Origin of the sequence: Gordonia paraffinivorans, from assembly GCF_900683595.1 — a bacterium.
GTDB classification, from domain to species: Bacteria; Actinomycetota; Actinomycetes; order Mycobacteriales; family Mycobacteriaceae; genus Gordonia; species Gordonia paraffinivorans.
Genome location: NZ_CAACYD010000006.1, coordinates 976,543 through 1,034,213 on the forward strand (window position 1 = coordinate 976,543; position 57,671 = coordinate 1,034,213).

Below are 57,671 nucleotides of genomic sequence, written 5' to 3' on the forward strand. Positions count from 1 at the left end.
GGCGGCCGGTGCCGGCGCCGGCGGTTCGGGCTCCGCGCCTGCGAGACCCTGTCCGACGACGAGCCCCGTCACCGCCACCAGCGCCACACCGGCGGCCGCCATCGAATGCCGGGCACGTCCACGAGCCGTCCGGGAACCGAACGGTCGTGCACCACTGTTTCGCCGCATCACCTGTAGAACTCCTTCGCCCCATCAGACCGGGGTTCGCGCAGAGCGACCGTTTCCCCAGTAGTCACATCTGCATCATCACTACCAAAAGCCTCAGGAGTTTCTTACACGGAATATGCGCGCGTGTCCCGACGCCACGCTGTGACACGTGAGATTCATGTGACAGGTGTTATCAGGTCGGTCGCATCGCCGACATACGACGACGCCCCGCCCGGGAGTCCCGGACGGGGCGTCGAAACAGCTCGTGTCAGGCCGTCAGCGGAAGAATCCGCGGTTCTTGGCGTTCCACATCATGTCCTGCCAGTAACCCCACGCGTGGGTGCCGTTCGCGTAGTAGGTCATCAGCGGGACGCCCTGGACGAAGGCGGCCGCCTCGAAGGCCTTCGACTGGGAGAACGCCAGGAGCTCCAGCGTCGATCCCTTGAACAGGTCGTCGAAGACGTTCGGCAGGGCGTTGTACTTGCCGAACAGGCCGTTGCCCGAACCGACGAAGATCTTCATGCCGCGCATCAGGCCGATGTTCCAGAAGGGGTCGTTCTGGAACCAGCGGATGCTCCACGGCGGGCCCCACATGGCGTCGATGTTCCACGGCTTCGGGTCGACGTCGAACATCGCCAGGCGCAGCGCGGTACGCATACCGGGCGCGCTGAGGAAGTTGTAGCCCGACAGCGAGCCGGCACGGTCGAAGTGCTGGCGGTTCTGCGCACCGATGACGAGAGCCGCGTTACCGCCCATCGACAGGCCCATGATCGCGTAGCGCTTCGACGGGCCGACGCGGAAGCCGCGGCGGTCGAGCTCGGCGATCAGGGTCTTGGTGATGACGCAGTTCCAGCGGTACCGGTACTTCTGGCCGTTGAAGTTGCTGGGCGCATCCCAGTCGGTGTAGAAGCTCGCGGGTCCACCGATGGGCTCGACGACGTTGACGCCGGACTTGACCATCTCCTGGACGTTGGTGTTGATCTCCCAGCCGCTGTAGTCGTACTGGGCGCGCATACCGTCGAGCAGGATGACGGTCTTGTAGTTGCCGGGCTTCTTCCAGGCGCGGACCTTGACATTCGGCATGCCGCACCCGTTGACCCAGAACTCCTGCTTCCCGACCTGCGTGCCCCCGATCCGGGCGTTCGCCTGTCCGGCGACGACTCCGGTAAGCCCGACAACTGTCAGCACGGCGACGAGAGCGGCGATCAGCCGGTTGCTCGTCCGACTGCGCCCAGGCCTGCTCGCCTGTGTGGCAGCTTCACGCATGTACAGAATCTCCCTTTTCCGCCGCCCGGAGCCGGTGACGCTCTCACATCACGCAACCCGGTCGGACCTTGTGCGTATCACACCTCGCCGGCGCATACGGATGGCGGCGCGGCAATGGTTCAGCGAGCCGATCTCGCATGCGATTCGCCGTCGGGGAGCCTATTCGATGCTCTCTGACGTGACAAACCTTGTGACTGCGATCACAACTCTCGCACCGGGACGCCCTGGCCACTCCAGAACACCCCGGTCACACACGGTCAATCGACCCATCGAGCCGCGACGTTACCGATCCGAGATGTATCCGCGAAATTTCTCGCGGATGGCCCGGGCGGATTCCGGCAGGCCGGACAGGTCGCCCGCCTCAGTTCCCGGGGTTCACCGGCGGCGGCATCTCGAGGCCGCAGCGCAGGATCTCGTACTCCGGCTCGCGCTGGATCCGGTAGCTGTTGAACGTGAACGCCTGCCGCAGGTTGTGCTTGAAGCGGCTGAACGACCACGGCCCCTCGAAGGAGGCGAACCGGTCCTTGGTCTCCGGGCACTGGAGCGCCACCTGTGCCTGCCGGACGAGATCCTCGTCGAGGTAGCCGGGGAGCACCGGGCGACGCGGGAAGGCGCCGGACTCGGCGATCACCCACTCGCTCGGCAGGATCTTGTCGTGGCCGATGCGGCCGTCCTCGAGGCGCTCGGTGTGCGCGGCGAGCGGATACGCCAGACCCATCTGGTCGATGACGCGCACGTCGAGGGGCGCGTTCATGCTCGTCATACCGAGGTTGAGGAAGTAGACGGTCACCTGGCGCTTGGCACCGGGCGGCATCTCCCCCGGGAGCTTCGCGACGTACCACTCGTCGTAGTTGAACGACGGCAGGATGACGCCGCCCTGGTCGCGGTACTGCTCGATCTTCTCGACCATCGCCTTCATGCGCGGGTAGTCGAGGTAGTCCTCGGCGGTCACGGGGTTCTCGTTGCCCATGTTGGTGACGTAGAAGCGACGTTCGTCGACGATCCCGCTGCGACCGATGTCGATGCCGGCGTTGGGCAGCACGGTCGAGTGGGTGGTGATCGCCCAGACGAGGACCGTGATCCACATGCCGGCCATCGCGACCGACCCGGCCAGGCCCAGACCCGCGCGACGACGGGCCGCGGGGTCGGTGTCGCGTCGGGCGAATGCCGCCTTGACGTGTGCCGGGATGGTCACCGGGACCACCATCAGCGGCAGGAAGGTGATGAACAGCGGGGTCAACAGGACGCGGCCGTGCATGAAGTCGCCGCCCTGGCGGACCCAGTACACGACGAGGATCAGCCCGGCCGCGACGACGACCGCCACGGCGACGGGCGTGCTCTGCAGCCGCGCGGAGAACCTCGCGAAGCGGGACCCCGCGGAGGCCTGCGGATCGGCGGCGGTGTCGGCGGCGTCGGCCGGCGCGTCGCGCAGGCGATCGCCGACGATCAGCAGCACACCGGCGATCACCGCCAGTATCACCGGCAGCAGCAGGACGTACGGGCCGAAGAGGTTGGTGAGGTAGGCGAAGCCCTGCTCCCACTTGGACCCGCTCGCGTCCTTGGCGACGGCCGGGTTCGGGACCAGCAGGCCGTAGTAGCCCATCCGGAAGATCTGGTAGCCGACCGGCAGGGCGCCCGCGACGACGAGGACGCCCAGGCGCATCTTCCAGCCCAGGGGCGCGAAGAAGACGAGCAGCAGGACGAGGCCGCCCAGGACTGCGAGTTCGGGACGGATCAGCGGCGCGAGGCCCGCGGTGAACGCCAGCAGCAGGGTGGCAGTGGCCGCCCGGCCCCCGCTTCTCGGCCCCCGGCGCGCCCAGGCCACCAGCTGCACCCACAGCACGGCCACCCAGAAGATGCAGAGACCGCTCTCCAGGCCGCTGGTCGCGAAGTCGCGTGCCGGCGGCAGCGCGATGTAGACGATGGCGGTGAACGGAAGGAGCAGCGTCCAGCCGTCGCCGGTGAGGCCGCCGATGCGGTTGCCGTAGAGGCGCGCCGCGCCGTACATCGCGATCGGGATCGCGGCGACCGAGCACACGAGCGCGACCCACAGCGCGACGTACTCGAGCTGGGCGTCGGTGACCCACGCCCAGAACCACAGCAGGTACGTCCACGCCGTCGAGGTGTTGGCCTCGACGCGCTCGCCGGCGTTGAACACCGGACCGTTGCCGGCGAAGAGGTTGCGCAGGGTGCGCAGGACGATCAGGCCGTCGTCGGCGATCCAGCGGCGCTGCCATGCGCCGATGGCGAAGAAGGTGGTCACCAGGACCGCTCCGACGAACCAGCTGGCCGCGGCCAGCCGACGCCGGGACGTCACGGCCCCCGCCACGGACGTCGGAGTGGTCTCTACCTCGTCGACGACGGAATCGGTACCGACACCGTCGGCGGACTGCAGACCGTCAATTGACCGCATAGACCGCGACACCCACGCATACTATCCACGCCACGGCAAGCAGCTGCAGTACACGGTCGCCGAGGGCGATCTCTTCCGGCTCGCCCGCCGCACCGCCGTCGACGTCCACCGCATAGCGCAGGATGGCGATCGTGAACGGCACCATCGAGATGGCGTAGGCGACGTTGGTGTCGTGGTTGTTGTCGGCACCCTTGTCGAACGCCCACAGGCCGTAGAACACGACCACGCCGGTGGCCGACAACGTCCACACGAACCGCAGGTAGGTGGTCGTGTAGTAGCGCAGCGCCTTGCGGATCTGGGCGCCGGTGCGCTCGGCGAGGATCAGCTCGGCGTAGCGCTTGCCGGCCGCCATGAACAGCGAGCCGAAGGCCATGACGAGCAGGAACCACTGCGACAGGTCGATCTCGGCGGCGACGCCGCCGGCGATGGCGCGCAGCAGGAAGCCCGACGACACGATGCAGATGTCGATGACCGCCTGGTTCTTGAGCCCGAAGCAGTAGCCCAGCTGGATGACCAGGTAGATCGCGATGACCACCGCGGTCTGCCAGTTCGCCAGGAAGGCGACCGCGATCGAGCCCGCGAGCAGGACCGCGGCCAGCGTGTACGCCAACGGCACCGGCACGACACCCGCCGCGATGGGGCGGAACCGCTTGGTGGGGTGGTTGCGGTCGGACTCGACGTCCATCGCGTCGTTGACGAGGTAGATGCTCGACGCCGCGAGGCAGAACGCGATGAAGGCGATCCCGGCATGGACCAGCACCGAGACCTCGGTGATGTTGCCGGCCGCCAGCGGCGCGGCGAGCACCAGGACGTTCTTCACCCACTGCCGTGGGCGGATCGCCTTGATCAGCCCGGTGGCCAGGTTCTTCGGCGGCCCGGCGACCTTCCCGTGCTCGATCGGCTCCTCGCTCATGCACTCTCCCTGTGTCGTGTCGCCCGCGCGATGACCGGGGCCGCGGCGAGTCGCAGCGGACCGCCGGGCACCGCGGCCGTCAGGCCGAGCCGGGTCAGGGCGCGCGCCGCACGGCGGGCGCGTCCGGGTGCCGGTTGATCGCGGGTGGGTTCGAGCAGCACCTTATCGCCCGCGATGACCGCGGCTGCGCTCGCGGCACCGATCGCGGCACCGGCGGTGACGTCGGTCGGGTAGTGGACGCCGAGGACGAGCCGCGACAGCAGCATCGGCGGGACCAGCACGGCGGGCAGGGTCTTGAGATCCCAGCCGGCGGCGCGGCCGATGAGGATCGCGGCGGCGGTCGTCGACGTCGCATGCGAGGACGGGAAGCTCAGCTTGCTGGGGGTGGACACGCCGATCTCGATCGCCGGATGGTCCGGGCGCGGCCGGCGGACGATGCGCTTGATGATCACCGAGGCGGCGTGCGCCCCGAAGGCGCCGACGCCGGCCTCGATCCACAGCTGCTGAGAGCGTTCGTCGCCGCGGGCCCGCGCGAGCGCCCAGCCGGCGCCGGCGATGCCGAGCCAGCCCAGGGCGTGCTCCCCGAAGTGCGACAGGCCGCGGGCGGCCGAGCGGACGCCCGGCTGCGCGCCGATGCCCTGCTGGATCGCGACGAGGACCTTCTCCTCGCCCTGCGGGGGCCGGGAGGTCTCGTCGGCCGATGCCGCGAGACTAGTCGATTCCGAAGACATCGGCCCAGCTCTCCTTACTGGTCAACTCGCGATGCTTGGCCCGATAGACCCGCTTCATCTCGTCGAACTTCTCCTGCAGCTCCTTGACCAGCGCGAAGTGCTCGCGGGCCAGGGCGATCATCTTCTCGCGGTCGCGCTGGCGGTAGACGACGCCCCGGCCGTCGGCGGTGGTGACGGTGACCCCGTCGACGCGGCCGAGCGAGAACCAGCGCGCCTCGATCGGCGGGTAGTTGGCCTGCGGGACCTCGTGGTGACGCGGGTCGGCCGGGCGGGCGTTGTTGACCACGGCCGCGGCGAGCGCCTTGACCTTGCTGATCGGGTTCGTCGGGACGTGGGTGCCCAGGTGCGTCGCCTCGCCGGTGGCCTTGGGCAGGACCGTCGCCGACGGCAGCACGACCGCGTCCGGGTACTGCTTGCGCATCTCGGCGATCTTGGGCAGCGCGGCCGGCAGCAGGCTCCGGATGTGGTCGGGACCGCGCAGGAAGTCGCGGATCGCCTCGTTCTGGATCGCCACGGTCGAGTACTCCAGGCACAGCAGGTGCTTGGCGGTGGCCTTGGACATCGACCGGAGGATGCCCTTGATCGGGCCGTCGTGATGGATGGCGGCGACCACCAGGCGGTTGCGGAGGTGGAAGTACGCCTGCCAGTCGATGGCGTCGTCCTTGTCGCTCCACGCCATGTGCCAGATCGCGATACCCGGGATGGTGGCGGTGGGATAGCCGGCCTTCGCCGCGCGCAGCGCGAACTCCCAGTCGTCCCACTTGATGAACAGCGGCATCGGGAGGCCGATCGTCTCCGCGCACTCGCGGGGGATCATGCACATCCACCAGCCGTTGCCCTCGACGTCGATGCGCCGGTGCAGGTTCTTGGAGTTCTCGCGGTCGCGGAGCGGGTACTCGGCGAAGTTGTGGTCGTACTCGACGAACGGCGCCGCGGTCCACATGAAGGTGTCGCGGCGGATGACCTCGCCCATGCAGTGCAGGTGGCTGCGGTCCTGCAGGTTGAGCATCTGCCCGCCGACGAGCATGGGGGCCTTGGCGAATCGCGACATCGCGAGGGCGCGCAGGATCGAGTCCGGCTCGATGGCGATGTCGTCGTCCATGTAGAGGATGTACGGCGAATCGGTCAGGCGCAGGGCCTCGTACATGATGCGCGCGTAGCCGCCCGAACCGCCGAGGTTGCCCTGGTCGAAGATGTGCAGGCGATCGCCGAGCGCCGCGGCGGCCTCGGCGTAGCCGGGCTCGTCGACGACCTTCCTGGTGCCCTGGTCGGGCATCATCACCGCGTCGATGACCTCGTCGACCATCGGATCGGAGGTCAACGCCGCCAACGCGTTCACCGCGTCGGTCGGCCGGTTGAAGGTCGGGATGCCGACCGTCACGCGCTTGGTCTCGGCATCGGGGGTGGGCGCCTCGATCGGGGCGTACCAGCCCGCGGCGACGATCTCGGTGTCGGTGTCGGTGGTGACGTCGAACCAGATCCAGCCGCCGTCCTCGAACGGGCCGAGGTCGAGCTCGAATTCGGCCACGCCGCGGCCGTTCTCGTCGGTGGCGACGAGGTCGCCGCCGATGCCGATGCGCGATCCGTCGATCTTGGAGCGGTACAGGTCGACGCGGCAGGTGCCGACGACCTCGATGCGCAGCACGACCGACTTCAGGATGCTCCAGCGCCGCCAGTACGCGGCCGCGAAGGCGTTGAAGTAGGTCTCGAAGCTGACCTCCGACTCGGCGCCCAGCAGAACCGAGGTCCGACTCGGTGCGTGCGCGCGCCGGTGGTTGGACGCGGACTCGAGCAGGTACAGCGACCGGACGTCGAGCGGCTCGCCCGCCCGCGGGAAGATCACCCGCTGCAGAAGCGATTTCGCCTTCGACGGCCCGGTTCCCGCCTCGGGGATGTCGGACTGGTTCACGGGGGTCACCGTCACTGTTCGGCTCCTGCGGGGTCGGTCACCAACGGCGCACCGTCACGCAGATGCGGCGCCAGGGTGTTGTCGAACATGGTGAGCGCGCTGGCGATCGCCATGTGCATGTCGAGGTATTGGTAGGTACCCAGGCGGCCACCGAAAAGCACCTTCGCGCTTGCGGTCTCGGCCTTGGCGAGGTCGCGGTAGCGCTGCAGCTTCGCGCGGTCGTCCGGGGTGTTGATCGGGTAGTACGGCTCGTCGTTCTCATCGGCGAAGCGGCTGTACTCGCGCATGATGACCGTCTTGTCGGTCGGGTACGAGTCGCGCTCGGGATGGAAGTGCCGGAACTCGTGGATGCGGGTGAACGGCACGTCGGCGTCGTTGTAGTTCATCACCGGGGTGCCCTGGAAGTCGCCGGTGTCGAGCACCTCGGTCTCGAAATCCAGTGTGCGCCAGCCGAGACGGCCCTCCGAGTAGTCGAAGTAGCGGTCCAGCGGACCGGTGTAGACCACCGGGGCGTCCGGGTTCTCCGCACGCAGCTCGTCGCGCACCGCGAACCAGTCGGTGGACAGGCGCACCTCGATGCGCTCGTCGGCGGCCATGTTCTCCAGCCACTTGGTGTAACCCTCGACCGGCAGGCCCTCGTACTTGTCGTTGAAGTACCGGTTGTCGAAGGTGTAGCGCACCGGCAGGCGGGTGATGTTGCTCGCCGGCAGGTCCTTCGGGTCGGTCTGCCACTGCTTGGCGGTGTAGTGCTTGATGAAGGCCTCGTAGAGCGGTCGGCCGATGAGGCTGATCGCCTTCTCCTCGAGGTTGCGCGCCTTCGCGGTGTCGATCTCCCCGGCCTGCTCGGCGATGAGCTTGCGCGCCTCGTCGGGCGTGTAGTAGCGCCCGAAGAACTGGCTGATGAGGCCGAGCCCCATCGGGAACTGGTAGGCCTGCCCGTTGTGCAGCGCGAAGACGCGGTGCTGGTAGTTCGTGAACTCGGTGAACTGGTTCACGTACTCCCACACGCGGTCGTTGGAGGTGTGGAAGAGGTGGGCGCCGTACTTGTGGATCTCGATCCCGGTCGTCGGCTCGGGCTCGGAGTAGGCGTTGCCCCCGATGTGGTCGCGCCGTTCGACGACGAGAACCCGTTTGCCCAGCTGCGTCGCGGCCCGCTCGGCGACGGTGAGACCGAAGAATCCGGAGCCGACGACGATCAGGTCATATCTGCTACTGGTTGCCACGGGTCCTCAGGGTAACGGACCCAACCTGAGGATTCCCCGAGCCACGGTCTCCCGCGCCCGCCGCCGGGTAGTGTTCGATCCATCCGGTCTGACGCCGTCGGACCCGGTCGATCTGTGTTGTCCAGTCGGTTCGGGGAGCCTGCGATGCCTGCGAGGCCCGGTGATGTGATGCCCGTCATCACCGACGTGACCGTGGTGGTGCCCGCCCACGACGAGGGCGATCTCCTGCCCGCGTGCCTCGAGGCCTGACGGTCGCCGCCGCCGCGGTCGCGCTGCCGGTGGAGGTGATCGTGGTGCTCGACTCCTGCCGGGATTCGTCGGCCTCGGTGGTCCCGCCGCGGTTCCGGACCCTCCGGGTCGAGGAGCGCTGCGTGGGCGCGGCACGTCGAGCGGGTTTCGCCGCCGCCTCCGCAGGTGCGTCGCCGACGACGTGGTTCGCGACCACCGACGCGGACTCGACCGTCCCACCCGAATGGCTGGTGACCCATGTGGCGGCCGCGCATGACGGCGCCGACGCCTACGTGGGCACCATCACCCCCGACGGTTTCGACGGCTGGCCCCCGGGGACCGGGGCCCGGTTCGCCCGCAACTACGAACCCCGCACCGGACACCGCCACATCCACGGCGCCAACCTGGGGGTGCGCGCCGACGCCTACGCCGCGGTCGGCGGGTTCCGCACCCTCTCAGCGCACGAGGACGTCGACCTGGTCGCCCGCCTCGAGAACGCCGCGCGGCCGATCGTGTGGGGCGCGCATGCGCCGGTGCGCACGTCCACGCGTCGTGCCGGCCGGGCCGCCGAGGGGTTCGCCGCCTATCTGCGCGGGCTCGCCGAGCGCACCCCCGAGGAGACCGGATGAGCGGCGAGCGCGCCCGCGAGATCGTCGGGTCGGCGGACTTCGCGCTGCCGCGCCCCGGCTCGGGGCGGACACTCGAGCGCTTCGCCGCGCTGACCCGGCTCTGCACCGAGGACATCGGCACCGGGCGTCTCGTGGAGGCCCACGCCGACGCCGACGCCATCCTGGGCGAGATCGTCGGCGGCGGCGTGGCGCCCGGCGAGTTCTGGGGCGTGTGGGCCGCCGAGCCGCCCCGCCCGAGGGTCGACGCCCGCCTCGTCGACGCCCGCTGGCAGCTGTCTGGCGTGAAGCCCTGGTGCTCGGGCGCCACCGTCTGCACCCATGCCCTGGTGACCGCGCACACCGACGCCGGAATCCGCCTCTTCGCCGTGGACCTGCGCGCGCCCGGCGTCAGCGCCGACACCTCCGGCTGGCACAGTCCGGGCATGCTGACGACCGACACCGGGGACGTGGCGTTCGACGCGGTGCCCGCCGAACCCGTCGGCGGGGTCGGCGCCTACCTCGATCGGCCCGGTTTCTGGCACGGCGGGATCGGCGTCGCGGCCTGCTGGTTCGGCGGCGCACGGCGTGTCGCTCGCCCCCTCTACCGTGCCGTCGCCGACTCCGACGACCCGATCCTGCGGATGCACGCCGGAGCGGTCGACGCCCGCCTGACGGCCGGCTGGGCGCAGCTCGAGGCCGCCCGGCTTGCCTTCGCCGTCCGCTGGTCGATCGAGCAGGTCGCGACCGGCATCATCGACCGGGTGGGGCGGGCGTTGGGCCCGCGGCCGCTGGTGGCCGACCCCGATCACGCGCACGCCGTGGCCGACCTGACGGTGTACATCCGCCAGTCACACGCCGACGCCGATCTCGTGACCCTCGGCGGTCTCGTCGACGGCCGGATTCCCGGACCCGAGGGGGACCGATGACGACCGACGGGCGCTCGGAGAGCATGTCGGCCCGGTTCGCCGCGACACCGACCGCCGACACCGGGACCCCGGAGGCGCGGTGGCGGGAATGGTTCGCCGCCCGGGGCGGGTGGCCGCCGGCGGAGGTGCCCGTCGATCGCCTCGTCGTCATGTCCGCCCACCCCGATGACGAGGTGCTCGGAGCGGGAGCGCTGATCTCCTCGGCCGCCCGATCCGGGACCGAGGTGGTGGCCGTCTGCCTCTCCGACGGTTCGGCCTCGCACCCCGGGTCCCCGACCCTCACGCCCCGCGAGCTGGCCGAGCACCGGCACCGTGAACTGGATGCCGCCACGACCGTCCTCGGCCTCGAACCGTCACGCTGGTGTGGCCTCCCCGACGGCCGCCTCGCCGAACGGGAGCCGGAGATCGAGGCGATCCTCGCCGGGGTCCTCGCCGAGAAGCCCGTCGCGCGAACGGGATTGCTGTCGGTGTGGTCGCACGACGGCCACCCGGACCACGAGGCGGCCGGGCGGTGCGCGCAGCGCGTCGGCGACGCGCACGGCCTGCCGGTGTGGATGTTCCCCATCTGGATGTGGCACTGGGCCGCGCCCGGCGATCCGGCGGTCCCGTGGGACCGCGTGCGCACGTTCTCGCTCGACGACGCCGATCTCGCACGCAAGCGCGCGGCGGTGGAGGAGTTCGCCACCCAGATCCGCCCCCTGTCCGACGCCCCCGAGGACGCGGCGGTCCTCGGACCCCACATTCTCGCGCGCCTTCTCCGCGACCGGGAGTTCATCCTCACATGACCCCACACCGATTGCCGGACAGCTATTTCCACGCCATGTATGCCGCCGACGACCCGTGGGGCTTCTCGTCCCGCTGGTACGAGCGACGCAAGTACGCGCTGACCCTCGCGGCGCTCTCCTCTCCCCGCTACGGCTCGGCCTTCGAACCCGGCTGCTCGATCGGCGTCCTCAGCGCCGAGCTGGCCACCCGCTGTGACCGCCTGCTGTGCATCGACGTCAGCCCCCGCGCCGTCGATCTGGCGCGCCGGCGTCTCGCCGCCGCCCCGCACGCGCAGGTGCGCTCGGGCGACATCGTCGAGGACTGGCCGGTCGGCGAGCGGTTCGACCTGATCGTGCTCAGCGAGGTCCTCTACTACCTCGACGCCGATGCGCTGGACGACCTCGTCGGTCGTCTGCCGGGGTCGCTGACCCCCGACGGAGAGGTCGTCGCGGTGCACTGGCGATGGCCGGTCGCGGACTACCCGCAGACCGGCGACGCGGTCCACGAGGCGCTGCGGGCGTCGTCGCTGGCCGTCTCGGCGTCCTACTCCGACACCGACTTCCGTCTCGACGTCCTCCGTCGTCGGCCGGGGCGGTCGGTGGCCCAGCGCGAAGGCCTCGTCGACGCCTGAGGGTCCCGGCCATCCGGCATACTTCACTCGCGACGGTTCTCTTCCGCGACTCGGCGCGTCGACCGGCCGGATCATGCGGGACGTGTACTCATCGGGAGGCTCCAGTTGACCGGGTTGGCGGATTTCGGTGCGCAGATGACGCGGATCGCCGGGGAGATGCGCGCGCAGAGCGACGGCACGGAGGCCTTCCTCCGGTCGATGACCAAGTACGCGGTCGACGCCGTCGACCAGGCCGAGTTCGCGACGGTGACCCTCGTCGCGAACGGGCAGATCGAGACCCCGGTCATCGTCGGCGATCTCGGCGGCGAGGCCGACCGGCTGCAGCAGGAACTCGGCGAGGGGCCGTGCGTCCGGGCCGCCGTCGACGACGTGACCATCTGGATCGACGACATGACCGCCGAGACCCGGTGGCCGAGGTTCACCGAGCGTGCCGCAGCGCTGGGGCTGCGGTCGATGGCGTGTTTCTGCCTCTACATCGACGGGGACGGATTCGGCGCGCTCAACCTGCACAGCACCCGCCCGTACGCGTTCACCGAGGAGTCACGGACGATCGGCGAGCTGTTCGCCGCCCATGCGGCCACCGCGTTCGCGGCCGTCAAGGAGAAGCAGCAGCTCCACGCCGCGCTGCACACGCGCGACGTCATCGGCCAGGCCAAGGGCATGATCATGGAGCGCTACAAGCTCGACGCGACCGCGGCGTTCGCCTTGCTGGCACGGCTGTCCCAGGACGCCAACATCAAACTCGCCGAGGTCGCCGCCCAGATCGTGGAGGCAGGCCCCGAGGCCTGAGGCGGCCCCGGAGCCGGAGGCCCCGTCAGCGGAGGGCGTCGCGCTTGGGGAACCCGAGCACCGGGATGCCGCCGCGCTGCTGGAAGCGTTCGAGACCCTTGCCGACGAGGACCTTCGGGCCGGTCGCCGGGGTGAAGAACATCATCCCCTTCTCGAACAGCTGCGTGACGCCGGCGCCGTCGGGGGTGAGCGTCGGGGAGCCGAGCGCGGCGCCGAGCGGTCCGGCCGCTCCGCCGAGCTGCTGGAACCGGCCGTTCATCACCGAGATGGCGAGGTCGAGGAGCTTGGACGCGCCGGGCACCAGCTGGTCGGCGAGCTGGTTGAGGCTGCCGAGGTCGAGCCCGAAGCCCGGGCCGGCCGGACCGGTCGGCGGCTTGACGATCCGGGGCGGGGTCTGCTGTCCCTGGACGGAGAACCACGACGACTTCAGCTGCAGCTTGTTCCGGGCCTCCTCGCCGGTGACCTCGGCCGTGCCGCCGGAACCGACCGCGCGCACCTTCAGCGCGCGCCCGTGCTCGGGTCCGAGGCCGTTGGCCTCGATCACCTCGAAGCTCTGCAGAGCGCCCACGCCGAACGCCGAGCCGATGCTCGACGCCGAGACGGTGGCCGTCCAGTCGTGGTTGGGCGAGACGGAGTCGCCCTCGTCGACGACCGCCGGGAACTCGCCGCCGGCCGTGTATCCGCCGGTGGAGGCGGAGAACTCGGTGAAGGCGGGCTTGCCGTTCTTCAGCAGGATCTGTCCGGCCGTGGCGTCGGCGGCCGCGTTGGTGCGCCGGTCCTCACCCTCGACGCCGCCGTAGACCTGTGAGTTCTGGGTGTCGTCGATCTTCTTGCCGCCCGCGATGGCGGCAAGGGCGTAGGTCCGGGCCGCGACGGCCTGGGCCTGCAGGGCGGCCGCGCCGCCGGAGTCGCCCCAGGCGGGCAGGCTCTCGCGGGGGATCACACCCTTGACGTAGTCGTCGATGTGGACGCGGTTGACCACCCGGCCGCCCTCGACTCCGAGCGCGCCCCGGTAGGCCTTCTCCGAACCGCAGAACTTGAGGAACTCGGCTGCGGGCCGACTGGGCGCCATGCTCAGCGGCTCGACGAAGGTCGCCGGCACCGATCGCACCGCGGCCCCGCCGCATCCGTTGCGGATGGTGGCCGTGCCCCCGGACAGGCTGACCGCCTGCCCGGGAGCCACCGTCTGACCACCGACTCGCATGCCGGCGTCCGCGTGCACATTCACCGAGTTCTGACCCGTGAGGGTCACATCGATCTCGGGCCTGTCCACCTTCCCCGCGGTGGTACCGCCGTAGAAGTGGCGGAGGATCTGCTGCGCCGTCCAGCCCTTGCGGGCGTAGCCGTACGCACCCCACTGCCCCATTCCGCGGCCGTGGCCATGACCGTGCCCAATGAGCGTCACCGTCGACCCGACCGAGAGCTCGACCTCGGTGGCCGAGTCGGTGGCGCCCGCGGCGACGAGCCCACCTGCCAGCAGTGCGGGAGCCAGCCCCGCAGCGGCCCAGGTCAACGCGCGGTTGCGCGTTCTCCCGGGACGCTGACCGGTCGCCGGCCTTCTCGGCAGGAGCCGCTTGGGTCGGACTCTGGTCACCACTGCACACATCCTTCGGTCGCGACGACACCAGTCCGGGGACCGCGGCCAGGCCGGGCCTCCGTTGTGACTGATGTGACGATTGGGACTTGAGTGACATTAGTGAAGAGTCGTTGCGATCACCAAGCCGAGCCGGTCACAACCGGATCACGAGTTGAGCGACGATTTGTGACCTCACCAGAAACACCAGCAACTCCAAGCACATCGGTAACAAGAGCGTCACGACTGGCAGGCACCCGGCGTGTGTCGCGGCACCGGACACAACCCGGCCTCCACCATGGCGACGTCATCGACCCCGCAAGGAGATCCGTGCGTTACCCCAGACCCAAGCTCTCGATCGCGCTCGCGGCCATCGCCGCTGCGGTCGTGGCGAGCCCGTTCGCGGTCGTCGCCATCGGCGCCGACGACGCCGCCCCACGACTGGTGGACAACAAGGACGACGTCGCCCGCACCGAGATCGAACAGGTGCCGCTGCGCGAATTGCCGGCCGCGATCATCGACCTGGCCTCGTCCGGCCTCGCCGACGCGGGCGTGACGCTTCCCCCGATCGAGCCGGACGCCTTCCCGCTTCCGGACCTGACGGTGCCGCTGCCGAAGGGCCTGCTCCCGGAGCCCTCGACGCCCGGTCCGACCACCGGCTCCCCCACCGACGGGTCGTCGGCTCCCGCATCGCCGGGCACCGGCGAGGCGACCACGACCACCGCGACCTCGCCGAAACCGGCCGCGCCGGCCCCGGACGCCGACCGCGCGCCGGCCACCTCCCCGTCGACGACGCCGCCGGTGACCGCCATGCGCGACGGTCGCGAGGTGGGGGCGGCGGTCACGCACATCGCCCGCGACAAGCCGCTGAAGATGGTGGCCTTCACCTGGGACCGCCCGGTCGACGTCGACCTGAGGCTGCGCGCCCGCGAGCCCGACGGGTCGTGGGGCCCGTGGACGCCGCTGGAGAAGGTCGACGTCGCGGCGCCGAGCGCGGACAAGCCGTCGGGCACCGAGCCGGTGTGGGTGGGCGACGCGAAGGAGGTCCAGGTCGCGGCCAGCAAGGACGGCCTGGCGATCCCCGCGGCCGAGACCCAGGGCGGCGATCTCGCCCAACTCGCGATCGGCACCGGCAGCGAGGTCGTGACCAAGCTCGCCGAGACCGTCCTCAACTCGCTGAAGGCGACGCTGATCAGCCCGGAGGGCCTGCTGTCGCTCGGCTCGTCGCTACTGACCGGCCTCACGGGCGGACCGCAGGTGATCGCGCGACAGCAGTGGGGCGCCGACGAGGCGATCCGGTGTTCGCAGCCGGTCTACTCCCCCGCGCTCAAGGGCGCGATCGTGCACCACACCGCGGGCAGCAACGACTACACCCCGGAGCAGTCGGTCGAGATCGTGCGCGGCATCTACGCCTACCACGCCCAGAGCCTGAACTGGTGCGACATCGGCTACAACGTCCTCGTCGACAAGTACGGCCAGATCTTCGAGGGCGCGTTCGGCGGGCTCGACCGCAACGTCGAGGGCACCCACACCGGCGGATTCAACAAGGAGACCGTGGGCCTGGCGTTCATCGGCAACCTCGAGGAGGTCCCGCCGACCGCGGCGGCCCTGGCGTCGGCCGGAAAGTTCCTGCGGTGGCGCCTGTCCAAGGCCGGCCTCGACCCGGCGGGCACCGCGACACTGACCTCGGAGGGCTTCGACGGCACCAAGTTCGCGGCCGGGACGCAGTCGAACCTGCCGATGATCTCCGGCCACCGCGACTACAACAGCACCTCGTGCCCGGGTGTCCACGGCTACGCGGCGCTCGACCAGATCCGCGGGCTCGCCGGAGGCGCCGTGCCGCGGGAGGAGTCGACGCCGCCGCAGGAGCCCACGGGTCCCGCACCCGACGGTCCTCCGGCAGGACCGGACGGGTCCCCCGCGCCGGCGCCCGACGGCGCCCCGGCACCGGAGGTCGCGCCGCCGGCGCAGTAGCCCATCGGAGCGGGGACCATCAGGAGATCCGGCAGACGGAAACGGCAGGCAGACGGCTCGGCGTCGCGCCGGTCAGGAGAACCAGCGTTCGAGGACCCGCGCGACGCCGTCGTCGTTGTTGCCGACGGTGACCTCGTCGGCGGCGTCGAGCGCGGCCTGATGGCTGTGGCCCATCGCCACGCCGTGGGCGGCCCAGCTCAGCATCTCGACGTCGTTCGGCATGTCCCCGAAGGCGATCAGTCCGTCGTCGGGCAGGCCGGTCTCGGCACACAGGCGGGCCAGCCCGGACGCCTTGTGGGTACCCGGCACGGACAGCTCGACGAGACCGTTGTCGGTCGAGAACGTCACCTGGGCGAGGTCGCCGACGTGGGGCCGCAGCCGAGCGGCCATCTCGCCGCTGGGCATCCCCGGCTTGCGCACGAGCAACTTCACCGCCGGCGCGCCGAACACCTCGTCGTCGCCCACCTCGATGTGGTCGGGGTTGAGCCAGGCGTGTTCGTAGCCGGCGCTCGCCACGAACGGCGGCGTGGCCGCGTCGTGTGCGGAGCGTCCGGCGCGTTCGGCCGCGATGCCGCAGCCCGGGAGCACCCGGTGGGCGATCTCGCCGAGGCTCACCAACGCGTCCGGTTCGAGGTTCGCCGACCAGAGCACGCGGTCGTGCTCGGCGTCGTAGAGGATCGCGCCGTTGGCGCACACCGCATAGCGGACGTGGGCGCCGGTGTCGGCGAACTGGTCGGTGATCTCGGCGATCCACCGCGGCGGGCGCCCGGTCGCGAGCACGAACTCGACACCGGCCTCCCGGGCCGCCGCCAGCGTCGCCACCGTGCGCGCCGACACCCGGTTGTCGTCGTCGATCAGCGTGCCGTCCACGTCGCTGGCGATGAGCGTGGGTGGGCCGAAAGTCATCTTCTACCTCTGTCTCTGGCGGTCGCCTCGGCCTCACCGGCGGCCTTTGCCTTACTGGCGGCGACCTCGGCCTTGCGGGCGCGCGCCTCGGCCCTGCGGGTCCGGGCCTCGGCCTTGCGGAGCGCTTCCTCGGTCTCGATCACGGCCGCCTCCTGCGGGGTCGGCGCGGAGCCGCCGAGCCGCGCGGGCACCCAGAACTCCCCCGCCGGGTGGGGGCCATAGGCGTCCTGCACCTCGAGGAGCATCGCGTTCATCGTCTCGCGCAGGCGCTGCGTCTCCTGCTCCGGGCTCCGGTCGGTGTCGACCGTCATCGGCAGGCCGAACCGGACGTGAACCGGGATGCGGCTGCGACCCATGTTCCGCCGGCCGCCCTTGGTCCACTGCCGCTGTGAGCCCCAGACGATCACCGGGATGACCGGGACGCCCGCCTCCGACGCCATCCGGACCGCGCCGCTCTTGAACTCCTTGAGCTCGAAGCTGCGGCTGATCGTGGCCTCCGGATACACCGCGACGAGCTGTCCCTGCCGCAGCCGCGCGACCGCGACCCGGTAGGCGTCGGCGCCGCGGGATCGATCCACCGGCACGGTTCCGGTGTTGCGGACCAGGAACCGCATGATCGCGAGGTCCATGACCTCGGACTTGATCAGGAAGCGGGCCCGGCGCCCCGCCCGCCGCGCGCCGAGTCCGACCGGGATGAAGTCGACGTAGCCGGTGTGGTTGATCGCCAGCACGGCGCCGCCGGACTCCGGGATGTTCTGGATCCCGGTGTAGCGCAGATCGACGCCCTGGGCACGGACGAGTCCGCCGGCGATGATCTCCAGGGCTCGGTACACCGGCTCCCTGCGTCGTCGCACCCCAGTACTCATGGGCACAAGGTTAACGACCGTCCCGACGGCGGGCGTGCTGCCGCTCGTCGACCGCAAGCCTTCTGGATGCGCCGGACGATCAGGCCTCGGTCTCCCCCGCCTCCCGCCGGGCCCGCTTGGCGGCGCGCGCGGCCTGCTCCTCGGCGTCCATGCGGTTGGCCTCCTCCAGCGTCGGGGCCGACCCGCCGAGGCGGGCGGGCACCCAGTACTCGCCCTTCGGGTGCTCGCCATAGGCGTCCTGCAGCTCGTGGAGCTTGGCCTCCATCACCTCGTGGAGGCGTGCGGTAAGGGTCTCGGGGTCGCCGGTCGGCTCGAGGGGTTCGCAGACGCCGATCATGATCTTGAAGTGGTGGCGGCCGAGCTGCTTCGGGTGCCCCTTGGTCCAGACCCGCTGGGCGCCCCAGATGACGTGCGGGATGATCGGCGCTCCCGACTCCAGCGCCATGCGCGCCGCGCCGGTCTTGAAGTCCTTGAGCTCGAAGCTGCGGCTGATCGTGGCCTCCGGGTAGACGCCGACGAGTTCGCCGCGCCTCAGGTACTCGACGGCGGCCCTGTAGCTCTCCGCGCCGGCGGTGCGGTCGACGGGGATGTGCTTGAGCGCGCGCATGATCGGGCCGGAGATCTTGTTGTCGAAGACCTCCTTCTTGGCCATGAAGCGCACCTTGCGGTTCCCCTTGAGGAAGGCCGGGATGCCGGCGTAGGTGAAGTCCAGGTAGCCGGTGTGGTTGATGGCGACGACGCCGGGGCCCTCCGCGGGGACGTGCTCGACGCCGGACACCTTGAAATCCAGTCCCTCGGCCAGCCACATCAGGCGGGCGGCGGCGATCACGGTGTCGTAGACGGGTTCCATGCGGGAAAGCTTAGTTGTTGCGGGGCGGCAGGTTCGTATCACCAGACAGACGCTGGATCATGTCGAGTTCCCGACGAACGTTCGCGAGAATCGCCGCGACCGTTGACGGTGGAGGGTCGCGGTCCACACTCTGGACTGTGCGCACTGCCATTTCAGCGAGGTCATCCGCCACGTACGTATCAGCGCCGGTGCCATCTTGATACCACCAGGCGATCCAGTTGAGCATGCCGATGATGCCCAGCGCGGCCGTCCGCGCATTGACGGTGCGAAACGTTCCGGCGGCGACGCCGGCATCGATAACTTCGACGAGTTCTTTGAGGACGCGTCGTCGGCTGGCCGCGTACGACGTTGCCAGGTGCTCGGGGAGGTCGGATTCCGATCGAATCATCAGTCTGAACCGGTCCGGATTGGCCATCTGATGCAATGCCAGCGAATGCGCCATGCGCCGCAATTTGTCTGCAGGGCCGAGGTCGTCCCTCGAGTTGATCTCATGGAGCACTTGAGCAGGTTGGTCGGCGATCTCGGTGACCAGTTGGGCGAACAGGGCGTCCTTGTTGGCGACGTAGTGGTAGACGGCCTGACGGGTCAGTCCGGTTGCGTCGGCGATGTCCTGGAGGGTGGTGCCTGCGACTCCGCGTTCGGCGAACAGGCGTGCGGCGTTCTCCTTGATCTCGCGTTCGACGAGCTCGCGCCGCACACTCAGCCGACCACGACGCTTGGGCGCGGGGGCGGGGGAGTGTGCGGCATCGGATGTCATAGACGACAACTCTATCTGTCAGCTCGTGAAAGCTACGAGATCAACCCGGTCGCTGGCGATCGCACCAGCAGCGTCGGCCCGGAATTCGGCTGGTAGATCCACCACCAGGACCGCGCCTGTCTCGCGACGGATGCGTTCGGCGATGTCCAGTCGGTCGAGAATCGCCTCGCGATGATCTGGTCCGGTCAGCCAGTACGTGGCCGCCGGGGGCAGGTCGACAATCAGCTTGGTGGCGGCGTTGCTCCACGGTCGGACCGAGATGTCGATCTGCACCGTGCCAACTGCAGTCCGTAACGCCTCGGGGGCGATACGGTTGACGAACCGCTGTTCGCCGGCCGTCAGGGCCTGGTCGAGAATCCATTCTGTCAACTTCGCAGGCGGTGGTACGTCGACGACATCAACGGCGGCGAATGCTGCCAGGCCGGGATTCGCAACCTGCGGTGCAGACTCCGCAAAGCGCTCGACGGATACTTTTCCTGCTCGGGTCATGTAGGCGATCATCAGCTGCTCCACGGGCATGGTCATGCGGTCGGGGAACGAATCCCACCACGCCATCGAACGCTCCGCGATGGCTTGGAGGTGGTCGACCGAGGGACGGCGCTCCGCCTCATACGCTGCGAGAGCCTCGTCCACATCGTCAGCCTCGAGGAGCGCGCGATCGAGCGCGATCGCGTCCTCCATGGCAAGCTTCGTTCCGGATCCGATCGAGTAGTGAGCGGTATGCGCAGCGTCGCCGAGCAGGACCACGTTACGCGTGTGCCAGCTTCGGCACCGAACCGTCCGGAATCGCAGCCACTTGGTGCGGTTGCCGATCAATCGATGTCCCTGCAATGTTTGCGCGAACGCCTTCTGTAGGTAGTCAAGGGAGACCTGGTCGGTTTCTCCGGTCGGTGTCTCGCGGGTGGATATGTCGAATCCTGCCCGTTGCCAAGTCTGTTCGTCGGTTTCGATCAGGAAGGTGCTGCGATCACTTGCATACGGGTAGGCGTGGGCAACGAACGTACCGTGCTCGGTGGTCACTGGAGTGAATATTGCGCTGGGCAGCGCGAATTCGGTGCCACACCACAAGTAGAGCCCTTCACCTTCGATAATCTCCGGACCGAAGGCCTCGGCAAGTTCGGTCCGAGTTGCGCTGGAGATGCCGTCAGCGGCGACGATGAGGTCCGCATCGAGGTCGGCTACCGTGCGGCGTTCACCGAAGCGCAAGTTGACTCCGGCGGCATGAGCGTAATTCTGCAACACCGCCAGTAGGGTGGCGCGGCCGATGGCGAGCAGCTCGCCGTGGGCAAGGCGCACTTCAGCATCGCCGACACGCATCGACATCTCGTGAGGGTGCGAGGCGGCCACGATCGCGTTGAGCGAGTCTTCGTCAGCCAGACGTAGGTTGCGCTGGGTTCGCGAGGCCAGTCCGACACCGAACCCGAACGTCTTGTCCGGTACACCCTGCTCGTAGACGGTGACGTCCGCATCCGGATGGCTCAACTTGAGCAGACGTGCGGCGTACAACCCACCCGGACCCCCGCCCAGAACGACAATCGTGTTGAGTTTCATGACTGTGCCCCTTCGAGTGATTCCGCCTCCAACCGCTTGACGATGTCGGCGCGAAGGCTCTTCTTGTCGATCTTGAAGACATTGGTCCGGGGGAGTTCGGGCACCCACACCAATCGCTCGGGCCACTTGAACTTGGCCACACCCAAGCCCTCTAGATGCTCCTGTACTTCTGCCATGGTCAGCTCGGCCCCGGATTTGGATACCAGGAAGGCACAAGCCTTCTCGCCGAGCCGCTCATCGGGCATCGCCACGACTGCGGCAGCCGCGATGTCTGGATGGCGCAGCAGGAGGAGTTCAATCTCCTCAGCGTTCACCTTCTCACCGCCACGGTTGATGAGATCTTTGATACGCCCCTCGATGGCCACATAACAGCAGCCATCGAACTCGTGGAGCGCTGCCAGATCACCGGTTCGGAAGAAGCCGTCTGACGTGAACGCGTTCGCGTTGTGCTCGGGTGCGTCGAAGTAACCCGGAATGGTGTAGGGGCCGCGACAGCACAGTTCCCCGACAGCGCCGATAGGAAGTTCCTGTTCGCTGGAGGGGTCCAGGATCCGGATCTCGTCCGAAGGTGCGATGGGCCGACCGACGGTCGTTGCTCTTGCCGCGGCCGGGGCATCCTGAGGTGTCACGATGAACATGCCCTCTGACATGCCGAACAGCTGCCCGGCCCAGCGGGTGTGTCCGTCATCGAGCTTGTGGAACAGCTCGGCCGGCACTTTCGCTCCGGACAGCACCGTGCGACGCAGGGTACGCAGGACCGGATCGAACCCTGCCGAACGAGCGGCCTGATAGTGACCGTGTCCAATCAGGACATCGGTGACCTCACTGCGTGCCATGAGTTCGAAAGCAGACTCTGGATCGGGGGTCGCCAGTACCAGTGCGGCACCGACCGCGTGGGCTGCGTGCAGCGCGCAGGAGATGCCGGCATTGTGGATGACCGGGATCATGTGTGCCACTCGGGTTTGCTCGTCCCAACCGAAGGAGTTCGCGTAGAAGAGGCCGTTGTTCCAGTACTCGGCGTGAATCCGCGGAATCAATTTGGGCACTCCAGTTGTTCCTCCGGACAACTGGAACACGGCGATGTCTTCGGGGTCTGCCTCAGCTTCGGTCGCCTCGACGAGCGCTCGGGCTTCGGTCAGGTCGATGTCGGCACCGAGGTCCTCGATGCGATACACCCCTGCCTGTCCTTCGCGTTCTTCGATGGAGAGCACGTAGCGGAGCGAAGGATGATTCTTGCTGACCTCGCGGGCAAATCCCACGAGGTCGAACGAGAGACCTGCTTCCACGAGATGAGCTACTGCGCCTACCTTCTTGCTGATGTGGCCGATCTCGTGCATACGATGTTGAGCTAGTGTGGCCACCGGGATCAGACCGGCTTTAAGCACTCCGTACCAGGCGAGAACCGTTGTCGCCCGGTTGGTGACCTGGAAGATCACCGGATCCAGTCGTCGCAGTCCCAACCGGATCAGTCCCGCAGCGATACGGTCGGTGCGCTCGTCTAGCTCACGGTAGGTATAGATGGCCTCCGCGGTAACGAGTGCAGTGCGCTCTGCGTGTCGCAAGGCCGATTCGTGCAGCCGTGCCGTGGTCGGCAGCTCGCTCCACTCACCACTGGCGCGGTACGCCGCGGTGCGGTCGGCGGGGAACGGAACAAGACGTCCGTTCCAATCGTGTGCAGTCACGAGGGTACCTCTCTGTGAGTGTGTCACTCACCGGGTGGGAGCCGCGGGCAGGAGGGCGGTCAGCTCGCCCACATGATCGGGGTGATCGGCCGGGACGATGCCGGAGTACACCGCGGTCCAGCAGCCGGGGCAGCACTGTTGGCGGAATACGACGTGGGTGTCGACGTACTCCGAGGGATCGGAGGTGACCTGCGGACCTGCAGCGCTCGACGGACCCTCGTAATGGGCCAACGCCAGCTTGCCGGACTTGGTATCGCCCAACAGTCGACCGCAGTGCGCACACGCAATCACGCGTGCCTCACCGATGGTGACCTCGGCCAGATTGTCGTCGATCCGGCGAGCCTGGCTCAGATCCACCGTAGCCTCCTGTGAGACTGGCACTGTCGAGCGCTCGCGACGCTCGTCGAGCATGCTCGCCCGCAGGTCGGCGGTGCCGGCATCATCGATTTGACCGCCGGTGACCACGACACCGTAGTTGGAGCGGGCACCGTCGACGGTCACCTTGCCGTTCACCACATCTCGGGCCACGGCGTGAGGTTCGCGGCGTAGCGGGTCGCCGTAACCGCCACCACCTTGCCAGTGCATGTACAGCACCTCACCGGGTGCGAGGTAACTCTCGGCGTAACAGGCGCCGATCTCCTGTGTGCCATCCAGGTCATCGAGGTTGCCGGGCAACTTGCCGGACGCGAGGAGTTCTTGCACGCCGGAATCGCGCGCCAGGATCTCCAGACCAGTGTTCCCGGGCAGACCTCCGGCGAGACCATTGTTCTGTGCCACGGCCTTACCGGCAGAGGCGAAAACGAGGCCCATCGGGACACTGGATCCGTACGGGGTCACAGCCAGGGAAGCGCTTACGCCACCGCGCATACGGCCGGGCCCGCCCGAGTCGGGTTCCTCGCGGCGCCACAGAGTGAGTAGAGGATAAAGGAACTCGGTCATTTCGGTATCGGGGATGCGGCCCATGGGGATGCAGAACAGTCCCCCGGTGTCCATGCCGTCGGCCACCGGGCGGGCGCCATAGCCGCCCGCCATCGGTTCCATCATGATGTTGAGGAATGGCACGGGCTTCTCGTCACGCTCGTCGAGACCCGCGACCACGGCGGTGTCCCAGGTGCCACAGCAGGAAGCCTGTACGTTCTTGCCGAGTTCGATGTCCTGGTCGAGCATCTGTGCTAGGCACTCGGCGATCAGGTTGCCGGTGAGCCAGGCGGGGCCGATGGGGCCGCGGCTGACGGCGGCGGGGAAGGTCGCGTTGTTGATCGTCCCTTCCTCCGAGACCAGGTCGAAGCAACGCATCAGACCGCCTGCCGACCAGGGGATGTCACCGGCCAGGATGGGTAGGAGAGCCAGCATCACGCCGCCGCGCATGCCTGCATAGGTGCAGTTGATGACGCCGGTCTGCGGGTCGGTACCGGTGAAGTCGAAGGTCAGATGGTCCTCGGACTTGGTCATAGCGACAGTGATCTTGTGCAGTCCGCGGTCGCCGACGGACGCCTGGTCTTGATACCCAGTGGCCTTCCAAGTGCCATCCGGGAGGCTTGTCAGCTTGGTGCGCAGGCGGGACTCGGCGTCGTTCATCATGCGCTTCATCACGGCCTTGACCGTGTCGGCGCCGTATTGCTCGATGACGGCGAGCAGTCGGTTGCGGCCGACGGTGTTGGCGCCGATCTTGGCGCGCAAGTCCAGGCCCACGAGCATCGGCACGCGCGAACGCCTGGTCCACGCGTCGGCGACATCGCGCTGCAGCACGTGGTCGCGAACAACCTTGATCGGTGGGGTCGGCAGGGACTCGGAGAATACGTCCTTGGCGGCCGGGTCGAAGGAGCCGAGGCCCGAGCCGCCGAGATCGGGTTCGTGGCAGATGGCGCTCGTCCACGCGAACAGCTTGCCCCCATGGAAGATCGGCTGGTAGACGATCACATCGCTCTGGTGGAGACCCCCGCCGACCCAAGGGTCGTTGCAGAGGAACATGTCGCCGTCGACGATGCCGGGATTGTCGGCGCGATGCTGCAACGTCCAGTAGATGGCCAGGTCCACCGCGCCCACGAGCATGGTGTTGTACAGGCCGACCTGCACTTCCTGGCCGAGTTCGTCGCTGACGGCGAAGTCGAAGTCGTTGGCGTCGGTGACGATCGGCGAGCCGGACATGCGCTTGAGCGCTTCGCCCATCTCGTCGGTGACGGACCACAGGCGGTGGCGAATCACCTCGTAGGTGAGCGGGTCGACGGCGTCGATCTGCTCCTGGGTGACGGTGTGTAGTTCGACGGTGGCGCCGACGGCGCGGCCGAGTGCCTCGGGGTCGAGGGGGCGGCTGGAGAAGATCTCCGAGCCGGGGATCGGGGCGGTCATGAAAGGGCTCCTCTGGATCAGGCCGGGATGACGGTGTCTGAGGCGTCGATGGCAATGTGCAGGTTGCCGAGCTTGTCGATGGTTCCGGTGGTGTCATGCGGGACGACCACGGTGGTAGTGGGTACCTCGATTACTGCAGGACCGCGGAGTACGTGCCCAGCGCGGAGCTTGGTGTAGTCGTAGATGGCGGTATCCACGTAGCCGCGGGCGGCCCCGAGGCATACCTTGCGGGTGCCGGTGAGCGCCTCCGAGGCGTCGGCGGAGTTTGCTGGGCTCATCAGGGGCAGGGTCGGTGAGAACGGCAAGACTCCAGTGCCGCGCACGCGGTAGGTAATGGCCTGGATACCGGCCTCGCGGAAGCCGCTGTCTTTGCCGTACAGGTCGGCGTACTTGGCCTCGAACATGTCGGCGGCCTTAGCCAGGTGCTCCGCGGTCAGGTCACCGCTCGGGATGGGAGTGGCCACTTCGGCCAGCTGCATCGTGTACCGCATATCGATCTCGCGCTCGATCTTGATCGAGGAGAAGGTCAGTCCCTGCCGTGTGAGCATTTCACGCACGTGCTCTTCAAGCTGCTCGAAGTTGCGCTGCACGCGCTGCGGATCCAACGGCAGCGCTGCAGGGTCGGACATTTCCTTGGCAAGCACGATGTCGGAGGAGGCGAGGCCGTACGCCGAGAAGGCCGAAGCCACCTGGCCGAGCGGCACGACGACGTTCGCGACGCCGATCTCCTGCGCGTACAGACCGCAGTGAGCGGGTCCGGAACCGCCAAAGGCGTAGATGATGAAATCGCGTGGGTCGTGGCCGGCTTCGACGACGGTCTTCCGTAGAAGGTCGCCGGTCTGAGCGTTCTGCACCTCGTAGATGGCGGCGGCCGCCTCTTCGATGCTGAGTCCGAGTGGTTCGGCAATTCGGGTGCGAATGGCTTCTCGCGCCAGGCCCACGTCCAGTGCGCGACGTCCACCCAACAGGCCGCGCTCGGGAATGATGCCGAGTACCAGGTTGGCGTCGGTGTTGGTGGGTTCGGTGCCACCCTTGCCGTAACAGGCGGGGCCGGGCACGGCCTGGGCGCTGTGGGGACCGATTTGCAGGTTGCCGCCCGCATCGAGCCAAGCGATGGCTCCGCCACCTGAACCGATCGCATGCACTTCGAGGGTTGGCACATTGATGGGGTGGTGATTGATGATCGTGGTGGAAGAGCGCACTGGTTCGCCCTCGACGATGAGGCCGGCCAGGAAGGTGGTGCCGCCGGCATCGGTGGCGATGATATTGCTGTGACCTAATTGCTGGCCAAGGGATACCGCTCCCACAACCCCGCCGGTGAGCACCGAGCCCACGGTAGAGATCGCGTTGCCGGGGGCTTCCGCGGCCGCAACGGCGCCACCATTGCTCTGCATCACCAGAAGTGGGCCGGTGAGTTTCTTCTCGCGCAGCTTGCCTTCCAGTTCACCCAGGTAGTCGCGCAGACCGGGACCGATCTGAGTGCTCATGATGGTGGTGGCGTTGCGGGCGAACTCGCGGATGCGCGGTGAGACCTCGCTTGAGATGGCCACGAACAGGGTCGGGTCGATCTCGTGGGCGATCTCGCGGATCCTTTGTTCGTGTGCCGGGTTGCGGAATGACCACAGCAGCGACACGGCGATCGCGGAGATCCCGTCATCCACCAGGGTGCGCACTGCTTCGCGCACCTCGTCTTCATCGAGGGGAACCACTACACGGCCGTCACGGTCGACGCGTTCGGTGACTTCGAGGGCGTGACGCTTGCGTACGAGGCCATGTGACTTGCTCTGCCCGATAGGATTCTGCAGTTCCTCCGGAGCACGGCCGAGATACCGACCCTCGACGTTCATGATGTAAATCGAGTCGCGGTGTCCCTTCGTGGTGAGAAAGCCGATGTCCGGGACCCGGTTCATGACCAGCGCGTTCAGTGATGAAGTGGTGCCGTGTGCGATGTGATTGGTGTTCGCGAGCATCTCTTCGATCGACACATCGAGCTGTTCCGCCAGCACCTCGAGGACGTCCATGACGCCCTCTGAATAGTCGGGCGGAGTCGAGGGGGCCTTTCCGGCGATAACCATGCCTTCGCCGTCGTCGAGGACGGCGTCTGTGAACGTACCGCCGACGTCCACTCCGATTACGTATGCCATGGGTTCCTACTCTCTTCGGGCTGCTTGGGGCTGATGTCTTCGTGACCAGGCTCACAGATTGACGTTGATGACAATTATTCGGCGCTAACGCAAAGAAAGTCAAGAGCATGGTTCTGATGTGAGTCTCCTGCGCCCCTTGACGCATTGACGTAGACGTCGAATAATCGTCGTAAGCGCAAGTTGACTCGTTGGTCTCGAAAGGACTCTCATGAGCACTCACCGGATCGGGCTCGTCGTACCGAGCAGCAATGTGACCGTCGAGACCGAAATGCCGGCCATCCTTCAGGAGCACGCCGACGCGGAGTTCTCGTTCCACTCCACTCGAATGCGTATGCACACCGTCTCTCCGGAGGGGCTTGCGGCAATGAATGCCCAGCGGGAACGGTGCGTCTTGGAGATTGCGGATGCCTCGCCCGAGGTGATCCTCTACGCCTGCCTGGTTGCGATCATGGTCGGCGGTCCAGGTGAGCACCAGCGGGTCGAATCCGCGGTCGCAGAGCAGCTCGCCACCGGCGGCTCCGAAGCGCGTATCCGCTCGAGCGCGGGAGCCTTGGTGGAGGGCTTGCGCGCGCTCGACGCCAAGCGCGTCGCCCTGGTCATGCCCTACATGAAGCCGCTGGCCAAGCAGGTCGTGGAATACCTGGAGGCGGAGGGCTTCGAGGTCGCCGACTGGCGTGCCCTCGAGGTGGCCGACAACAACGAAGTCGGTTGCATCCCCGGTGAGCGCGTTATGGAAGCGGCGCGCTCGTTGAACCTGACAGGCCTGGACGCGCTGGTGCTCAGCTGCTGCGTGCAAATGCCGTCATTGAGTCTGGTGCAACCTGCCGAGGACGAGTTCGGTCTTCCCGTGCTTTCGGCCGCCACCGCCGGCGCGTACAGCATCCTGCACAGCCTCGGCCTTCCGGTCGCGATCGACGGCGCCGGCAGTCTGCTGCGCATGGACGCCAAGGTTGCTTCGGCCTGATTCCTACAGAAACCCAAGGAGATTCGTCATGTCCGATACACCGCATTTGGGCAAGGGCGTCGACCACGTCGCTTATCCAACCTTCGACCCGGCAGCAACCGTGCGTTTCTATCGCGATACCCTCGGGTTCCCTGTGGTGCACTCGATTTGCGCTGCAGGCTGGGGCCCCGACCAGCACCCGGACTTCATCCACTTCTTCTTCGACATCGGTAACGACGACCGACTCGCATTCTTCTACTACTTCGGGCTCGAAGAGTTCGAAGGCGGTCCGCAGGGCGATTCGTACTCGAAATTCGCTGCCGACGTGCCTATTTGGTTCATCCGTTCACGTCATCTCGCGATTCACGTCGACAGTGAAGAGCACTTGATGGAGTATCGTCGCCGTCTTGATGCCAGCGAGTGGCCCGTCGAGATGCAGATTCAGCATGAGACGATCGAATCGATCTACACCCACGACCCTAATGGTTACATGATCGAGATCACCAGGGCCATGCGACCGGTCACCCCACAGGAAGACCTCGATGCGAACATCACCATCGATGCCCTGATCGACGTAGTATCCGGCCCGGCGCCCTCGATGGATGCGCTGCTTGTACGTAAAGCGGAACTGATCGTCGAGCGCGCCGAGAAGTGGCAGGCCGACCAGCACTCCGCCGCTGAGAAGGTGACGTTGCGATGACTACTGTCTTGGTACTCGACGTGCCCGAAAACCGTCCGATCGTCGAGGTCGCGGCCACCGCTGAGACCGTCACTGTCGACCGCATGGGTCCCTATTTCAAGGTCAGCGCGCCCGGTCCGATTGTCATCGACCGTCGCGAGACCGGGTGCCGACACGCGGTCTGGTACAGCAGCGTCGCCGGCCTGCTCGACGCGAAGATCACCCAATGGGACAAAGACGCAATGCGCTTGGAGGCGAGGTGAGCTCGCCTGTCGCCGCGACGCGCCTCGGCGCGGGGCGGTACATCGACGCCGCCGAGATCCCTGCCGGCACGATCACCACAGTGCACGAGATCGAAACCGTGGACGGAGCCAAGGTTCACGGCGTGCTGCGGACCCTGAACGGCGCCCGCACCGTGATAAGCCTGATGCACCCGCGCCAAGACCTCACGCACCATGTGCTGGTCCCGGAACTGCTGGCTCGCGGGTTCGCGGTCTGGACGCAGGGTACCCGGTCGACCAACAACGACCTCAACCTGATTCACGAGCAGGCGTTGTTGGACGTAGCCGCCGGACAGGTGTTCCTACGCGATCAGGGTTTCGAGAACCGTGTCACCCTGGGACATTCCGGAGGGGGCACGCTGTTCGCGTTCTACCACGAGCAGGCGGGCCTCCCCTCGGAGCAGCGGCTGCGAAAGGCACCCTCGGGCCGACCAGTCGATCTGACCTCGGCTGATATGCCCCTGCCGGATGCCGCTGTGTTCATGGCACCACATCCCGGCCAAGGTGCGTTGCTTCAGCGGCTGATCGACCCGTCGGTAGCGGACGAATCCGACCCGCTGTCGGTGATCCCAGAACTGGACCCGTTCTCACCTGCCAACGGCTTCGCTGCCCCGGGCACATCATCCACATACCCTGCTGAGTTCGTCACCCGATACCGCACCGCTCAGGCGGAGCGGATAACCCGGATCGACGCTGAGGCCAAGGCGCGGGTGGCCCTCGCCGACGAGGCCCGTACTCGATTCAAGACCTCGTTGGACCCTGCCGACCGACGGGCCTCGCTCGCGCCGCGCGTGCTTACTGTCTACCGCACCGACGCCGACCTGCGATTTGTCGACCTGTCGATCGATCCGAACGATCGTCCCTACGGGTCATTGTTCGGCCGTCGACCAGATCTGACAAACTATGGTCTTGTGGGCTTCGGCCGATTGGTGACGCCGGAGGCCTGGATGTCGACCTGGTCGGCGAATACCACCAACGCGGACTTCCTGCGCTGTGCGCCAGGGGTGAAAGTCCCGACGCTGTTCGTCGAGCTTACCGGGGACGCTGCCTGCTTTCCTTCCGACGCAAAATTGATGGTGGCGGCGCTGGGCGCGAACGATGTGGAACACCGGCGGGTTGCCGGCACCCACTTCGGTGGACCGCTTCGTCCCGGAGCGCCCACAGGAGCCAGCTTGGCGGCGGCCCACATCGGCGGCTGGCTCGACGAACGGTTCCCGGCATGATGGCGCGGCTGGTCACGGGACTGTGCCTGTTCGCGCTGGTCCTCGAAGGCTACGACATCTTGATGTTCGGCCTGGTGGTGCCCTCACTCCTCAGCTACGAGCCATGGGGTCTGCACGCCGGGCAAATCGGATGGCTCGGCTCGATCGCCGCGATAGGAATGTTGTTCGGCGCGTTTGCCGCGGCGCCTTCGGTGATCGTTTCGGACGACGGAACACGATGCTCGCTGCGGTCTCGTTGTTCTCCATCGCCATGGCAGTGTGCGCCTTTGCGCCGACCTACCCGCTCTTCGCGGCCGGGCGATTCGCTATCGGTTTAGGCGCCGGCATGCTCATGCCCACCGCCGCAGCCGCGATCGTAGAATTCACCCCAGCACACCTGCGCAACCGTGCAGTCACAGTCGGCTTCGCCGGCACGTGTGTCGGAGGAATCCTCGCCGGCGTCCTGTCTCTATGGCTCGTGCCGGCGTTCGGCTTCCGGGCAATGTTCATCGCGGGTGCAATTCCCGCGCTCCTGCTGTTGCCGCTGCTGTGGTCGACATTTCCCCGTCGCGCAGCTTCAGGGTCCACCGAACGAGACAGTATGCGGACCCGGCGTATAGGTGTGAGCGAAGTGTTCCGCGCAGGTGGCGTACGCACCACCCTGGGGTTCTGGGGCGCGATGGCACTATGCCTGCTGTTGGTGTTCGGCGTGGCCACGTGGCTACCCAAGCTCATGCAGGGAGCTGGGTATCCGCTGGCCGCAGCCCTGTCCTTCCTGTTGACCCTCAACGTGGGCGCGCTCATCGGCACCCTTGGGGGAGGATGGCTCGCCGATCGGTTCGGCATCCAACCAGTCACAGCAATAGGCTTTTTCGCCGCCGGTATCGCACTCTTAGGACTTGCTACCGCGCCAGCCACCGCTGTCGCGTACCTACTAGTACTCATTGCCGGAGCCGGCACCACGGGCACGCAGATTTTGCTCAATGTCTACGTCGCCGCATATTACCCGGCGTCGTGTCGCTCGGCAGGTGTAGGACTAGCTGTTGCGGGGCGAGACGTTGTTGACGGCTCGCGCCGGGGTTGACCTTCGAGTTGGTTGAAGGTGGACGATGTTCTGGTGGCTGACCCAGAGTTGATGTCTATAGGCGCGTTCGCCAAGGTCGCCGGGCTGACTGCGAGCGCGTTGCGGTTCTATGACGATGCCGGCTTGCTTCGTCCCGAGCAGGTCGACCCGCTGACGGGATACCGGTTCTACAGCCAGTCGCAGTTGGTGCCTGCCTCGCAGTTGCGTCAGTTGCGCGAGATCGGGATGCCGCTGCCCACGATTAGCCGGTTCTTCTCCGCCAGCGCCGCGGAGGCTGTGCGGCTCATCGACGACCAGGTGGCCAAGGTCTCCGCAGAGGCCAGTGGGATTCAGCAGGCCGCTGCGACCCTCAAGGCGTCCCTCAGCGAGGGCGCTTGCATCACCCTGTGTGTTCTGCCGGGTCCGGTCCTCGCGGCGGCTGTCGATCAGGTCCTGGCCACCACAACTCACGACCCCGAGATCCCGGTTCTGGCCGGGGTGCGCCTGGAAGCAGATCCCGACGCCATCGCGCTGACCGCGACCGATCGTTACCGCCTCGCCACGCGGACGCTGGTGCCCAGCCAGCCGTCGGCCGCTTCGTGGGCAGGGACCCTGGCCGGAGACGACCTCCAGGCCGCCACATCGCGGCTCCGGCGAAGCCCCACCGTGACGCTGGAAGCGGGCGAACGAACCCTGAACCTCCGCACGGCCGACGGCACCGCGACCCCCTGCCGCCTACTGACCGAGGTCTTCCCTGATTACAAGCTTCTGATCGGGTCACTGCCCGCGGTGACGCATCGCGTCACGATCGAGACGCAGCAGATCCTCAAAGCGCTAGAACGAGCGCCGGAGAAGATCGGTCTGCGGGTCGCGGACGGCCAGCCGAGTCTCCTGGTGCCCGACGCCGTTGTGGCTCTCAACGGGACCGCGACGGGTTCCGATCTAACGCTCTGGTTCGAGCTGACCACGTTGTATCCCGCGTTGAGCCACGCACTCGGCAGCGACTTGATGCTCGACCTCCGCGGACCCGACCAGCCAGCGACCGTCCGGTCAGCCGACGAAGGCGACCTGACCACGCTCGTCATGCCCTGCCGAACCGGTCCCTCCTGACGGACGACCCACACGCCCTCAACGACGGCTCGAAGCCCTCCTCCGCCCACCGAAGATGACAAGGACTGACACAATCCCATGACCGAAACTGCCACCACGCCCGATCCCACGCTTGAGGCGATCGGCAAAGCCGTGGTCCTCGGACGCGAGGGTGACATCGAGTCCGCTCGGAGCGACCTGCTCGCCATCTGGCAACAGATCGGGGTCGCGGGCGACCCGTTCCACCGCTGCACACTCGCTCACTACCTGGCCGACCTCTGCCAAGACCCCGCAGAGGCGCTCATCTGGGACGTCCGCGCCCTGGACGCCGCCGACAGCCTCACCGATGAACGCGCCCAGCAACACCACGGAAGCCTCCACGTCGCCGGGTTCCGCCCCAGCCTCTACCTCAACATCGCCGACAACCTCCGCCGCCTGGGCGCGTACGAAGCCGCCGCCGAGCACATCAGCAACGCCGAGCAGCACACCTCTGCACTGCCCGACGATGCCTACGGCAACACCATCCGCACGGCCATCCACGAGGTTCACCAGGCCATCAACAACCGCGACACCGCACGCCGAGCGTCCGCGCCCGGCTCCGCCCAGTGACGCACAAGAATGCACCTCTGACGGTCGAAGGGCGCCGTCGGCTCATCGAGCGATGCCGCACCAGACCCATCGCCCACGTCGCGGCTGAGATGGGCATCTCCCGTGCCTGCGCGAGCAAGTGGGTCAACAGGTGGCGGCGGCACGGTGAGCTCGGCCTGCTCGACCGATCCTCGACACCCCAACACAGCCCCACCGCGACCCCGGCGGCGGTAGTTGCCCAGATCGAGACTTGGCGGCGCGAGAACAAGTGGTCAGGGCAGCGGATCACTCACGAGCTGGCCGATCAGGGCATCCGGCTCAACCGCCGTACCGTCACACGACACCTTGGACACCTCGGACTCAACCATCGACGGTTCCTCGACCCCAACGGTGATTCCAACCGCCAACCGGGCAAGATCACCGCCCGCTGGCCCGGCCACATGATCCACCTCGACGTCAAGAAGGTCGGCCGAATCCCCGACGGTGGCGGGTGGCGGATTCACGGCCGTGATAGCCAGCAGAAGCGCGCCGTTGACCGGGCCAAGACCGCAGGCGCCAGAGCGGGCTACACCTACCTGCACTCGGCGATCGACGGATTCTCCCGGCTCGCCTACACCGAACCGCTCACCGACGAGAAGGGACAGACGGCCGCAGCCTTCCTCGCCCGAGCCAAGGTCTGGTTCGCCTCACACGGCATCAGCCACATCCACCGCATCGTCACGGACAACGGCGCCTGCTACCGATCAGGCGACTTCGCACGAGTGGTCGGCCAAGCCACGCGCCACCAGAAGACCAGGCCCTACACCCCACGACACAACGGCAAGGTCGAGCGCTACCAGCGCATCCTGGCCGAAGAACTCCTCTACGCCCGAGAGTTCACCAGCGAAGACGCCCGATCAGCGGCCATCGCCGTGTGGAACATCCACTACAACTACCACCGACCCCACAGCACCGCTGGAGGTCGACCGCCAGCGACGCGACTCCAGGCAGGCGTCACCAACGTCCTGCCCTCCTACACTTAGTCATGCCGGGCGCCGCGACGACCGGTGTCGGGCCCGCCCATCCCGGTGACGGCGAACACGAGGTCGACGGCGGCGTCGGCGAGCTCGTCCGGCGGGAGGGCCAGCCGGCCGTCGATGTGGTCGACGTAGAGCGCCACCAGCGCGCCGGTCAGCGCCGAGGACATCACGGCCAGCCGCTCGGGGGTGTAGGAGCTCCCCTCGGCCACCATCGCGAGGACGGCCTCGACGAAGGCGGGGACGGTGGCGGCGCGGTGCGCGCGCAGCACGTCGTCGGCCAGGGGCTCGCGCAGCAGGATTCGGGCCCGACCGGGGTCGTCGGCGAAGAACCCCCGGATGGCGTCGAGCAGTGCACGGGCACTGCGCCGCGGGTCGGCCGGCCGGTCGACCGCCGCGATCCGGTCGAGCAGCTGGGCGGTCACCCGGTCGTAGACCGCCGTGACGACTTCTTCGGTCGAGGAGAAGCTCTCGTAAAAGTACCGCGGGCTGAGGCCTGCCTCCCGCACCACCGCGCGCATGGTGACCGCGCTCGTCCCGCCGGCCCCCCAGCAGGCGCTCGGCGGCGGCGAGCAGTTGCTCGCGCCGGTCCGTCGAGCGATCGGCGAGGGTCTGCCCGCGCCACAGCCTGGCCGAACTCATGTGCTCATCGTCGCATCCCGTGCGCGCCGTCCGCCCGGATCGGATGATTCACGTGAATCAGGCGATGTTCGCGGCCACTGCGGAGCTCCGAGATGATCCGGCCGATGGTGAGACCGGTCACCCGCACGCGGCGCAGGACTCAAGGCCCACGCGGGCGGTGCGGGCGGGTCGATACATTGGAGGACTGTAGTGCTGTGCCGCGTAGCCCCGCGCAACGATGAAAGGCCCTCTTCGTGCAGATCACCAGCATCGGTCATGCCGGTTTCCACATTCAGACGACCGCCGGATCGATCCTCTGCGACCCGTGGGTCAACCCGACCTACTTCGCCTCGTGGGTGCCGTTCCCGGACAACTCCGAGCTGGACTGGAAGAAGCTCGGTGACTGCGACTACCTGTACGTGTCGCACCTGCACCTCGATCACTTCGACGAGCGGAACCTGCGCGACAACGTCAACAAGGACGCGACCGTGCTGCTGCCGGACTACCCGGTGCCGGATCTGCGCCGCGAACTGGAGAAGCTCGGCTTCACCAAGTTCGTCGAGACCACCGACTCGGTGAAGACGACGGTGTCGAACGAGAAGGGCTCGCTCGACATCATGATCATCGCGCTGCGCGCCCCGGCCGACGGTCCGCTCGGCGACAGCGCCCTCGTCGTCGACGACGGTGAGACGGTCGCGTTCAACATGAACGACGCCCGCCCGATCGACCTCGACGTCGTGAAGGAGAACTTCGGGCACGTCGACGTGCACATGCTGCAGTACTCGGGCGCCATCTGGTACCCGATGGTCTACGACATCCCGCGCAAGTCGAAGGCGAACTTCGCCGCCCAGAAACGACAGCGCGGCATGGACCGGGCCCGCTCCTACATCGAGCAGGTCGACGCCACCTGGGTCGTACCGTCGGCCGGCCCGCCGATGTTCCTCGACGAGGATCTGTTCGCGCTCAACGACTTCGGATCGTGCGACAACGCCGACGAGACGTCGATCTTCCCCGACCAGGCGACGTTCCTGGAGCAGATGCGCATCCACGGCACCGACGACGGCGAGAAGCATCGCGGGTTGATGATGATCTCCGGCTCGGTCGCCGAGTTCACCGGCTCCACGCTCGACGGGGTCAGCCACCCGTTCCCTCCGGAAGAGGTGTTCGGGGAGAACAAGCGGGCATATCTCGAGCGCATGAAGGAGAAGTTCGCCCCGGTCATCGCCGCCGAGAAGGCGACCTGGGCACCGGCCGAGGGCGAGCCGCTGCTGCCGCAGCTCAAGGAGCTGTTCGAGCCGATCATGGCGCAGTCGGATCTGATCTGCGACGGCATCGGCTACCCGGTCGGCCTGGTGATGACACCCGGCGGCGGCCCGGCCAACGAGCAGACCGAGACCGTGGTCCTCGACTTCCCCAACCGCATCGTGCGGGAACCCAAGGGGGGAGAGGGCAAGTACCGCTACGGTTTCCGCATCGCGACCGAACTCGTCCGCACCGTGCTGCGCGACAACGAGCCGGACTGGGTCAACACGATCTTCCTGTCCACGCGCTTCACGACGTGGCGCATCGGCGGCTACAACGAGTTCCTGTACACCTTCTTCAAGTGCCTGACCGACGAGCGCATCGCCTACGCCGACGGCTGGTTCGCCGAGGCCCACGACGACTCGGCCTCGATCGTCAAGGACGGCTGGGAGATCCAGCGCCGCTGCCCGCACCTCAAGGCCGACCTCGACAAGTTCGGCGTCATCGAGGACGAGAAGCTGACCTGCAACCTGCACGGCTGGCAGTGGGATCTCGCCTCGGGACGCTGCCTGACGTCGAAGGGCCACGAGCTGCGCGCGACCAGGCTCGACTGACCGGGCCCACGACGACCCCGGTGCACCGATGACGGCCGAACGGACCTACGCGGGACGTCCGGTGAGCGACCGCGCCGCCGAGCGCCGGCGCCGCTTCCTCGACGCCGCGCTGGCCGAGTTCAGCAGCACGGGCTATGCGAAGTCGTCGGTGACGTCGATCTGCCGCACCGCAGGACTCTCCCGCCGACAGTTCTACGAACTGTTCAGCGACCGCGAGGACCTGCTCGTCGCGCTGTACGACGAGATCCAGCACGCCGCCCGCGACGCCGTCGTCGACGCCCTGGCCACGGCCGGGACCCGCGACCGTCGCGAACTCGCGACGGCGGCGATGAGGGCGTACATGGAGTCGGTGGGCACCGACCCGCGACGCGCCGAGGTGTCCTTCGTCCAGATCGTGGGCGTGAGCCCGCGTGTCGAGCAGCATCGGCTCGACGGTCGCGAGGAGTGGGTCGAGTTCTTCGTCGCGGCCATGGCGGACTTCGCCGGCCTCCCCCGCGACGATCGCCGACGACACCTCGCGATCGCCTTCGTGGGGGCCCTGACCAGCCTCGTCCATCGCTGGAGCGTGTCGACGGACCCGGCGCCCATCGCCGAGGTCGTGGCGCTGCTCTCCGACATCCTGGTGTCCTTCGCCGACCTGTAGCGACCGGCGAATCCGCCGCGCTCCATTGTGTGCTGCCCCACACCCGTGTATCTTCGCCCGGAGTGTGAGACACAGGCGTCTCACTATTTCTCGAGGGGGCAGCATGGGGAGGACGACGATGAGGGCGCGGCTGACGGCCGCGGCGATCGCGCTGACAACGGTGATCGGTGCCGCGCTCGGCTCGGGGACCGCAGCGGCGGTACCGGTGGCACCCGCTCTCCCGTTCCCCGTGCCGCCGGCGATCCCGGAGTTCGACCGGGACTTCTACCTGCCGTCACCGGCGACGTACGTCGACAAGGCGCCCGGCGAGCTGATCGCGGCGCGGCGGGTCCATCTCGCGGCGTTGTCGGTGATCCCGATCAACGTCGACGCGTGGCAGATCTCGTTCCGGTCCACCAACACCCGCGGCGAGCCGATCCCGGCCGTGGCCACCGTCCTCAAGCCGAAGGGGCCGGCGAAGCCGGGCCCGTCGAAGCTGGTGTCGTGGCAGTCGGCGGAGGATTCGACCGCGCTCTACTGTGCGCCGTCGTATGCGTTGCAGCAGGCGTCGATCCCGGGCGCGCTCACCGGATCAGTGGACTCGGCGTACGAGGTCCTGCAGATCACCTCGCTCGTCGGCGCGGGCTGGTCGGTGGTCATCCCCGACCACCAGGGCCCCGAATCCGCCTTCGCCGCAGGGCCGCTCGCCGGACGCATCACCCTCGACGCCATCCGCGGCGCACGCTACTTCTCCCCCCTCGGACTGAAGAGGGATCTCCGCGTCGGCCTGATGGGCTACTCCGGCGGCGCGATCGCGACGGGCTGGGCCGCCGAACTCCACGAGTCGTACGCCCCGGAGCTCCCGATCGTCGGTGCCGCGGAAGGCGGTGTGCCCGCCGACATCCGGGCGATGGTCGACCTGGCGAACAACAACGCCGCGTCGGGCCTCATCCTGGCGGGTATCATCGGGGTCAGCCGCGAGTACCCGGAACTCGAGCGTTTCCTGCAGCGCCACCTGAACCCGCTCGGAAAGGCGTTGCTGGCGAGCAAGAATCCACTGTGCCTGACCTACCAGTCCGCCCTGGCGCCGTTCCTGAACATCAAGGGACTGGTGAACCTCCCCGGTGATCCGCTCGACTACCCGACTCCTCGAAAGGTGTTGGGGCAGTTGAAGATGGGAGCGAACGTTCCGGACTTCCCGATGTTCGTCTACCAGTCCAACCCGGACTGGGTCGCGCCGGTGGGCCCGGTGAACGAGCTGGTGCGCACCTACTGCGCGGACCCCGACGCGAGCGTGCGCTACGTCCGCGACCACTTCAGCGAGCACGTCTCGCTGGCCATCGAGGGATTCGCGCCGGCGATCGTGTGGATGCGTGACCGCCTCGACGGCAAGCCCACCGGAGTCGGTTGCACCACCGCCGACCAGGGCTCGATGTCCCTCGACCCGAAGACCTGGCGCGCCTTCGTCAACCTGGTGGGCAACAACCTGGCCCTGTTGATCAACCAAGAACTCGGCAACCCGCCGCGGCTCCCGTAGACACGGAGGCTTCGACGGGCTTGCTGCCGGGGTCCGGGCCGTCGGTGATGTGCACCCCGCATCATCGACGGTCCGGGCGCATTGAGGTGGGCCCTTCGTAGTGGTCCAGTTGTTGTGCGACTCTGTTGCCCGAGTGTTTGGGCAGGAAGAATCGACGACGACATGGCAGGTAGCAAGCGTCGGCGGCATACGCCGGATCAGATCATCCGCAAGCTGGCCGAGGGCAACAAGCTCCTCGGGACCGGGCAGGAGTTGGCTGAGGTGTGCCGGCATCTGGAGGTCACAGAGTCGACCTGGCATCGCTGGGTGGCCCAGTACGGGGGCATGAAGGCCAATGACGTCAAACGCCTCAAAGAACTCGAAGCTGAGAACGCTCGGCTCAAGAAGTTGGTCGCCAACCAGGCCCTCGATATCGACATGCTCAAGGAGATTTCGTCGGGAAACTTCTGACCCCAGAACCGCAAACGCAGCGCCGTGACGATGCTGCGTGAGCGGTTCGGGGTATCTGAGCGGCGAGCATGTGCTGTGGTGGGCATCCACCGCTCCACGATGCGACTGCACCCAGCGCCGATCACCGCGGAGGAAGCCGAGCTGCGGTCCTGGCTACGTGGGTTTTCCACCGACCGGCCCCGCTGGGGGCTGGCGACGCGCCGCGATCGCCGCGCGCACAGCGGGCTTCACGGTCAACAACAAACGCATCCGCCGCCTGTGGCGCGAGGAGGGGCTGCGAGTTCCCCAGCGCCGCAGGAAGAAGCGGCTCACCGGAATCGGGACCGCGGTTGGGGCGATGTGCCCAATCCGGCCTCAGTCTCCACGGCGACTGCGGATGACACCCTCAGCCTCTACTCGGCGCGGATGTGGCTGTGATGTCGTCCAATTCGTCGACATCTCACACGGTGCGGAAGCTGCGCTTGGTGGGGGGTGTGGCGAACCCGGATTCCGGTCCTGGGCGCGCTGCTCGCGGGGGTATCACTGCGGTGTCCGTGCTCGTGGTGATTGGCACCGCGCCCGCCAGTGCGGAAACGCCAGCAGAACGGTGTGCTCGTGAGACCGCCACCTACAACAGCGCTTGGGCGCAAACATGGGCCGCCTCCAATGGCAAACCGGCCGATCAGGCACCCCCACCCCCGGTGCCGTATGTGTGCGTCGATCCTGGGCCCTCCACGTCCTCGACACCGCCCCCGTCGGTCACCGCCCCGGGCATCCCCACCGACACCACCACCCCCGATTCGAGTGGTCCAAATGTCGGTGCGCACGCGCCGACCGACATCCCACCGCCCGGAGACACGCCAATCGTGGAGGTGCCGCGGAGAGATCAGCCCCGACGCGCACCGCTCCCCAGTGTCGGCCCCACGCCGGTCGCGCCCCCGGCCGACTTCGCGGGCCGCGTCCCAGCCTCCTTGGACTGCCCCGAGGGCCAGTCGTCTCAGCAGGAGATGACCAACCCCGGAGGCGCCACGTCTGAGAAGTGCGTCGACGATCCCAAGACCGACGACGACGCCGGTGAAGGCTATGACGGACTATCGCCTGGACCGTCACAAGACGTCGTGTGCGCAGCCAATCCGATCGATTGCACTCGTTCGGCGTCGGCTAGGGACGACTCCTACACTGCGGCAAATCGAGAATTCCCCCTGAAGACTAAGCAGAACCCGAACGGCAAGTTCTCCGGAGTGGATGACGAAAACGACGCAATGCGCCACTGTACGTGGCAGGCGCTGGTAACCAAACGCTCGAACAGTGGGTTCGCCGAGGCCATTGGCGATGCCCACGAAGCTGACAGCGGCGGCGCGGGAACCCCCAGTAGTAAGATGGATTTGGGCAACAACGTCACCGGACGGCGCATCGGGGAAAGTAGTGCCCCATAGAGTGGTGTAACTCGGTGACCAGGACCGTGGTCGGCAGCGTGTGGCTGTCGGCATGGAAGCGGTCACCGTGTGATCCTTCGAGTCAACCTTCCACAGAATCCTCGAGGAGCCATCACGATGACCGCACCCCATATTGTCGACCCTGCAGGCCTGCTTAGCCAAGCCCTCGCCGACGCATCACCGGATCTGATGCGTGAGCTGCTGCAGACCATGATCAACGCCCTGCTGTCCGTCGATGCTGACGCCGTGTGCGGCGCCGAATGGGGTCACCGCTCAGACCAGCGCACCAACTACCGCAAACGGCTACCGCCACCGACCCCTTGACACCCGGGTGGGCACGATCGACGTCGCCGTCGCCAAGCTGCGTCAGGGGTCCTACTTCCCCGAATGGCTTCTCGAACGGCGCAAACGCGCCGAATCGGCGCTGATCACCGTGGTGGCGGACTGCTACCTGGCCGGGGTCTCGACCCGCCGGATGGACAAGCTGGTCAAGACCCTCGGTATCGATTCGTTGTCGAAGTCGCAGGTCTCGCGCATGGCCGCTTCATCACGCTGCCGGAGCGGAAGAGTACGGACTTCCAGCAGACCTCCGGCCTGCTCAAAACCGCCTGGCGCGAGTTCCAGGAGTTCCAGGGCCGCTCGCCCATCTGGCGGATGGCGCTGCTGGCGCTCGGCTTCACCGTCGGCTACATGATCTTCCGCTGGGGACTCTCGGTGGCGCTCGGCATCTTCAGCAACGTCTGGATCGCCGGAGCTGCCTCGGCGCTCATCGCGTCCTTCATCGTCGCGCCGCAGCTGTTCACGAACCTGGTCTCGAACACGAACCTGGTCTCGAAGATGAAGACGAAGTCGGGCGTCCAGGTGAAGACGACCACTGGTACGCCCGATGCCGAGAGGGGTGACGTCTGATGACGAAGGCGGCGATCACGACCATCGGCGCAGCACTGCTGGCCGCCGCTGCTCTCGCGCTCAGCGGGTGCAGCTACCCCGGCGACGACGAGGACCGCGCCGCGTTCCATGCCGAAGCGCAGGATCCAGTCCCCTCGGCACCGGCTACCGAGCCTACCGAGCCGGAGACCCCGGTCGAGGAGACCGGCGACGAGAGCACCGAGGAAGGCGGCCAGGGCGAGAAGTCGGGCGCGACCGCGGACCTGGGCGTCGAGGACGGGCAGGTCCAGCATCTCCGCGCGATCCAGAACTTCTCGCCCGCGCTTGAGCGCTGGGTGCTCGACGAGGAGGCGGGCGAGGTCACCTACGGGATCGTCAACTGCGCCGGCCAGACGAAGTCCGAGGGCGTCGCCACCTCGCGCACGAAGACCGAGGGCGGGAACTTCGCTTCGATGTGCGCCGAGGCCGGCGAGACAGCCGCAGACTTCGTCTTCTGAGAATGACCACAAGAACGCCCCAGATCTACTCCGGGACCTTCTCCGCGCGAGCAGGGTCGGACGCGACTCGGGAACAATGGTGCCGTGGCAGATTTCGATCTCCTCTGCGCGGCGCTTGTCTCCGCCCCGAAGACACCATCGAAGGTCTCGTCGCGGGCGTTCCGAAGCTCCGGCACGACGAAGCCTGATCGTCGTCGTCCCGAGAAGATCTAGGCTCGTCCGGCGCGAAGGGCGATGAGGGCTGCTTCTACGCGGTTGCGCGCTTCAGTCTTCCGCAGGATCGCGGAAACGTGCACCTTGACGGTGCCGGGAGCGAGGTGCAGCGCTTTCGCGATCTCAGCGTTCGTCTCTCCTTGGCTGAGCCGGATCAGGATCTCTCGCTCGCGAGCCGTGAGGCGTTCGAAGCGTTCGACGGCGCTCGCGTACTGGGTGTACGTCGTCGAGACGCCGGAGTCGAGCAGACGCCGGGCGACCGAGGGCGAGAAGAACGCTCCGCGACCGGCGACGGCGTGCACACCGGCGATCAGCTGGCGCGGATCGCCGGACTTGAGGACGAACCCGTCTGCGTCGAGCCGGATGGCCTCGGCGATGTAGTCGTCCTCCCCGAACGTGGTGACGAACAGGCAGGGGAGCGCGCTCCCGTCGGAGCGGAGCCGTTGCAGCGCGTCGAGTCCGCTCATCCCGGGCATCTGGATGTCGAAGAGGGCGACGTCGAGACGGTGCGCGTCGATCTTGCGCAGGGCCTCTGCTCCGTCGGCGGCCTGGGCTACGACCTCGATGGCGGGATCGGTGTCGAGGATCCCGACGATGCCGGTCCTCACGAGGGGGTCGTCGTCGGCGACCAGGACTCTGACCGGGGCCTCGGTCGCTGTCATCGTTGTCCTCCTGCGATGTACTCGGTGCTGGAGACCTCGTCCTGCGCGAAGCAGATCCGGTACACGTCCCCGGCAGCGTCGTCAAAGGTGTTCGCGGTCACGGCGTAGTCGTGGCAGTCGTCCGGTCGGTTCTCGCCCCGGCTGGCCGGCAGCTCGTGGCCGGGCAGGATCCGCTCGGTCTCCGCCCGCGCGTCTCCGACGCTGATGCTTGAGAAGGCCCCTGCCGACAGCAGCGCGCGGTGGTTCTGCACCACCGTCAGCGCCTCGACCGCTGCGAGCCCGACGACGACGATCGCCGCGGTCGAGGCGAGAATCAGTCGCTGGCGGAGCTTCGTTCTGCCGGTCGAGCTCTCATCGACGTCTCTCGTCGCCTCCACAGCGCGATCATCGTGCGTGCTCTGCTCCTGACGGCGAGCCGGGAGGGCCGCTGAGAGGACGAACGCACTGTCCGTCTTCTCCGCGGCGAGTTCTCCGCCGTGGGCGCGGAGCTCACTTTCCAAAGCGCTCAGGCCCGTGCCCGCTGTGTGCGCGTCGGCAGGAGTCTCGCCGAGGGCGTTCTCGATCTTCAGACGCAGCTCGGCACCGGCGTCGGCAGCGGTGATGTCGATCGGGGTGCCGGGAGCGTGCCTGCTTGCGTTCGTGATCGCTTCTTGTAGGACCCTCGTGACCTGCTCGCCTCCGAAGTCCTGCAGCCGCCTGGGTTCCGGCAGTCCTTGCACGGTGATGCGCGCACCGGCTGCGCGGGCCCGGGCCAGCAGTGCATCGACAGATGCTGCGCCCATTGGCAGCACGGGAGCGCCGGATCTGAGGTCGGAGACGGAGTCCCCCAGGCGTTCGACCGCGTGGGCGAGGTCGTTGCGGGCGTGTAAGAGCGAGGTGCGGGCGCTCTCGGGCAGTGCCGGGTCGATCTCGAGCCGTCCGAGATTGAGCGCGACGAGGCTCAACGAGTGGCCGAGGTCGTCGTGCAGCGACTGCGCGAGGGCGAGCCGGTCGGCGGTGGCGCGCTCCTTGAGCTCGGCCAGGCGCTGGACCTGCCGCAGCTCTCGCTCGCGGTCTGCCCTCCGCCCGAGGACGATGTACTGGCGCACGGCGAGACCGATCAGCCAGGGCACACCAGCGCGCATGAGCGCCGGGGGCAACTCCTCCGCGACGTAGAGCCAGTGCCCGTCGAGCCACGTGGCCCGGGCCATGCTCACGACGACCAGCACTGCCAGTCCTCCCAGGCCCGCGCGCGGACCCCTGGACCAGAGCCCGATTGCGATCGCGGCGATGCCGGTGAGCAGGGCCATGAAGAGGCCCGGCTCCGGCGCGGAGGCCAGCACCCCGAAACCGATCGCCGTTAGCGCGTCGACGCTCCGGCGCGCAGACGGGCGATCAATTAGGGTCATGCGCTCCATTCTGCCGGGGACCGTGGGCTCGCCGCCTCCCCCGATCGGGCGTGCGCAGCACCTCGCCGGTATGACCGTGGGCATAGACGAGTCGCCCCGCATGGCAGATTCTGAGGCCGAACCGCGTCCATAGCGTGGATTTCATGACTCACGAAACTTCGACGCGCACGCTTTCGACGCCGCGCAGATCCTCGTCCCGCCCCGTGCCGTGGCCCGCGCTGTTGATTGCCGTCGCAGCTCTTGCTGCCCTCGCTCTCGCGACGTATCCGGTGCGTGAGCGCCTCTTCACCGCTGTCGCCGGTCTCGCCGAGGGCTCGGCACTGGCCTCGGCGGTGGGATCCGTGGCCGAATTCGGTCTGCTTGCCCTCGTGGCGACCGCCGGCGTCCTCGCTCTCTGGTGCTGGCTGCGCGAGCGCCGGCGGTTCTGGCTCCTGGCGCTGGCTGGACTCGGCGTGATCACGGCCTACGGATTGAGCGAGGCCGTCAAGCTGCTGGTCGAGGAGCCGCGGCCCTGCAGCGTCGTCGACACTGCCACTGTGCTCAGCTGCCCCGGGAGCGGGGACTGGTCGTGGCCGTCGAATCACGCCGTCCTGGCCGCTGCCTTCGCCACCGCCTGCATCCTCGTCGTCCCCCGCCTCGCCTGGTTCGCGTTGCCTCTCGCGCTGGCGATCGCCGCCTCTCGAGTGGCCGCCGGAGTCCACTACGTCCACGACGTGCTCTCCGGCCTCGCGCTCGGTGCCCTCGTCGTCGCGGCCGTCGTCGCCGCGGCGTCGCCGGTGCTGGACCGGCGTCTGACTGGCGGACGGGACGGCCATCCGGATTCGGCCAGCCGGTCCCAGGGCGGGCGCGCATGATCGAGGTCGACCGTCTCTCGAAGCGCTACGGCCAGGTGACCGCTGTTGAAGGATTGAGCTTCACGGTCCCCGACGGATCCATCACCGGGTTCCTCGGCCAGAACGGAGCCGGCAAGTCCACGACCATGCGATGCCTCCTCGGGCTCCACAAGCCCACCACCGGAACCGTGCTCATCGACGGGCTCCCGCTGACCGCCCAGACGAGGCCGGCCGCGGTCGTCGGAGCCGTCCTCGACGCCTCCTGGTTCCACCCCGGCCGGACCGGACTGGCGCACCTGACGACCATCGCTGCTTCTTCCGGCCTACCCGACCGCCGCGCCTGGGAGGTACTCGAGGCCGTCGCGTTGACCCAGGCAGCTCATCGCAGGATCGGCGGCTACTCGCTCGGGATGAAGCAGCGCCTGGGGCTCGCGGCCGCCCTGCTGGGCAGACCGCGCAACATCGTCCTCGACGAGCCGATGAATGGCCTCGACCCGCAGGGGATGGAGTGGATGCGCGCCTTCCTGCGCGATGCCGCCGCGAGCGGCCACGCCGTCCTTGTCTCCTCCCACCTGCTCGGCGAGATGGAGACCCTCGCCGACCGCCTCGTCGTCATCGACAACGGCCGCTCGCTCGGCCAGTGGGACGTCGCCGATCTTCTGCACGCGCGCAGCCGCCAAGCGCTCCTCTGCACCGACGACGACGAACGCGTCGAGCAGGCTCTGCGCGGACTGCGGGTCCCCGTAACCGCACTGCCCGAGGGACTCTGCGTGACATTCGACGAGACGGTCCCCGACGCGCTCACGCTCTCGCGGACCTGCCGAGACCTCGACGTGCTCATCACTGCCCTGACGGACAAGCCGATCCGGCTGGAAGAAGAATTCCTCCGCCTCACCGACCGATCATCCGAAGCCGAACATGGCAAAGAATGGCCCGAGCGATGACACGAGCATTGACAGCTGAGGTGCGCCGACTGCTCACCGTGCGCTCCACAGGCATCTTCGCTGCGCTGCTGATCGGCTGCTGCGTCGGCCCCATCGTCCTGATGGGCATCGTCTACGACCCGGCCTATCGAGGGCCGATCGACGCCGGTGATCTGGGCAAGTGCGTGAGCATCTTCCATGTGCTGGCCATCGTGTTCGCCGGCACACACACCGCGACCGAGATCAATGCGGGGTCGACGGCGCTGTCCTTCCTCACGCAGAAGAGCCGATGGGCCTCGTTGGCGGCACAGGCAGCGGTCCAGTGGGCGTTCCTCGCATTCGCGTACGTCGTCGGCATCGGCCTCGCACTCGTCGCGGCGAGGTTCTATCCCGACGGGCTGGCCATGTCGCCGCGGGGGTGGGCCTATCTCGCGGCCTATCTCCTCGTCGTTCTCCTGTGGGTGACGATGGCGACGGCGCTTGCCGTCCTCACGCGCTCCGTCGCGGTGTCCGTCGCCGCGCCGATCACGTGGATGCTCCTGATCGAACAGCTCGCGTCCATGGTCCCGATGCTCGAGGCGATCACGCCGTGGCTGCCGTTCAACGCCAGCCACATGCTCCTCGCCCAGGCACTTGGGGAGGCCCCTGCAGGCATGTCCGTGTGGCCTCCTGCCGTCACGCTTCTCGTACCGGCACTCGGCCTGGCGGGCGCGGGGCTATGTGCCCATGTCCGACGGGACTCGGCGTGATGGGCAGGCCTGCGCCTCGCATCCGCCGCCCAAGACGGTTCGTGGCGTCGCAGGGCTGGGGCTGACTCACACCGCCGTTCAACAAACGGTCGTTGACGTGAACAGTGGTCCGGAGGAGCCGACCGCGAGCATTTCGCCGAGTGGGTGTTCACAAACCCGTTCAACTACTTCAAGACTAGACAGAAGCAGTTGAACGGGTTAAATGAACGCGAGGATGCTTCATGGCCCTGGTGGGACTCGTACGGGTGAGCACCGCGAATCAGGAGACGCAGAGGCAGCACGATGCCCTCGACCCGATCTGCGTGCGCGTTTTCGAGGAGAGGGTCAGCGGCAAGCTGGCGGTCGACGACCGACCAAGACTCAAGACGGCGATCGACTTCATGCGCGACGGGGAGATGCTCGCCGTCCAGGAGGTCGACCGGCTCGGACGCAATCTCCTGGAAGGACTGGTGGTGCTCAACGACCTCTTCCAGCGCGGCTGCACGGTCAAGGTGCTCGACGGCATCGCCGCCGGAGAGCACACCGAGCGCAGCTTCCTCCTCGACATGGCGCTCGCGCTGGCCGAGGACCGCGGCCGAGACATCTCGCGCAAGACGAAGAACGACCTCGACGCGGCCCGTCGGCGCGGCAGGGTCGGTGGACGGCCGCGCGCCATCGACGACGACAAGCGCGCGATCGTCCTCGCCCGCCGCGAGAAGGGAGAGTCGATCCGCGTGATCGCACGCGTCCTCGGCGTCTCGGTCGGGACGGTGCACCGGGTGCTGGCCGAGGAGGCAGCCGGAGCGAACGCATGAGCGCGCCGGAGGTCGCGGGGCATGGCCATTGAGGTGCTGATCGGCCGCGATGCCGTCCCGATCGACGACACGCTGTTCACCACCCTCCTCGACAGCTCCGTGGCGGGCACGTACAAGGGGTACGAGCGCGCGCTGGAGTCCGGCCGCATCAAGTACGCCGAACTGGTCGAGCTCGCGCGAAAGGGCGAGATCCCCCACTCCCTGTTCTTCGCGCCACTGTCACTGGTGCAGAGGCAGGTGAAGGCGAAGACCGAGAAGCTCCTCGCCGGCGTTAGCCGGGACACGTTCTCGATCGGATCCACCTACGCACCACGAATCCGATCGAAAGCACCTTCGCCACAGTGCGTTTGCGCACCAAAGTCACCAAAGGTCCGGGGTCACGAGCAGCTGGTCTGGCCATGGCCTACAAGCTCATCGACGCCGCCGCGGCCCGCTGGCGCGCCGTCAACGCACCACACCTGGTCGCCCTGGTGCGCGCCGGCGCGGTCTTCCACAAGGGCAAACTGCTCGAACGCCCCACCGAGATCACCCCACCAACCCCGCCCTCAGACGGCGATCAGCAAGCCGGAACGGAGGTCGCCTGAAACACCCCGATCCACAGGTCTTGACAATTCCTCTACTCGTTCACTGATCAAACGGTGTCGAAGCATACCGCCGATGGCTGGCGGATCACTGCCGTCAAAGCGCACGAGAAGGTGCGTAGCGTACGGCCCCTCAACCAGTCACCGTGGACCCGTGAAGGCTTCCTGTCGCTACGCGGCGAAGGACGGATCTCGGGTGCTGGCCGGGTGGCGGTGTCCGCGGGCACAGTGAGCGCCGGCTTCCAGATCGGCTGCAACACCGACGTCACCTCGGGTGTGACTCTCGGTATGACTGCTGGCCCCACTGCGCAGATGTCGATCTCTTGGCCGCCGGCGCTGATTGTCGGCGCGCAAGCCAACGGCAACATCTCCACTACCTTCAAGCCTGGCACCATCGCCAACATCCCATTCGGCACAAAGAAACTCGCCGGACCGACTGCCGGGCTCACCGTCGATGGCGTGCACGTCAAGGTTGATGGCTGCCTCGGTCCGGTCGCGGTGCGCTCCTACGTGACCGTTGCCATCTCCACACCGGCCAACGACAACACGGTCAATGTGTACGGACAGCCTCACTACCTCTGACACGCCTCTGTTCTGAGTCGTCTCAAGACTTTCGGCTTTTCGACTTCGGGGGAATCGAACATCCATGTCTCACACCACCACTTCCAGTGGTCCTGCTCATGCTGCACCCACCGACACCCGTGGCCGACACGCCGTCGTCACCAAAGTCGCGTTGTTCGTCGCCGGCTGCATCCTGTTGATCCTGGCCGCGGCCAACCTCGACCACCTCGGCGAATGGAGCCAGCGTTGGGGCCAGGTTCCCGTCTTCCTCGGATTCTTTCTCCTCATGTCCATCGCGGGACGCTGGTTCTGGACCGGCGCCGACGCGATTCTGGCGAAGGTCGGCAGCCAATGAGCCACACAAGCTATCGGCAGCCCGGGGCCAACCGCCCTGGACGATCCCGCACACGCAGCGCGGCAGTTCTTCTCGCCTTGACAGGCACACTCGTCGGCACCATCACGTTCGCCGCGGCCGCGCTCACCGGATCGCAGCCGACCGCCCAGGCCGACCCACTGTGCGATCAGATGCGCGCCCAATATGGGTCCGGTTGGCCCTGCATCAGCGTGCCCACCTACACCCCACCACCCACACAGAACACTCCGCCACCGGTCACCGGGCCGACCGACACCGGCTCAAACAACGGACCCGGGATCGCCGGCAACCCCGGACCCGGCCCCGGCGAAGGCGACGGCACCCCGATCGTCCCCGTCCCCGGCCAGCAGTCCCCGCAGCGCGGCCCTCATCCCCCAGCCGCAGACAGTGCGGTCACACCCGCTTCACCCGAGTCGGGTGCCCCCGTCAGAGAAGCACCTCAACCGGTACCGTCCGCGCCTTCGGCACCCAACAGCACCGGCGGCAACGCACCTACCGATAGCGCCCCAAGTACCAAGGACATCGGAACCCTTCCAACCGAAACCGGCGCCAGACTCGACACCCCGACCGGTGAGCGAACATCAATCCCGCTGCCGATCTGGATTCTTGCCGGCGCCGCAGCCATCGCCGCAGCAAACCCGCGAGCCAGGTCACTCCTGACGCGCGGAGGGTCGACGCAAGCCACACTCGGCCCCTCGCGGATGGTCCTGATTCACGACGAAACCTCCCCTACCACCTACCGGTTCGCCATGAACACGCCTCCCGGCGGCCACACCGAAGTCAACCCCGACGGCTCAGCAACCGTCTACGACGCCAACGGCAACCCGGTCAGCCAGGTCGCCCGCCCCTGGGCCTTCGACGCCACCGGTCAACCGCAGAAGACCTGGTACACCGTCGATGACAACGGCAACCTCGTCCAACACGTCGAACCCGCCACCGATGCCCGCTATCCCATCCTTGCCGACCCCACACAGACCTCCCACCTCATACCTCAACCCGGCGACGCAGGATTCATCGGACCGGTCACCCCCGAACAGCAGGCACAGGCCCGAGCCGAGCAAGCAGAACAGACACCCTCGACCAACGAGGGACTCGCCGACCTGCTCACCGCTCCTATCACCGCCCCACCCACAACAACCGGGACCGAGCCCAGCCCCGACCAGGGCGCTGACCCCACCCCCGGCCAACAACTCGGCTACGGCGACTGGGTGGCCCACAACTACCCCGGGCCAGACGTCGGTCAAGACTCGCCGCAACAGCCACAACAGGACGACAACAGCGGACTTTCGGAGCTACTCACCGCTGGAATCACCGACCAGCCATCAGGGCCTGAACCTGAACGCAGTCCCACCCAAGGCGCCGAACCAGCCCCCGGCCAACAACTCACCTACAACGACTGGCTCGCCAACAACTACCTCGGCCAAGACGTCGGCGTCGTCAACGTCCGCACCGGAACCGACGGACAACCCGAGTACTACCGCACCGCCCCCGACGGCACCGACATCGTCGCGACCACCGCACAAACCACACCCAACGGCATCATCTACGGATTCGAAGACGGCACCATACTCGATACCAACGTTGCCGACGGCATCTCGTCGTTGACCCGAATCGACCCGGACGGCACCCGGCACACCGAATTCTCCAACGGCGAGCAGCTGGTCATCCACCCCGACGGAACCGGCGTCCGCATCGCCATCGACGGCACCGAGACCAGGTTCGCCCCGGGCCTCGATGCTGACGGCAAACCGATCCTCGTCGACCGGGACACAGGCCTGGAGCTTGCCCCGACCGCATTGGGCATGCTGGTATCAACGACGATTTCGGCAAAGGGAGCACTGATCGAAGCCATCGGCACAAACGGCGCCATACCAGGATGGTCAGTCCCGCATGGCTCCGTAGGCGGACAGCTTGCCCGCGGAGCCGGGAGATCCCTGGGACCGTTCGGCGCCGGGCTCGGAACCCTCATGGACGCATCAGACCCCAACACTTCCGCGGGGAAAGCGGCTGCCATCAACTTCGGATCCTGGGCAGCGGGCACCACTTTCACCGGCGTGGTAACCGTTTTCACGACGGCTCCGTTTGCGGCGGCTGCAATCCTGGGAATTGGCGTCGGACTCGGCGTCTACTACGCTGCCAAGCGATGGGGGTAAGTATCTGTGTCGGACGCTGACGAGAACCAGTGGGTGACCAAATATCCCTGGGGTATGTACGCGGCCCTCATGCTTCTGGCAGTTGTGGAAGTCGGCGGCACGGTCATGCTTATCCATCATGCAGCCGCAGAGCGATCGTGGCTGCTGCTCGCGGCGGGAGTCAGTTGGTCGTTGATGCTCGGCACATCTGTCTTCACATGCGTTGCCGGCGCGATTTATGCTCGTCCGACGCGACCTGTCTACACCGTTGATCCGTCTTTCATTCCGCGCAGCAGATGGTCGGTCGCCTCCTGCCTTCTGCTCATCCCCGCGTTTCTCGCCGCAATTCCGGCGATCGGCCTTCTCGGAGCCGACCTCTACCCGGAACTGTCTCCGTGGCACAGATTCCTGATGTTCGTCGGCGTACTCCTCGGCGTTGCGACACCATTCCTGCTTCTCTGGTATGCACACAAGGCGCAACACTCTGACGCACATCTGGCACTACTCGACGACGGCCTTCACGTCCGCACAACCGTCGGCAAGCAGCACTTCATCACCAAGGCTCAACTCCTCCGGACCGTTGCCGTTATCAGGGGCGGAGTCCGTGTGGAATTGCACCCTGAAGAATCACCCGCGGTCATCATCAACCTCATGAGCTACGGCCCCACACCATCCTCGGTCCTACACGTACTCGTCCCGTACCTCATCGACAACGGTGCGCACGTTCGCAGCACCTGGCTCTGACCGAGAAGCGGGCAAGTCCTGCTAGTGTCTCGTGTCGTTAATTAGTTTAGGGTTGTTGGGTTGAGATAGTCGGTTATGGCTAATACTCCTGCCCCGGCCCTGGAACTGCGTGATGGCGATGCGGACGAACTCGATCAGTTGCTGAGGTCGACCACGGCGCCGGCCGGTCTGGCGCACCGAATTCTCCAACGGCGAGCAGCTGGTCATCCACCCCGACCGAACCGGCGTCCGCATCGCCATCGACGGCACCGAGACCAGGTTCGCCCCGGGCCTCGATGCTGACGGCAAACCGATCCTCGTCGATCCGGACACAGGCCTGGAGCTTGCCCCGACCGCATTGGGCATGCTGGTATCAACGACGATTTCGGTGAAGGGAGCACTGATCGAAGCCATCGGCACAAACGGTGCCATACCAGGGTGGTCAGTCCCGCATGGCTCCGTAGGCGGACAGCTTGCCCGCGGAGCCGGAAGGTTCCTGGGACCGTTCGGCGCCGGGCTCGGAACCCTCATGGACGCATCAGACCCCAACACTTCCGCGGGGAAAGCGGCTGCCATCAACTTCGGATCCTGGGCAGCGGGCACCGCGATAGCCGGCACCGTGGCATTGGCCGGGTCGCTATTCGTCGCGGTTGCGGCCACTGGCAATTGCTGTCAGCCTATTCGCCTACACTGTCGCGCGAGTATTCTGGAAATGAAAATCACGTGAGCGGCAACGAGTATCAGCGACTCCAGAAGTGGCCGTGGGGTGCTTACGCGGGAACTCTGGTCGGCGCCCTTATGACCGTAGGCACGCTCATCGCGTCACTCCGAGAAGCCCCGGAGCACTCGTGGCAAGTCCTCACAGGTGCGGCCTGCGCTGTGGTGATGTTCAGCACGTTAACGTTCATCTCCCTCGCTGTAGCGGTACATGGTCATCCGACGAGGGTGTATTCCGTCAATCCGAAGTGGATACCGCGTAGCAGGTGGGCGGTCAACATCAATCTATTGCTCCTTCCTTCAGCCGTTGCCACGGCTCCGGCCATCGGCTTGCTCGGAGCCGACCTCTACCCGGAACTGTCTCCGTGGCACAGATTCCTGATGTTCGTCGGCGTCCTTGTCGGCGTTGCGACACCATTCCTGCTTCTCTGGTATGCACACAAGGCGCAACACTCTGACGCACATCTGGCACTACTCGACGACGGCCTTCACGTCCGCACAACCGTCGGCAAGCAGCACTTCATCACCAAAGCCCAACTCTCCCAGTCGCATGTCACGGTCAGGGGTGGCCTGCAGGTAGTGATTCACCCTCCGCCTGACGGATCCCGCGCGGTCACGATCGCCCTCATGAACTACGGCCCCACACCAGCCTCGGTGCTCCGCGTTCTCGTCCCGTACCTCGTCGATAACGGTGCGCACGTTCGCAGCACCTGGCTCTGACTGAGAAGCGGGCAAGTCCTGCTAGTGTCTCGTGTCGTTAATTAGTTTAGGGTTGTCGGGTTGAGATAATTGGTTATGGCCAATACTCCCGCCCCGGCCCTGGAACTGCGTGATGGCGATGCGGACGAACTCGATCAGTTGTTGAGGTCGACCACGGCGCCGGCCGGCCCGGCACACCGAATTCTCCAACGGCGAGCAGCTGGTCATCCACCCCGACCGAACCGGCGTCCGCATCGCCATCGACGGCACCGAGACCAGGTTCGCCCCGGGCCTCGATGCTGACGGCAAACCGATCCTCGTCGATCCGGACACAGGCCTGGAGCTTGCCCCGACCGCATTGGGCATGCTGGTATCAACGACGATTTCGGTGAAGGGAGCACTGATCGAAGCCATCGGCACAAACGGCGCCATACCAGGATGGTCAGTCCCGTGGCAGGTCCGTAGGCGGACAGCTTGCCCGCGGAGCCGGGAGATCCCTGGGACCGTTCGGCGCCGGGCTCGGAACCCTCATGGACGCATCAGACCCCAACACTTCCGCGGGAAAGCGGCTGCCATCAACTTCGGATCCTGGGTTGCAGGTGCTTTGGTCAGCTATGGAGCCGTGGCACTCTTCAGTGTCGCATTCGGACCCGCTGCGGCGCTTGGCATCGGAACAGGTCTCATCGCCTATGGCCTCGTACGAGCGCGCTGGAACTGATGGTCGTGTCCAGCACTGAACAGAATCCGTGGCACGGCAGACGTCCATGGGGCATTTACGCGATGATCCTACTTGTCGCCGTATTGGCAGTCGGCGCGCTCATGGAAGCTCTTCGTGCGGCCGAAGAACAGTCATGGCGGCTATCCGCCGGCGCTGCCTGCGGGGCGGTCATGCTGGGCACATTCGTGCTCGCCGCCCTAATAGGCGCGACTCATGCGCGTCCATCGAGACCAGTTTATTCCGTTGATCCGCAACGGATACCGCAAAGCCAGTGGTCCGTTAACGTCTACCTCCTGCTACTACCCATGGGCGTAGCCGCGGCTCCGGCCATCGGCTTGCTCGGAGCCGACCTCTACCCGGAACTGTCTCCGTGGCACAGATTCCTGATGTTCGTCGGCGTCCTTGTCGGCGTTGCGACACCATTCCTGCTTCTCTGGTATGCGCGTAAGGCGCTGCGATCCGGCGCGCACTTGTCTCTGCTCGACGACGGCCTTCGGGTCCATACGCCGGTCGGTAAGCACTACTTCATCACCAAAGCCCAACTCTCCCAGTCGCATGTCACGGTCAGGGGTGGCCTGCAGGTAGTGATTCACCCTCCGCCTGACGGATCCCGCGCGGTCACGATCGCCCTCATGAACTACGGCCCCACACCAGCCTCGGTGCTCCGCGTTCTCGTCCCGTACCTCGTCGATAACGGTGCGCACGTTCGCAGCACCTGGCTCTGACTGAGAAGCGGGCAAGTGATGCTAGTGATCGGGATCGTTCTTACCGGCTTGGGGCTCGCGCTCCTCGCCTGTCGCCCCACAAGCGACACCTCGGGATGCTTCGACGAATCCGGGACCCTGAAAACGCCAAGAACGCTCTCCTGGTCACTAGCCGTCTGAGGAACACGAATGACGCTGGCGTCGGCATGGCTGGCCTTCGGCGACAAAGCCGCCGTCGGCGGCGACATTTCACTGTCCCGGTGGCCATCGACTCCGTGGATCATTGTCGGCACTCTGGGTGTGATCTTCTTTGGGGCGACAGCACTCATCGGTATCGCCGTATCGCTGTTCAACCCAAGCCACCGGACTCTCCCCGAAGAACTCGAGCCAATTCTCAGAGCCCGTTGGCAACACGACAGCTGGACAGAAGGAGACTCAGCGTAGCCGGGATCGCTGTAGCGCTCGGTGACAGCTGCGATAGTCACCGGTGACCGGTTTGGCGATCTTCCATAGTCGTGAGATGAACATTCACCCACTGACCACTCCCCCGCCGAGAATATGCAGAAGTCGAATATGCAGGGTTACCAATATAAGGTACAGCCCGTCCTGGCGAGTTTCGATTACTCGTCCCGCCGCCGGGTGGCGAGGATGGTAATGAGGGCCTGGATGGTGGTGCGGTGAGGTTCGGGTAGTGCGTTGATGTCGGCGGCGAGCCTCAGCAGCTGAGGCCAGGCGGCATTCGCGGCCTGCACCCGTTGTGCCATCGACTGATCTTGGTGTTGGTGGTGGAACTCTCGGGTGAAGAACTCGATATCGACCCCGAACCCGTCGGCGACCGCGGCGATGATGCCGAAGCCGGGTTCGACCGCCCGCCCGCGCCGCAGCGACGAGAGCATCGGCTCTTTCAACCGCCCCGGACGGGACTGATTGGCGCGGCCACACACCTCCCGCCCAGTCAACGGCACACCCGGCACCGACCCGGGCGTGTGCTCGAACAACGCGTTGACCAGCGCCGCCCACGACAACCCCTCACCCGCAACATCGTCGGCGTCGCCGCCGGGGTCAGCGCCCACCGCCTCCTCCGCCACCTACTTCACTCCCTCTCTCGCTGCTCGCCAGCACAACGCTGCGCCACCATCGATCAGCACCGCAATGTTGCATCGATCACAACCAAGAGTTATCGATAGTGAATGTCGGACTGGTGTGATCCACTCTTGTGTTCAAGATAGCGAAGCACGGATACGGCAATGTTTATGCTCAGGGACGGTACGCGGAACAGCGTGCGTCGACGCGTGGTCACGGGAGTGGCAGCGGCCGCAGTCGCGGTCGGTCTGGCCGCCGGGGTCGGTACAGCGGCGCCGGCCACGTTTCCTGACCATCAGGTGTCGAGGACCACCGCCGACGGATGGCGGGTGACTGCCATCAAAGCCGACGAGAAGGTCCGCAGCGTCGCACCCCTCAACCAATCACCCTGGACCGGTGAAGGATTCCTGTCACTACGCGGCGAAGGACGCATCACCGGCGCCGGTCGCGTCGCAGTCTCCGCGGGCACCGTCAGATCTGGTTTCCAGATCGGCTGCAACACCGACGTCACCTCCGGCCTGACCCTCGGCATCACCGCCGGCCCCACCGCCCAAGTGTCGATCTCCTGGCCACCAGCATTGATCGTCGGTGCTCAAGCCAGCGGCAACATCTCCACCACCTTGAAGCCCGGCACCATCGCCGACATCCCCTTCGGCACCAAGAAACTCGCCGGACCTTCTGCCGGGCTATCGGCGGATGGTGTTCACGTCAAAGTCGACGGTTGCCTCGGCCCCGTCGCCGTACGCGCCTACACCACCGTCGCTATCGCCACACCCACCAACGACAACACCGTCAACGCCGACGGAAAGCCCCACTACCTATCAGCGTCATATGACACAGAATGCGGCGCGGCGCCGTGGCGTCGGTCGGATGGGCCTGCTTGTGCTGGCCGGGTTGGCTGCCAGCACTCTCGCGCTGACGGGCTTGCCGACGACGAGTAGTGCACCGGCACATGCTGATGCGTTGTGTGATCAGATGCGCGCACAGTACGGCGCGAACTGGCCCTGCGTCAACGTTCCGACCTACTCCCCGCCGCCCACGCAGAACACCCCACCACCCACGACTGGCGGCAACACTCCCGGCTCTACCGGCGGCCCCGTGCTTGCCGGCAACCCCCGGGCCCGGCCCCGGCGAGGGCAACGGCACCCCCATTGTCCCGGTCCCAGGCCAGCAACCTCTTCCGCAATCGGGCACACCGAGGGCCGACCCGCCCACCCCCGCGACCGCCGAACAGCCGCAGCCGGTGCCTGAGATTCCTGGTCGGGTCAATGTCGATCAGAACGGTGAACCAGCCGCCCCAACTCGCAGCATCGAGGGCCAGGCGCGTCCCGCCGTCGAGATCCCCGGCGACCAGGCTACCTACGACATCGTGTCGAAATCGCCCACGCTGCAGTCCCAATGGAAGCAGATCAAGAACGACTGGCGGGTTGAGTACCGCGACGGTGAGGGTTCCTACACCAGTTACCGAGACATGTTGGTTGTCATCCAGAAGGGCTCGCCAACAGCTCAGGCGCAAGTGATCGCGCACGAGTTCGGGCATGCGGTGTACCCGCTGGAGATCGACCGTTCCTCCAAAGAGTCCTGCATCAACTCTCAGCTCGACAACGAAGGCGCAGCAACCTTCAACAACATCAAGATTCAGCGTGAGATCATCGCGAATGGCGGCCCTGATATCGGGATCGCCGTGTGGGAACGAGGCCGGGTTCAACCGCATCTACGATGAGTATCTTGGCAGCGGACGCAGCGACGCTGACTACAAGTCAGCGATCCGCAAGATGGGTGCCTACTACGGCGAGAACCTGAATCCCTCAACCGATCCTGAACTGAACTACCGCCAGTACTACGAGAAGGGCTGCAGCTGATGGCACGC

At 67.0% G+C, this 57,671-nt stretch carries 51 protein-coding genes and 5 pseudogenes (1 of these 56 running past the window's edge); 36 read left to right on the forward strand and 20 right to left on the reverse strand.

The features are described 5' to 3' along the window. From E1P53_RS11385 to glf, 7 genes are all read right to left on the reverse strand, one after another. Positions 1-168, reverse strand: the start of a protein-coding gene (locus tag E1P53_RS11385) for an alpha/beta hydrolase-fold protein (protein WP_131734352.1). The gene continues 1,395 nt to the left of window position 1, outside the view; only the first 168 of its 1,563 coding nucleotides appear in the window; its start codon is at positions 166-168; its stop codon lies beyond the left edge, outside the window. Positions 169-423: 255 nt separating this feature from the next. Next, positions 424-1,413 carry an alpha/beta hydrolase gene (locus tag E1P53_RS11390; RefSeq protein WP_131734353.1) on the reverse strand — a complete coding sequence of 330 codons (990 nt, stop codon included), beginning with the start codon at positions 1,411-1,413 and terminating at the stop codon, positions 424-426. 361 nt (positions 1,414-1,774) lie between these two features. After that, the gene (locus E1P53_RS11395; protein ID WP_131734354.1) at positions 1,775-3,826 is read right to left on the reverse strand and encodes an arabinofuranosyltransferase AftB family protein; all 2,052 of its coding nucleotides are present in this window, start codon (positions 3,824-3,826) and stop codon (positions 1,775-1,777) included. Further along, entirely contained in the window at positions 3,813-4,739 is a 927-nt protein-coding gene (locus tag E1P53_RS11400; RefSeq protein WP_006902073.1) for a decaprenyl-phosphate phosphoribosyltransferase, read from the reverse strand. The genes E1P53_RS11395 and E1P53_RS11400 overlap by 14 nt, the downstream gene beginning before the upstream one ends. Then, complete coding sequence (locus tag E1P53_RS11405; protein WP_131734355.1) at positions 4,736-5,470, reverse strand: phosphatase PAP2 family protein; 735 nt, start codon at positions 5,468-5,470, stop codon at positions 4,736-4,738. The genes E1P53_RS11400 and E1P53_RS11405 overlap by 4 nt, the downstream gene beginning before the upstream one ends. Further along, complete coding sequence (locus E1P53_RS11410; protein ID WP_006902075.1) at positions 5,451-7,394, reverse strand: glycosyltransferase; 1,944 nt, start codon at positions 7,392-7,394, stop codon at positions 5,451-5,453. Before E1P53_RS11410 ends, E1P53_RS11405 begins: the two co-directional genes overlap by 20 nt. Next, positions 7,391-8,602 (reverse strand): UDP-galactopyranose mutase, encoded by a 1,212-nt coding sequence (gene glf / locus E1P53_RS11415; protein ID WP_131734356.1) that lies wholly within the window; start codon positions 8,600-8,602, stop codon positions 7,391-7,393. The genes E1P53_RS11410 and glf overlap by 4 nt, the downstream gene beginning before the upstream one ends. Before the next feature lie 168 nt (positions 8,603-8,770). Here glf and E1P53_RS11420 point away from each other — a divergent pair. From E1P53_RS11420 to E1P53_RS11440, 5 genes and pseudogenes are all read left to right on the forward strand, one after another. Next, positions 8,771-9,459, forward strand: a pseudogene (locus E1P53_RS11420) (glycosyltransferase family 2 protein). Beyond that, complete coding sequence (locus tag E1P53_RS11425) at positions 9,456-10,364, forward strand: acyl-CoA dehydrogenase family protein (RefSeq protein ID WP_131734357.1); 909 nt, start codon at positions 9,456-9,458, stop codon at positions 10,362-10,364. Before E1P53_RS11420 ends, E1P53_RS11425 begins: the two are co-directional and overlap by 4 nt. Then, positions 10,361-11,149: a PIG-L deacetylase family protein gene (locus E1P53_RS11430; RefSeq protein WP_040527438.1), complete on the forward strand. Its 789-nt coding sequence runs from the start codon at positions 10,361-10,363 to the stop codon at positions 11,147-11,149. The genes E1P53_RS11425 and E1P53_RS11430 overlap by 4 nt, the downstream gene beginning before the upstream one ends. After that, positions 11,146-11,760, forward strand: a complete 615-nt coding sequence (locus tag E1P53_RS11435) for a class I SAM-dependent DNA methyltransferase (RefSeq protein WP_131734358.1) — start codon at positions 11,146-11,148, stop codon at positions 11,758-11,760. The genes E1P53_RS11430 and E1P53_RS11435 overlap by 4 nt, the downstream gene beginning before the upstream one ends. Positions 11,761-11,865: 105 nt before the next feature. Next, complete coding sequence (locus E1P53_RS11440; protein ID WP_131734359.1) at positions 11,866-12,549, forward strand: GAF and ANTAR domain-containing protein; 684 nt, start codon at positions 11,866-11,868, stop codon at positions 12,547-12,549. 25 nt (positions 12,550-12,574) lie between these two features. Here the strand turns inward: E1P53_RS11440 and E1P53_RS11445 are convergent, their stop codons facing one another. After that, positions 12,575-14,062 carry a SpoIID/LytB domain-containing protein gene (locus tag E1P53_RS11445; protein ID WP_040527441.1) on the reverse strand — a complete coding sequence of 496 codons (1,488 nt, stop codon included), beginning with the start codon at positions 14,060-14,062 and terminating at the stop codon, positions 12,575-12,577. Between the two features lie 390 nt (positions 14,063-14,452). Between E1P53_RS11445 and E1P53_RS11450 the strand changes: the two genes are divergently transcribed. Next, on the forward strand, positions 14,453-16,096 hold the full coding sequence (locus E1P53_RS11450; protein WP_006902082.1) for a peptidoglycan recognition protein family protein: 1,644 nt from the start codon (positions 14,453-14,455) through the stop codon (positions 16,094-16,096). A gap of 72 nt (positions 16,097-16,168) precedes the next feature. Here E1P53_RS11450 and E1P53_RS11455 read toward each other — a convergent pair whose 3' ends face one another. From E1P53_RS11455 to E1P53_RS11490, 8 genes are all read right to left on the reverse strand, one after another. Further along, positions 16,169-17,002 carry a Cof-type HAD-IIB family hydrolase gene (locus E1P53_RS11455; RefSeq protein ID WP_006902083.1) on the reverse strand — a complete coding sequence of 278 codons (834 nt, stop codon included), beginning with the start codon at positions 17,000-17,002 and terminating at the stop codon, positions 16,169-16,171. Next, entirely contained in the window at positions 16,999-17,868 is an 870-nt protein-coding gene (locus tag E1P53_RS11460) for a lysophospholipid acyltransferase family protein (RefSeq protein WP_083900280.1), read from the reverse strand. The genes E1P53_RS11455 and E1P53_RS11460 overlap by 4 nt, the downstream gene beginning before the upstream one ends. 79 nt (positions 17,869-17,947) lie before the next feature. Continuing rightward, positions 17,948-18,718, reverse strand: a complete 771-nt coding sequence (locus E1P53_RS11465) for a lysophospholipid acyltransferase family protein (protein WP_083900281.1) — start codon at positions 18,716-18,718, stop codon at positions 17,948-17,950. A gap of 10 nt (positions 18,719-18,728) precedes the next feature. After that, entirely contained in the window at positions 18,729-19,475 is a 747-nt protein-coding gene (locus tag E1P53_RS11470) for a TetR-type transcription factor C-terminal domain-containing protein (RefSeq protein WP_131734360.1), read from the reverse strand. 18 nt (positions 19,476-19,493) lie between these two features. Continuing rightward, on the reverse strand, positions 19,494-21,026 hold the full coding sequence (locus tag E1P53_RS11475) for an FAD-dependent monooxygenase (protein ID WP_131734361.1): 1,533 nt from the start codon (positions 21,024-21,026) through the stop codon (positions 19,494-19,496). Further along, positions 21,023-22,708: a (2,3-dihydroxybenzoyl)adenylate synthase gene (locus E1P53_RS11480; protein WP_131734362.1), complete on the reverse strand. Its 1,686-nt coding sequence runs from the start codon at positions 22,706-22,708 to the stop codon at positions 21,023-21,025. Before E1P53_RS11480 ends, E1P53_RS11475 begins: the two co-directional genes overlap by 4 nt. A 27-nt stretch (positions 22,709-22,735) precedes the next feature. Next, positions 22,736-25,057, reverse strand: coding sequence for a hydantoinase B/oxoprolinase family protein (locus tag E1P53_RS11485; RefSeq protein ID WP_131734363.1), 2,322 nt, complete (start codon positions 25,055-25,057; stop codon positions 22,736-22,738). Positions 25,058-25,074: 17 nt separating this feature from the next. Continuing rightward, entirely contained in the window at positions 25,075-27,201 is a 2,127-nt protein-coding gene (locus E1P53_RS11490; RefSeq protein ID WP_131734364.1) for a hydantoinase/oxoprolinase family protein, read from the reverse strand. 208 nt (positions 27,202-27,409) lie between these two features. Between E1P53_RS11490 and E1P53_RS11495 the strand changes: the two genes are divergently transcribed. From E1P53_RS11495 to E1P53_RS11530, 8 genes are all read left to right on the forward strand, one after another. Further along, the gene (locus E1P53_RS11495) at positions 27,410-28,165 is read left to right on the forward strand and encodes a maleate cis-trans isomerase family protein (protein ID WP_131734365.1); all 756 of its coding nucleotides are present in this window, start codon (positions 27,410-27,412) and stop codon (positions 28,163-28,165) included. Positions 28,166-28,193: 28 nt separating this feature from the next. Continuing rightward, entirely contained in the window at positions 28,194-28,844 is a 651-nt protein-coding gene (locus tag E1P53_RS11500) for a VOC family protein (RefSeq protein ID WP_131734366.1), read from the forward strand. Then, positions 28,841-29,086 carry a hypothetical protein gene (locus tag E1P53_RS11505; protein ID WP_131734367.1) on the forward strand — a complete coding sequence of 82 codons (246 nt, stop codon included), beginning with the start codon at positions 28,841-28,843 and terminating at the stop codon, positions 29,084-29,086. The genes E1P53_RS11500 and E1P53_RS11505 overlap by 4 nt, the downstream gene beginning before the upstream one ends. After that, positions 29,083-30,327 carry an alpha/beta hydrolase gene (locus E1P53_RS11510; protein WP_244941164.1) on the forward strand — a complete coding sequence of 415 codons (1,245 nt, stop codon included), beginning with the start codon at positions 29,083-29,085 and terminating at the stop codon, positions 30,325-30,327. Before E1P53_RS11505 ends, E1P53_RS11510 begins: the two co-directional genes overlap by 4 nt. A gap of 217 nt (positions 30,328-30,544) precedes the next feature. Continuing rightward, the gene (locus E1P53_RS11515) at positions 30,545-31,390 is read left to right on the forward strand and encodes an MFS transporter (RefSeq protein WP_165484422.1); all 846 of its coding nucleotides are present in this window, start codon (positions 30,545-30,547) and stop codon (positions 31,388-31,390) included. A gap of 33 nt (positions 31,391-31,423) precedes the next feature. Continuing rightward, positions 31,424-32,479 carry a DNA polymerase III subunit beta family protein gene (locus tag E1P53_RS11520; RefSeq protein ID WP_131733473.1) on the forward strand — a complete coding sequence of 352 codons (1,056 nt, stop codon included), beginning with the start codon at positions 31,424-31,426 and terminating at the stop codon, positions 32,477-32,479. A 78-nt stretch (positions 32,480-32,557) separates the two neighbouring features. Next, on the forward strand, positions 32,558-33,067 hold the full coding sequence (locus E1P53_RS11525) for a hypothetical protein (RefSeq protein WP_131733472.1): 510 nt from the start codon (positions 32,558-32,560) through the stop codon (positions 33,065-33,067). After that, on the forward strand, positions 33,064-34,068 hold the full coding sequence (locus E1P53_RS11530; RefSeq protein WP_131734370.1) for an IS481 family transposase: 1,005 nt from the start codon (positions 33,064-33,066) through the stop codon (positions 34,066-34,068). The genes E1P53_RS11525 and E1P53_RS11530 overlap by 4 nt, the downstream gene beginning before the upstream one ends. Here E1P53_RS11530 and E1P53_RS11535 read toward each other — a convergent pair. Continuing rightward, positions 34,065-34,704, reverse strand: a pseudogene (locus E1P53_RS11535) (TetR/AcrR family transcriptional regulator). The gene E1P53_RS11530 and the pseudogene E1P53_RS11535 sit on opposite strands and share 4 nt — an antisense overlap. A gap of 233 nt (positions 34,705-34,937) precedes the next feature. On the opposite strand from E1P53_RS11535, the gene E1P53_RS11540 reads away from it, so the two are divergent. From E1P53_RS11540 to E1P53_RS11575, 8 genes and pseudogenes are all read left to right on the forward strand, one after another. Further along, entirely contained in the window at positions 34,938-36,539 is a 1,602-nt protein-coding gene (locus tag E1P53_RS11540) for a Rieske 2Fe-2S domain-containing protein (protein WP_131734371.1), read from the forward strand. Between the two features lie 28 nt (positions 36,540-36,567). Then, positions 36,568-37,182, forward strand: coding sequence for a TetR/AcrR family transcriptional regulator (locus E1P53_RS11545; RefSeq protein ID WP_131734372.1), 615 nt, complete (start codon positions 36,568-36,570; stop codon positions 37,180-37,182). A gap of 118 nt (positions 37,183-37,300) precedes the next feature. Further along, positions 37,301-38,698 carry a lipase family protein gene (locus E1P53_RS11550; protein WP_181954830.1) on the forward strand — a complete coding sequence of 466 codons (1,398 nt, stop codon included), beginning with the start codon at positions 37,301-37,303 and terminating at the stop codon, positions 38,696-38,698. A gap of 162 nt (positions 38,699-38,860) precedes the next feature. Further along, positions 38,861-39,509 (forward strand): annotated as a pseudogene (locus E1P53_RS11555) (transposase); the annotation flags it as partial. A gap of 625 nt (positions 39,510-40,134) precedes the next feature. Then, positions 40,135-40,563, forward strand: a complete 429-nt coding sequence (locus E1P53_RS11560) for a DUF6973 domain-containing protein (protein WP_131734374.1) — start codon at positions 40,135-40,137, stop codon at positions 40,561-40,563. A 117-nt stretch (positions 40,564-40,680) separates the two neighbouring features. Next, a pseudogene (locus tag E1P53_RS11565) lies at positions 40,681-41,104 on the forward strand (transposase); the annotation flags it as partial. A gap of 113 nt (positions 41,105-41,217) precedes the next feature. Then, positions 41,218-41,472: a hypothetical protein gene (locus E1P53_RS11570; RefSeq protein WP_131734375.1), complete on the forward strand. Its 255-nt coding sequence runs from the start codon at positions 41,218-41,220 to the stop codon at positions 41,470-41,472. Beyond that, positions 41,472-41,948, forward strand: coding sequence for a hypothetical protein (locus E1P53_RS11575; protein WP_131734376.1), 477 nt, complete (start codon positions 41,472-41,474; stop codon positions 41,946-41,948). The genes E1P53_RS11570 and E1P53_RS11575 overlap by 1 nt, the downstream gene beginning before the upstream one ends. Before the next feature lie 209 nt (positions 41,949-42,157). Here the strand turns inward: E1P53_RS11575 and E1P53_RS11580 are convergent, their stop codons facing one another. Then, complete coding sequence (locus E1P53_RS11580) at positions 42,158-42,823, reverse strand: response regulator (RefSeq protein WP_011867674.1); 666 nt, start codon at positions 42,821-42,823, stop codon at positions 42,158-42,160. Further along, positions 42,820-44,220: a sensor histidine kinase gene (locus E1P53_RS11585; protein ID WP_165484423.1), complete on the reverse strand. Its 1,401-nt coding sequence runs from the start codon at positions 44,218-44,220 to the stop codon at positions 42,820-42,822. Before E1P53_RS11585 ends, E1P53_RS11580 begins: the two co-directional genes overlap by 4 nt. Before the next feature lie 134 nt (positions 44,221-44,354). Here E1P53_RS11585 and E1P53_RS11590 point away from each other — a divergent pair, with 134 nt between their 5' ends. From E1P53_RS11590 to E1P53_RS11645, 12 genes and pseudogenes are all read left to right on the forward strand, one after another. Further along, positions 44,355-45,065 (forward strand): phosphatase PAP2 family protein, encoded by a 711-nt coding sequence (locus E1P53_RS11590; protein WP_131734378.1) that lies wholly within the window; start codon positions 44,355-44,357, stop codon positions 45,063-45,065. Then, on the forward strand, positions 45,062-45,988 hold the full coding sequence (locus E1P53_RS11595; RefSeq protein ID WP_131734379.1) for an ATP-binding cassette domain-containing protein: 927 nt from the start codon (positions 45,062-45,064) through the stop codon (positions 45,986-45,988). Before E1P53_RS11590 ends, E1P53_RS11595 begins: the two co-directional genes overlap by 4 nt. Continuing rightward, a complete protein-coding gene (locus E1P53_RS11600) occupies positions 45,985-46,716 on the forward strand; it encodes an ABC transporter permease (RefSeq protein ID WP_131734380.1) in 732 nt (243 codons plus the stop codon). Before E1P53_RS11595 ends, E1P53_RS11600 begins: the two co-directional genes overlap by 4 nt. A gap of 221 nt (positions 46,717-46,937) precedes the next feature. After that, positions 46,938-47,510, forward strand: coding sequence for a recombinase family protein (locus E1P53_RS11605; RefSeq protein ID WP_131734381.1), 573 nt, complete (start codon positions 46,938-46,940; stop codon positions 47,508-47,510). Between the two features lie 296 nt (positions 47,511-47,806). Further along, positions 47,807-48,094 (forward strand): annotated as a pseudogene (locus E1P53_RS11610) (IS256 family transposase); the annotation flags it as partial. Between the two features lie 54 nt (positions 48,095-48,148). Then, positions 48,149-48,673: an MspA family porin gene (locus E1P53_RS11615; protein WP_131734382.1), complete on the forward strand. Its 525-nt coding sequence runs from the start codon at positions 48,149-48,151 to the stop codon at positions 48,671-48,673. A gap of 64 nt (positions 48,674-48,737) precedes the next feature. Then, positions 48,738-49,007 carry a hypothetical protein gene (locus E1P53_RS11620; RefSeq protein ID WP_230825416.1) on the forward strand — a complete coding sequence of 90 codons (270 nt, stop codon included), beginning with the start codon at positions 48,738-48,740 and terminating at the stop codon, positions 49,005-49,007. Between the two features lie 719 nt (positions 49,008-49,726). After that, positions 49,727-51,178, forward strand: a complete 1,452-nt coding sequence (locus tag E1P53_RS11625) for a hypothetical protein (RefSeq protein ID WP_131734383.1) — start codon at positions 49,727-49,729, stop codon at positions 51,176-51,178. Positions 51,179-51,211: 33 nt separating this feature from the next. After that, on the forward strand, positions 51,212-51,901 hold the full coding sequence (locus tag E1P53_RS11630; protein WP_131734384.1) for a hypothetical protein: 690 nt from the start codon (positions 51,212-51,214) through the stop codon (positions 51,899-51,901). Between the two features lie 702 nt (positions 51,902-52,603). Next, the gene (locus tag E1P53_RS11635; protein WP_131734385.1) at positions 52,604-53,317 is read left to right on the forward strand and encodes a hypothetical protein; all 714 of its coding nucleotides are present in this window, start codon (positions 52,604-52,606) and stop codon (positions 53,315-53,317) included. A 702-nt stretch (positions 53,318-54,019) separates the two neighbouring features. Next, positions 54,020-54,739: a hypothetical protein gene (locus tag E1P53_RS11640; RefSeq protein WP_131734386.1), complete on the forward strand. Its 720-nt coding sequence runs from the start codon at positions 54,020-54,022 to the stop codon at positions 54,737-54,739. A gap of 168 nt (positions 54,740-54,907) precedes the next feature. Next, positions 54,908-55,162, forward strand: a complete 255-nt coding sequence (locus E1P53_RS11645) for a hypothetical protein (protein ID WP_131734387.1) — start codon at positions 54,908-54,910, stop codon at positions 55,160-55,162. A gap of 176 nt (positions 55,163-55,338) precedes the next feature. On the opposite strand, the gene E1P53_RS20755 is transcribed toward E1P53_RS11645, so the two are convergent. Further along, positions 55,339-55,806 (reverse strand): hypothetical protein, encoded by a 468-nt coding sequence (locus tag E1P53_RS20755; protein ID WP_244941165.1) that lies wholly within the window; start codon positions 55,804-55,806, stop codon positions 55,339-55,341. A 324-nt stretch (positions 55,807-56,130) separates the two neighbouring features. On the opposite strand from E1P53_RS20755, the gene E1P53_RS11655 reads away from it, so the two are divergent. Both E1P53_RS11655 and E1P53_RS11660 read left to right on the forward strand, forming a co-directional pair. After that, a complete protein-coding gene (locus E1P53_RS11655) occupies positions 56,131-56,742 on the forward strand; it encodes an MspA family porin (protein WP_230825345.1) in 612 nt (203 codons plus the stop codon). A gap of 302 nt (positions 56,743-57,044) precedes the next feature. After that, positions 57,045-57,524, forward strand: a complete 480-nt coding sequence (locus E1P53_RS11660) for a M78 family metallopeptidase domain-containing protein (RefSeq protein ID WP_230825343.1) — start codon at positions 57,045-57,047, stop codon at positions 57,522-57,524. Positions 57,525-57,671: the final 147 nt, after the last annotated feature.

Bases quoted from the DNA above. Each gene is read 5' to 3' on its own strand.
- E1P53_RS11435 (WP_131734358.1), top strand. From the start codon at position 11,146: ATGACCCCACACCGATTGCCGGACAGCTATTTCCACGCCATGTATGCC.
- E1P53_RS11490 (WP_131734364.1), bottom strand. From the start codon at position 27,201: ATGGCATACGTAATCGGAGTGGACGTCGGCGGTACGTTCACAGACGCC.
- E1P53_RS11475 (WP_131734361.1), bottom strand. From the start codon at position 21,026: ATGAAACTCAACACGATTGTCGTTCTGGGCGGGGGTCCGGGTGGGTTG.
- E1P53_RS11595 (WP_131734379.1), top strand. From the start codon at position 45,062: ATGATCGAGGTCGACCGTCTCTCGAAGCGCTACGGCCAGGTGACCGCT.
- E1P53_RS11585 (WP_165484423.1), bottom strand. From the start codon at position 44,220: ATGGAGCGCATGACCCTAATTGATCGCCCGTCTGCGCGCCGGAGCGTC.
- E1P53_RS11580 (WP_011867674.1), bottom strand. From the start codon at position 42,823: ATGACAGCGACCGAGGCCCCGGTCAGAGTCCTGGTCGCCGACGACGAC.
- E1P53_RS11590 (WP_131734378.1), top strand. From the start codon at position 44,355: ATGACTCACGAAACTTCGACGCGCACGCTTTCGACGCCGCGCAGATCC.
- E1P53_RS11550 (WP_181954830.1), top strand. From the start codon at position 37,301: ATGAGGGCGCGGCTGACGGCCGCGGCGATCGCGCTGACAACGGTGATC.
- E1P53_RS11515 (WP_165484422.1), top strand. From the start codon at position 30,545: ATGCTCGCTGCGGTCTCGTTGTTCTCCATCGCCATGGCAGTGTGCGCC.
- E1P53_RS11395 (WP_131734354.1), bottom strand. From the start codon at position 3,826: ATGCGGTCAATTGACGGTCTGCAGTCCGCCGACGGTGTCGGTACCGAT.
- E1P53_RS11605 (WP_131734381.1), top strand. From the start codon at position 46,938: ATGGCCCTGGTGGGACTCGTACGGGTGAGCACCGCGAATCAGGAGACG.
- E1P53_RS11600 (WP_131734380.1), top strand. From the start codon at position 45,985: ATGACACGAGCATTGACAGCTGAGGTGCGCCGACTGCTCACCGTGCGC.
- E1P53_RS11560 (WP_131734374.1), top strand. From the start codon at position 40,135: ATGACCAACCCCGGAGGCGCCACGTCTGAGAAGTGCGTCGACGATCCC.
- E1P53_RS11545 (WP_131734372.1), top strand. From the start codon at position 36,568: ATGACGGCCGAACGGACCTACGCGGGACGTCCGGTGAGCGACCGCGCC.
- E1P53_RS11470 (WP_131734360.1), bottom strand. From the start codon at position 19,475: ATGACATCCGATGCCGCACACTCCCCCGCCCCCGCGCCCAAGCGTCGT.
- E1P53_RS11575 (WP_131734376.1), top strand. From the start codon at position 41,472: ATGACGAAGGCGGCGATCACGACCATCGGCGCAGCACTGCTGGCCGCC.
- E1P53_RS11625 (WP_131734383.1), top strand. From the start codon at position 49,727: ATGGTCCTGATTCACGACGAAACCTCCCCTACCACCTACCGGTTCGCC.
- E1P53_RS11465 (WP_083900281.1), bottom strand. From the start codon at position 18,718: ATGGAACCCGTCTACGACACCGTGATCGCCGCCGCCCGCCTGATGTGG.
- E1P53_RS11620 (WP_230825416.1), top strand. From the start codon at position 48,738: ATGTCTCACACCACCACTTCCAGTGGTCCTGCTCATGCTGCACCCACC.
- E1P53_RS11645 (WP_131734387.1), top strand. From the start codon at position 54,908: ATGACGCTGGCGTCGGCATGGCTGGCCTTCGGCGACAAAGCCGCCGTC.
- E1P53_RS11495 (WP_131734365.1), top strand. From the start codon at position 27,410: ATGAGCACTCACCGGATCGGGCTCGTCGTACCGAGCAGCAATGTGACC.
- E1P53_RS11505 (WP_131734367.1), top strand. From the start codon at position 28,841: ATGACTACTGTCTTGGTACTCGACGTGCCCGAAAACCGTCCGATCGTC.
- E1P53_RS11570 (WP_131734375.1), top strand. From the start codon at position 41,218: ATGGCGCTGCTGGCGCTCGGCTTCACCGTCGGCTACATGATCTTCCGC.
- E1P53_RS11455 (WP_006902083.1), bottom strand. From the start codon at position 17,002: ATGACTTTCGGCCCACCCACGCTCATCGCCAGCGACGTGGACGGCACG.
- E1P53_RS11460 (WP_083900280.1), bottom strand. From the start codon at position 17,868: ATGAGTACTGGGGTGCGACGACGCAGGGAGCCGGTGTACCGAGCCCTG.
- E1P53_RS11390 (WP_131734353.1), bottom strand. From the start codon at position 1,413: ATGCGTGAAGCTGCCACACAGGCGAGCAGGCCTGGGCGCAGTCGGACG.
- E1P53_RS11405 (WP_131734355.1), bottom strand. From the start codon at position 5,470: ATGTCTTCGGAATCGACTAGTCTCGCGGCATCGGCCGACGAGACCTCC.
- E1P53_RS11400 (WP_006902073.1), bottom strand. From the start codon at position 4,739: ATGAGCGAGGAGCCGATCGAGCACGGGAAGGTCGCCGGGCCGCCGAAG.
- E1P53_RS11525 (WP_131733472.1), top strand. From the start codon at position 32,558: ATGACCGAAACTGCCACCACGCCCGATCCCACGCTTGAGGCGATCGGC.
- E1P53_RS11500 (WP_131734366.1), top strand. From the start codon at position 28,194: ATGTCCGATACACCGCATTTGGGCAAGGGCGTCGACCACGTCGCTTAT.
- E1P53_RS11485 (WP_131734363.1), bottom strand. From the start codon at position 25,057: ATGACCGCCCCGATCCCCGGCTCGGAGATCTTCTCCAGCCGCCCCCTC.
- E1P53_RS11430 (WP_040527438.1), top strand. From the start codon at position 10,361: ATGACGACCGACGGGCGCTCGGAGAGCATGTCGGCCCGGTTCGCCGCG.
- E1P53_RS11425 (WP_131734357.1), top strand. From the start codon at position 9,456: ATGAGCGGCGAGCGCGCCCGCGAGATCGTCGGGTCGGCGGACTTCGCG.